Annotated in this window: 25 protein-coding genes and 4 pseudogenes (1 of these 29 running past the window's edge); 13 read left to right on the top strand and 16 right to left on the bottom strand. The window is 73.3% G+C overall.

The window, feature by feature from the left end; genetic code table 11:
* From L6E12_RS22285 to L6E12_RS22305, 4 genes and pseudogenes are all read left to right on the top strand, one after another.
* The coding region (locus L6E12_RS22285) for an acyl carrier protein (RefSeq protein WP_236229870.1) at positions 1 to 612 on the top strand (612 nt) is incomplete at its 5' end.
* Positions 613 to 672: 60 nt separating this feature from the next.
* Positions 673 to 20,757, top strand: a pseudogene (locus tag L6E12_RS35140) (SDR family NAD(P)-dependent oxidoreductase); the annotation flags it as partial.
* An 808-nt stretch (positions 20,758 to 21,565) separates the two neighbouring features.
* Entirely contained in the window at positions 21,566 to 22,597 is a 1,032-nt protein-coding gene (locus tag L6E12_RS22300) for a GDP-mannose 4,6-dehydratase (protein WP_236229871.1), read from the top strand.
* A gap of 330 nt (positions 22,598 to 22,927) precedes the next feature.
* Positions 22,928 to 23,566, top strand: a complete 639-nt coding sequence (locus L6E12_RS22305; RefSeq protein ID WP_374201928.1) for a helix-turn-helix transcriptional regulator — start codon at positions 22,928 to 22,930, stop codon at positions 23,564 to 23,566.
* 69 nt (positions 23,567 to 23,635) lie between these two features.
* Here the strand turns inward: L6E12_RS22305 and L6E12_RS22310 are convergent, their stop codons facing one another.
* Positions 23,636 to 24,331, bottom strand: coding sequence for a LuxR C-terminal-related transcriptional regulator (locus tag L6E12_RS22310; RefSeq protein WP_236229873.1), 696 nt, complete (start codon positions 24,329 to 24,331; stop codon positions 23,636 to 23,638).
* Between the two features lie 1,040 nt (positions 24,332 to 25,371).
* On the opposite strand from L6E12_RS22310, the gene L6E12_RS22315 reads away from it, so the two are divergent.
* Positions 25,372 to 25,626: a hypothetical protein gene (locus L6E12_RS22315; protein ID WP_236229874.1), complete on the top strand. Its 255-nt coding sequence runs from the start codon at positions 25,372 to 25,374 to the stop codon at positions 25,624 to 25,626.
* Between the two features lie 169 nt (positions 25,627 to 25,795).
* On the opposite strand, the gene L6E12_RS22320 is transcribed toward L6E12_RS22315, so the two are convergent.
* Genes L6E12_RS22320 through L6E12_RS22340 form a run of 5 tightly spaced genes read right to left on the bottom strand, consistent with a single transcriptional unit; the run spans position 25,796 to position 31,583 of the window.
* Entirely contained in the window at positions 25,796 to 26,800 is a 1,005-nt protein-coding gene (locus L6E12_RS22320; RefSeq protein ID WP_236229875.1) for a sugar phosphate isomerase/epimerase, read from the bottom strand.
* Positions 26,797 to 27,930 carry a Gfo/Idh/MocA family protein gene (locus L6E12_RS22325; protein WP_236229931.1) on the bottom strand — a complete coding sequence of 378 codons (1,134 nt, stop codon included), beginning with the start codon at positions 27,928 to 27,930 and terminating at the stop codon, positions 26,797 to 26,799. Before L6E12_RS22325 ends, L6E12_RS22320 begins: the two co-directional genes overlap by 4 nt.
* 35 nt (positions 27,931 to 27,965) lie before the next feature.
* On the bottom strand, positions 27,966 to 29,009 hold the full coding sequence (locus tag L6E12_RS22330; RefSeq protein ID WP_236229876.1) for a substrate-binding domain-containing protein: 1,044 nt from the start codon (positions 29,007 to 29,009) through the stop codon (positions 27,966 to 27,968).
* A gap of 26 nt (positions 29,010 to 29,035) precedes the next feature.
* Complete coding sequence (locus tag L6E12_RS22335) at positions 29,036 to 30,055, bottom strand: ABC transporter permease (RefSeq protein WP_374201930.1); 1,020 nt, start codon at positions 30,053 to 30,055, stop codon at positions 29,036 to 29,038.
* 31 nt (positions 30,056 to 30,086) lie between these two features.
* The gene (locus L6E12_RS22340; protein WP_236229878.1) at positions 30,087 to 31,583 is read right to left on the bottom strand and encodes a sugar ABC transporter ATP-binding protein; all 1,497 of its coding nucleotides are present in this window, start codon (positions 31,581 to 31,583) and stop codon (positions 30,087 to 30,089) included.
* 87 nt (positions 31,584 to 31,670) lie between these two features.
* On the opposite strand from L6E12_RS22340, the gene L6E12_RS22345 reads away from it, so the two are divergent.
* Positions 31,671 to 32,882: an ROK family protein gene (locus L6E12_RS22345; protein WP_236229879.1), complete on the top strand. Its 1,212-nt coding sequence runs from the start codon at positions 31,671 to 31,673 to the stop codon at positions 32,880 to 32,882.
* A 71-nt stretch (positions 32,883 to 32,953) separates the two neighbouring features.
* On the opposite strand, the gene L6E12_RS22350 is transcribed toward L6E12_RS22345, so the two are convergent.
* From L6E12_RS22350 to L6E12_RS22360, 3 genes are all read right to left on the bottom strand, one after another.
* Positions 32,954 to 33,505, bottom strand: coding sequence for an EF-hand domain-containing protein (locus tag L6E12_RS22350; RefSeq protein WP_236229880.1), 552 nt, complete (start codon positions 33,503 to 33,505; stop codon positions 32,954 to 32,956).
* A 105-nt stretch (positions 33,506 to 33,610) separates the two neighbouring features.
* Positions 33,611 to 35,914 carry a molybdopterin-dependent oxidoreductase gene (locus L6E12_RS22355; protein WP_236229881.1) on the bottom strand — a complete coding sequence of 768 codons (2,304 nt, stop codon included), beginning with the start codon at positions 35,912 to 35,914 and terminating at the stop codon, positions 33,611 to 33,613.
* A 124-nt stretch (positions 35,915 to 36,038) separates the two neighbouring features.
* Positions 36,039 to 37,436: a deoxyribodipyrimidine photo-lyase gene (locus L6E12_RS22360; RefSeq protein WP_236229882.1), complete on the bottom strand. Its 1,398-nt coding sequence runs from the start codon at positions 37,434 to 37,436 to the stop codon at positions 36,039 to 36,041.
* 259 nt (positions 37,437 to 37,695) lie between these two features.
* On the opposite strand from L6E12_RS22360, the gene L6E12_RS22365 reads away from it, so the two are divergent.
* Positions 37,696 to 39,315: an ATP-binding cassette domain-containing protein gene (locus L6E12_RS22365; protein WP_236229883.1), complete on the top strand. Its 1,620-nt coding sequence runs from the start codon at positions 37,696 to 37,698 to the stop codon at positions 39,313 to 39,315.
* Between the two features lie 114 nt (positions 39,316 to 39,429).
* Here L6E12_RS22365 and L6E12_RS22370 read toward each other — a convergent pair whose 3' ends face one another.
* Complete coding sequence (locus L6E12_RS22370; protein WP_236229884.1) at positions 39,430 to 42,321, bottom strand: BTAD domain-containing putative transcriptional regulator; 2,892 nt, start codon at positions 42,319 to 42,321, stop codon at positions 39,430 to 39,432.
* A gap of 245 nt (positions 42,322 to 42,566) precedes the next feature.
* On the opposite strand from L6E12_RS22370, the gene L6E12_RS22375 reads away from it, so the two are divergent.
* From L6E12_RS22375 to L6E12_RS22395, 5 genes and pseudogenes are all read left to right on the top strand, one after another.
* The gene (locus L6E12_RS22375; RefSeq protein ID WP_236229885.1) at positions 42,567 to 43,001 is read left to right on the top strand and encodes a peptidase inhibitor family I36 protein; all 435 of its coding nucleotides are present in this window, start codon (positions 42,567 to 42,569) and stop codon (positions 42,999 to 43,001) included.
* A gap of 67 nt (positions 43,002 to 43,068) precedes the next feature.
* Positions 43,069 to 43,986 (top strand): hypothetical protein, encoded by a 918-nt coding sequence (locus L6E12_RS22380; RefSeq protein ID WP_236229932.1) that lies wholly within the window; start codon positions 43,069 to 43,071, stop codon positions 43,984 to 43,986.
* A gap of 605 nt (positions 43,987 to 44,591) precedes the next feature.
* Positions 44,592 to 45,746 carry an alkaline phosphatase PhoX gene (locus L6E12_RS22385; protein ID WP_236229886.1) on the top strand — a complete coding sequence of 385 codons (1,155 nt, stop codon included), beginning with the start codon at positions 44,592 to 44,594 and terminating at the stop codon, positions 45,744 to 45,746.
* A gap of 273 nt (positions 45,747 to 46,019) precedes the next feature.
* Positions 46,020 to 47,489, top strand: coding sequence for a DUF4185 domain-containing protein (locus L6E12_RS22390; protein WP_236229887.1), 1,470 nt, complete (start codon positions 46,020 to 46,022; stop codon positions 47,487 to 47,489).
* 33 nt (positions 47,490 to 47,522) lie between these two features.
* Positions 47,523 to 48,599, top strand: a pseudogene (locus L6E12_RS22395) (IS630 family transposase); the annotation flags it as partial.
* Positions 48,600 to 48,644: 45 nt separating this feature from the next.
* Here the strand turns inward: L6E12_RS22395 and L6E12_RS35780 are convergent.
* Positions 48,645 to 48,833, bottom strand: a pseudogene (locus L6E12_RS35780) (hypothetical protein); the annotation flags it as partial.
* Positions 48,834 to 49,663: 830 nt separating this feature from the next.
* On the opposite strand from L6E12_RS35780, the pseudogene L6E12_RS35785 reads away from it, so the two are divergent.
* Positions 49,664 to 50,134, top strand: a pseudogene (locus L6E12_RS35785) (tetratricopeptide repeat protein); the annotation flags it as partial.
* A gap of 418 nt (positions 50,135 to 50,552) precedes the next feature.
* Here the strand turns inward: L6E12_RS35785 and L6E12_RS22410 are convergent.
* The 5 genes from L6E12_RS22410 to L6E12_RS22430 form a co-directional block, all read right to left on the bottom strand.
* Positions 50,553 to 50,717, bottom strand: coding sequence for a hypothetical protein (locus tag L6E12_RS22410; protein WP_236229889.1), 165 nt, complete (start codon positions 50,715 to 50,717; stop codon positions 50,553 to 50,555).
* 137 nt (positions 50,718 to 50,854) lie between these two features.
* Positions 50,855 to 53,248 carry a fibronectin type III domain-containing protein gene (locus L6E12_RS35495; RefSeq protein ID WP_236229890.1) on the bottom strand — a complete coding sequence of 798 codons (2,394 nt, stop codon included), beginning with the start codon at positions 53,246 to 53,248 and terminating at the stop codon, positions 50,855 to 50,857.
* 7 nt (positions 53,249 to 53,255) lie between these two features.
* Positions 53,256 to 54,443: a hypothetical protein gene (locus tag L6E12_RS22420; protein WP_236229891.1), complete on the bottom strand. Its 1,188-nt coding sequence runs from the start codon at positions 54,441 to 54,443 to the stop codon at positions 53,256 to 53,258.
* Between the two features lie 242 nt (positions 54,444 to 54,685).
* Positions 54,686 to 56,773, bottom strand: a complete 2,088-nt coding sequence (locus L6E12_RS22425; RefSeq protein ID WP_236229892.1) for a vWA domain-containing protein — start codon at positions 56,771 to 56,773, stop codon at positions 54,686 to 54,688.
* A gap of 321 nt (positions 56,774 to 57,094) precedes the next feature.
* Positions 57,095 to 57,671 carry the final stretch of a DJ-1/PfpI family protein gene (locus L6E12_RS22430; protein WP_236229893.1) on the bottom strand. Its footprint extends 692 nt past the window's final position, so only the last 577 of its 1,269 coding nucleotides appear in the window; its start codon lies beyond the right edge, outside the window — the gene reads right to left on this strand; it ends in the stop codon at positions 57,095 to 57,097.

The raw sequence follows: 57,671 nt of genomic DNA on the forward strand, positions 1-57,671 counted from the left end.
GCGCGGGCCGAGGTGCCCCCGGTCCTGCGCGGCCTGGTCGGCGGTCGCCGCGCCGCCGCACCCGCCGCGGGCGCGGGAACGGCCCCGCTGTCCGCGCGGCTGGCCGGTGTGGCGCCCGACGACCGCCTGCGCCTGGTGCTCGGCGCCGTGCAGGGGGAGGCCGCCGCGGTCCTCGGGCACGGCTCGGCCGCCTCGATCGACCCGTCCCGCCACTTCCGGCAGTTCGGCTTCGACTCGCTGACCAGCGTGGAACTGCGCAACCGCCTCAACGCGGTCACCGGCCGCAGGCTGCCCGCCACGCTGCTGTTCGACTACCCGACCCCCGCCCAGGTGGCGGCCTACCTCGTCGGCGAACTGGCCCCGGCCGCGCCGAGCGCCGCGACCGGGTCGCCCCTGGCCGAGCTGGCCCGGTTGGAGGCGGCCATCGCGGCCGCGAACGGCTCGGCCGACCACGCCGACCTGGCCGAACGGCTGGAGCGGATCAGCAGGCGGCTGCGGCAGGCGGCGGCCCCGGCCGACACCGGCCAGGCCACCACCGAGGAGATCAACTCGGTGGCCATCGACGAGCTGTTCACGATCATCGACCAGGAGCTGGGCGCCTCCCGGGACTGACCGCCCCCCGATCCCGCTGTCTTGGAAAGGAACGCTGCGATGGATGAGCAGCAGGACAAGGTCGTCGACTACCTGCGGCGCGTCACAGTCGACCTCCGCGCCGCTCGCCAGCGCGTCGAGGAGCTGGAGCGCAAGGGCCGCGAGCCGATCGCGATCGTCGGCATGGCGTGCCGCTACCCGGGCGGCGTGTCCTCCCCGGAGGACCTGTGGCGGGTGGTCGCCGACGGCGTCGACGCCATCTCCGGGTTCCCCGACAACCGCGGCTGGGACCTCGACGCGCTCTACGACCCCGATCCCGACCACCCCGGCACGTCCTACGCGCGCTCCGGCGGCTTCCTGCACGACGCGGGCGAGTTCGACCCCGAGTTCTTCGGGATGAGCCCGCGCGAGGCGCTGGCCACCGACGCCCAGCAGCGCCTGCTGCTGGAGACGTCGTGGGAGGCGCTGGAGCGCGCGGGCCTGGACCCGCACTCGCTGCGGGGCAGCCGCACCGGTGTCTTCGCCGGGGTCATGTACGGCGACTACGCGGACCTGCTGGGCGACGCCGAGTACGAGGGCTTCCGCATCAGCGGCAGCTCCGCCAGCGTCGCCTCCGGCCGGGTGGCGTACTCGCTGGGCTTCGAGGGTCCCGCGGTCACGGTGGACACGGCGTGCTCGTCGTCGCTGGTGTCGCTGCACCTGGCCGCGCAGGCGCTGCGCGCGGGGGAGTGCTCGCTCGCCCTGGCCGGTGGCGTGACGGTCATGTCCACGCCGAACACGTTCGTGGAGTTCTCCCGGCAGCGGGGCATGGCCGCCGACGGCCGGTGCAAGTCGTTCTCCGAGGCCGCCGACGGTGCGGGCTGGTCCGAGGGCGTCGGTGTGCTGGTGCTGGAGCGGCTGTCGGACGCCCAGCGCAACGGGCACCGGGTGCTGGCGGTGGTGCGGAGCTCGGCGGTGAACCAGGACGGTGCGTCGAACGGGTTGACCGCGCCGAACGGTCCGGCGCAGCAGCGCGTGATCCGCCAGGCGCTGGCCGCCGGGGAGCTGACGCCGCTCGACGTCGACGTCGTGGAGGCGCACGGCACGGGCACCACCCTGGGTGACCCGATCGAGGCGCAGGCCCTGCTCGCCACCTACGGGCAGGACCGCGAACAGCCGCTGCTGCTGGGGTCGGTCAAGTCGAACATCGGGCACTCGCAGGCGGCGGCCGGGGTGGCCGGTGTGATCAAGATGGTCCTGGCGATGCGGCACGGTGTGGTGCCCAGGACGCTGCACGTGGACGAGCCGTCCACGCACGTGGACTGGACGGCGGGCGCGGTGGAACTGCTCACCGAAGCCGTGGACTGGCCCGCGGTCGACCGGCCCCGGCGGGCGGCGGTGTCGTCCTTCGGCATCAGCGGCACGAACGCGCACGTGGTCCTGGAGGGTGTGCCGGAGCCCGAACCCGCCGCCGAGCCCGCACCCGAACCGGCGGCGGTGCCGTGGGTGCTGTCCGGGCGGACCCCGGCGGCGCTGCGCGCTCAGGCCGCCCGGCTGCTCGCGGCCGACTCCGGTGCACCGCGGCTCGACATCGGGTTTTCCCTGGTCACGACGCGCGCCGCGTTCGACCACCGCGCGGTCGTCTCCGGTGCTGACGACGCGGCGGTGCGGCGCGCGTTGGCCGCGGTGGCCGAGGGCGCGGAGGACGACGGCGCGGTGACCGGTTCGGTCGCCACCGAGGTGGCCTCGTCGCCGGGCCCGGTGTTCGTGTTCCCCGGGCAGGGCAGCCAGTGGGTGGGCATGGCCCAGGAGCTGGTGGAGTCGTGCCCGGCGTTCGCCGGGTTCCTCGACGAGTGTGCGCGGGCGTTGGCGCCGCACGTCGACTGGGAGCTGTCGGACGTGCTCGGGGACGCGGACGCGCTGTCCCGGGTGGAGATCGTGCAGCCCGCGCTGTGGGCGGTGATGGTGTCGCTGGCTCGGTTGTGGCGGTCGTGGGGCATCGAACCGTCGGCGGTGGTCGGCCACTCGCAGGGTGAGATCGCCGCGGCGGTGGTTGCCGGGGCGTTGTCGCTGGAGGACGGTGCGCTGGTCGTGACGGCGCGCAGCGCGCTGATCGCGTCCGAGCTGGCCGGGACGGGTGGCATGGCGTCGGTGTCCGCGCTGCCGGAGCGCGTCGCCGAACTGGGCGGTGAGGTCGCCGCGGTCAACGGCCCCGGTTCGGTCGTGGTGGCGGGCGAGGTCACCGAGCTGGAGGCATTCCTGGCCAGGGCCGAGGCCGAGGGCGTGTGGGTGCGGCGCATCGCCGTGGACTACGCCTCGCACTCGGCGCAGGTGGAAACCCTCCGCGAACGGTTGCTGCGGGTGCTGGCGCCCATCCGGCCGCGCGAACCGGAGTTGCCTTTCTCGTCGACCGTCGCGGCGGGCAGGCCGGGCCTGGCCGACGCCGAGTACTGGTACCGGAACCTGCGGGAGACCGTCGAGTTCGAGCGCACCACCCGGGACCTGCTGGCCCAGGGGCACGCGGTGTTCCTGGAGGTCGCACCGCACCCGGGGCTGACCGGCGCCGTCGAGCGGACCGCCGAGTCCGCCGGGGCGCGGGTCGTCGCCACCGGGTCGACGCGGCGCCACCGCGGCGGCCTGGACGTGCTGCACCTGGCGCTGGGGCGGCTCTGGGCGAACGGGGTCGCCGTCGACTGGCGGCGGTTCCTGGCGGGGGCGCGGCAGGTCGACCTGCCGACCTACGCCTTCCAGCACGACACCTACTGGCCGGAGTCGGCCACCGCGGCGGGTGACGTCTCCGGTGCCGGACTGGCCTCCGTCGGCCACCCGCTGCTCGGCGCCGCCGTCGAGTTGTCCGACGGCGGTGGTGTGCTGCTGACCGGCCGCCTGTCGCTGCGCGCTCAGCCGTGGCTGGCCGACCACACCGCGTTCGGTCAGGTGCTGTTCCCCGGCGCGGCTTTCGTGGAGTTGGCGTTGCGCGCCGGGGACGAGGCGGGTCTCGGCCACCTCGACGACCTGACTCTGACCGCTCCGCTCGTGCTCCCCTCAACGGGCGCGGTCGCGGTGCAGGTCCGGGTTTCCGACCCCGACGAGGCGGGGCGCGCGGAGGTCGCGATCTCCGCCCGCGACGCCGACGCGCACGGCGAACCGTGGGTCCGGCACGCCGCGGGTGTCCTCACCCCGGTGGCGGTCGAGGCGGACGCGGGTTTCGCGGAGGTGTGGCCGCCCGCCGGGGCGGTTCCGCTCGACGTGGACGGCTTCTACGACGGCACCGGCTACGGCCCGGTGTTCCGGGGCCTGGTCGCGGCGTGGCGCGCGGGTGCGGATGTCTTCGCCGAGGTCGCGCTGCCCGAGGGCGTGCGCGACGTCGAGGCGTTCACCCTCCACCCCGCCCTGCTCGACGCCGCGCTGCACGCCACCGCGTTCCTCGACGGCACCGACCCCGGCGCCCGGCTGCTGCCGGTCGGGTGGAGCGGTGTGTCCTGCCACGCGACCGGGGCCACCGCGGTGCGGGTGCGACTGCGCGGCTCGGCGTCGGCGGGCGTGGACCTCGCGGTCGCCGACGGCGCCGGTCAACCCGTCGCCACGGTCGCCGGGGTGCGGCTGCGGACCGCGACGGCCGAGCAGGTCGGCGCGGCGGCGGGGATCGAGTCGCTGTTCCGGGTCGAGTGGACGACCCCGGTGGCGGCGTCGGACGACCAGGACGTCACGGTGGTGCCCCTGGTCGGCGGCGCCGACGTCGTGGCATCCGCCCACGCGCTGGCGGCGCGAGCGCTGGACCTGGTGCAGCACAGCGACTCCCGGCTGGTGTTCGTCACCCGCGGGGCAGTCAGCGGCGCCGACCCGGCCGCCGCGGCCGTGTGGGGCCTGGTGCGGTCCGCGCAGACGGAGAACCCGGGCCGCTTCCGGCTGGTGGACGTCGAGGGCGACGGCGACCCGGTGATCACCGACGAACCGCAGGTCGTCGTGCGCGACGGCAAGGCGTACGCGGCGCGGCTGGTGCGGTCCGAGGCCGCGGCGGCCACGCCGTGGGACCCCGACGGCACGGTGCTGATCACCGGCGCCCTCGGTGACCTGGGCAGCCTCTTCGCCCGCCACCTGGTCGCCGAGCACGGGGTGCGGCACCTGCTGCTGCTCAGCAGGCGCGGGCCCGCCGCCGAGGGCGCCGCCGGGCTGGTGGCCGACCTGGCCGCCGCGGGCGCGACCGCGACCGTCCTGGCCTGCGACGTCGCCGACCGGACGGCCCTGGCCGCCGCGCTGGCGGCGGTGCCCGCCGAGCACCCGCTGCGCGGCGTGGTGCACGCCGCCGGGGCGATCGACGACGGCGTGGTGGACTCCCTCACCCCCGAACGCCTCCGCCGGGTCATGGCGGTGAAGGTCGACGCGGCCTGGCACCTGCACGAGCTGACCGCGGACCTGGACCGGTTCGTCCTCTGCTCCTCCGTCGCGGGCACCGTGGGCGCGCCGGGGCAGGGCAACTACGCCGCGGGCAATGCGTTCCTCGACGGCCTCGCCGCGCACCGCGCCGCCCGCGGCCTCCCGGCCTCGGCCATGGCCTGGGGCCTGTGGGAGCCGGGCGCGGGCATGACCGGCGCCCTGTCCGCGGTCGACCTCGACCGGATGGGCCGGTGGGGGCTGCGGGCACTGTCGGCGGAGCAGGGCCTGGCCCTGTTCGACGCGGCCGCCGGGCACACCGCCAGCGTGCCCGCGCGCCTAGACCTGGCCGCGGTGCGCGACGCGGTGGAGGTGCCCGCCCTGCTGCGCGGCCTGGTCCGCGCCAAGGCCCGCCGCGGTGCCGCGTCCGGGGCCCGCTCGGGCGGTGGCGCGTTGGCCGCGCGGCTGGCGGCGCTCCCCGCCGGTGAGCGGGTGCCCGTACTGGTCGACCTCGTGCGGACCGAGGCCGCGGCGGTGCTCGGCCACGGTTCGGTCGAGGGCATCGAACCGTCCCGCGAGTTCCGCAGGCTCGGCTTCGACTCGCTGACCGCGGTCCAGCTCCGCAACCGGATCGTCGCGGCCACCGACCTGCGCCTGCCCGCGACGCTGGCGTTCGACCACCCGACCCCGGTCGCACTCGCCGAGCACCTGCTCGGCGAGGTGCTCGGCGACCTGCCCGCCGCCGAGGTGGTCGCCGCCCCGGCGGGCTCCGCCGACGACCCGATCGCCGTCGTCGGCATGGCGTGCCGCTTCCCCGGCGGCATCGACTCGCCGGAGGACCTGTGGCGGCTGCTGGTCGAGGGCCGCGACGTCGTCGGCGCCTTCCCCACCGACCGCGGCTGGGACGTCGACGGCCTGACCGCGGACTTCACCCGGGTCGGCGGGTTCCTGACCGACGTCGCCGGGTTCGACGCCGACTTCTTCGAGGTGTCCCCGCGCGAGGCCCTGTCGATGGACCCGCAGCAGCGGCTGCTGCTGGAGCTGTCGTGGGAGGCGCTGGAGCGGGCGGGCATCGACCCGGTGTCGCTGCGCGGCAGCCGGTCCGGGGTGTTCGTCGGCACGAACGGGCAGGACTACCCCGACGCCCTCGCGGGCACCGACGCCTACAGCCAGGGCCACGTCGCCATCGGCAACACCGCGAGCGTGATGTCCGGCCGCGTGTCCTACACGCTGGGCCTGGAGGGTCCCGCGGTCACCGTGGACACGGCGTGCTCGTCGTCGCTGGTGACGCTGCACCTGGCCGCGCAGGCGCTGCGCGGCGGGGAGTGCTCGCTGGCGCTCGCGGGCGGTGTGACGGTCATGTCGACCCCGGGTGTGTTCGTGGAGTTCTCCGCGCAGGGCGTGCTCTCCTCCGACGGCCGGTGCAAGGCGTTCGGTGAGGGCGCCGACGGCACGGGCTGGTCCGAGGGCGTCGGCATGCTGGTGCTGGAACGGCTGTCGGACGCCCAGCGCAACGGTCACCGGGTGCTGGCCGTGGTGCGGGGTTCGGCGGTGAACCAGGACGGGGCGTCCAACGGGCTCACGGCCCCCAACGGCCCGTCGCAGCAGCGGGTGATCCGGGCGGCGCTGGCGAGCGCCGGGCTGGGAGCGTCCGATGTGGACGCGGTGGAGGCGCACGGCACCGGCACCAGGCTGGGCGACCCGATCGAGGCGCAGGCCCTGTTCGCCACGTACGGGCGCGACCGGGAGACGCCGCTGCTGCTCAGCGCGGGCAAGTCCAACCTGGGCCACACGCAGGCGGCGGCCGGGGTCGCGGGCGTGATCAAGATGGTCCTGGCGATGCGGCACGGCCTGGTGCCCAGGACGCTGCACGTCACCGAGCCGTCCTCGCACATCGACTGGTCGGCGGGCACCGTCGAGCTGCTCACCGAGAACGCGGACTGGCCGCCGGTCGACCGACCGCGGCGCGGCGCGGTCTCGTCCTTCGGCATCTCCGGCACCAACGCGCACGTGGTGCTGGAACAGGCCCCGACCACCGGGGAACCCGAGACCGACGCGCCGGTGGAGGTGGTGGTCCCGTGGGTGGTGTCGGCGAAGACGGCCGAGGCCGCCCGCGCGCAGGCCGCCCGGCTCGCCGACCTCGACGCCCGGCCGCTGGACGTGGCCCACTCGCTGACGCTGCGCTCGGCGTTCGAGCACCGCGTGGTCCACGTCGGTCGAACGCGGGACGAGTTGCGCACCGCCGTGTCCGAGGCGGTGGCCGGTGATGGCCGGTTGGGGGTCGTGTTCACGGGTCAGGGGTCGCAGCGGTTGGGGATGGGGCGTGAGTTGTACGCCCGGTTCCCGGTGTTCGCCGAGGCGTTCGACGCTGTGATTGCCGAGTTGGGCGAGGATGTTCGCGATGTGGTGTGGGGTGAGGACGTAGCGGTCCTGAACCGGACTGGCTGGTCGCAGCCTGCGTTGTTCGCGCTGGAAGTGGCGTTGTTCCGGTTGGTGGAGTCTTGGGGTGTGCGGCCCGAGGTGGTGGCGGGTCATTCGTTGGGTGAGGTCGTGGCCGCGCACGTGGCGGGTGTGGTGTCGTTGGCGGACGCGTGCACGCTGGTGCGCGCCCGGGCGGGTCTCATGGAGGTGCTGCCGGGAGGCGGCGCGATGCTCGCGGTGTCGGCGCCGGAGTCCGAGGTCGCGGACCTGGTGACCGGCGGGGTGTCGCTGGCGGCGGTGAACGGTCCGAACTCGGTCGTGGTCTCCGGGGTGGCCGCCGAGGTCGAGCGCGTCGCCGGTGTCGCGGTGGAGCGGGGGTGGAAGCACAAGCGGCTGTCGGTCTCGCACGCGTTCCACTCGCCGTTGATGGACCCGATGTTGGAGGACTTCGCGGCGGCGATCGCGGGTATCGAGTTCCACGAGCCGAGCATCGGTTTGATCTCGGGTGATCCGACGAACCCGGAGTATTGGGTTCGGCACGTGCGGGAAGCGGTGCGCTTCGCCGACGCGGTCACCGCGATGGTCGACTCCGGTGTCCGCACCTTCCTGGAACTCGGGCCGGACGGCACGCTGTCGGCGATGGCGCAGGACACTGCCGAGGTCGTCGCCGTGCCCGCGCTGCGCCGCGACCGGGACGAGGAGTCGGCGGCCGTCGCGGCGGTGGCCACCCTGCACGCGCACGGTGTCCCCGTCGACTGGTCGGTGTTCTTCGCCGGGCTCGGCGCGCGGCGGGTCGAGCTGCCCACCTACGCCTTCCGGCACCGGCGCTTCTGGCCCGAGCGGACCGGCGCCACCGGGAACGTGTCCGGCGCGGGCCTGGCCTCGGTGACCCACCCGCTGCTCGGCGCCGCCGTCGAGCTGGCCGGGGGAGGGGACGCGGTGCTCACCGGCAGGCTGTCCGCCCGGTCGGTGCCGTGGCTGGCCGACCACGTCGTGCACGGCAGCATCCTGTTCCCGGGGACCGGTTTCGTGGAGCTGGCGCTGCGCGCCGCCGACGAGGTTGGCCTCGACCGCCTCGACGAGCTGACCCTCGCCGTCCCGCTGGTCCTCCCCGAGGCGGGTGCGGTGCACGTCCAGGTGCGGGTCGAGGAGGCTGACGAGCGTGGCCACCGCCGCCTCGGCGTGTTCTCCCGCCCCGAGGGCGTCGACGGCCCGTGGACGCAGCACGCGTTCGGCGCCCTCGCCGCCGCCGCGCCCACCGCCCCCGCCGACCTCGGGACCTGGCCGCCCCCCGGCGCGGAACCCGTGCCGCTGGACGGCTTCTACGAGCGGCTGGCGGACCTGGGCTTCGGCTACGGCCCGGTGTTCCGCGGCCTCGCGGCGGCGTGGCGGCGCGGCGACGAGGTGTTCGCCGAGGTCGCCCTGCCCGAGCACGCCACCGGGCAGGCCGCCGCCTACGGCCTGCACCCCGCCCTCTTCGACGCCGTCCTGCACACCGCGACGCTGACCCAGCCCGCCGACCGGAGCGTGCTGCCGTTCTCCTGGGAGGGCGTGACCCTGCACGCCGCCGCGGCGTCCGCGGTGCGGGTGGTGCTCACCGGCAACGAGACCGACGGCGTTGCCGTCACGGTCTTGGACGCCGCGGGCACCCTCGTCGCCACGGTCGACTCACTGGTGTTCCGCGAGGTCACCGCCGACCAGGTGGCGGGCGCCGATGCCGCAGTAGACGCGCTGTACCGGCTCGACTGGTCGACGCCGGTGCGCGCCACCGCCGCGGCGGTCGCGGTCACCGTCGTCGGGGCCGACCCGCGCGGTGTCGCGGAGCGGCTGCGCGCGGGTGGTGCCACGGTCGCGACAGCGGCCGACCTCGCCTCGGTCGACGGCGCACCTGACGCCGTCGTGGTGCCGCTGACGGCCGCCGGTGACGTGATCGCCGACACCCACGCCCTCACCAACCACGTCCTCGGCCTGCTCCAGCAGTGGCTGGCGACCGAGGCGCCCGCCGGGGCGCGACTGGTGTTCGTCGTGGACGGCGCGGCGGGCACGGACCTGGCCACGGCCGGTCCGTGGGGGCTCGTGCGGACCGCCCAGACGGAGTACCCCGGGCGGTTCCTGCTGGTTGACGCGGACGCCGGGCCGCTGCCCCTGGGCGTCGTGCTGGGCACCGACGAACCGCAGGTGCGCGTGCGCGACGGCGAGGCCACGGCCGCCCGGCTGGTCCGCCTCCCCGCGCCCGCGGCCACCGCGGGCTGGGACCCGGAGGCCACCGTCCTGATCACCGGCGGCACCGCCGGGCTGGGCGCTGCGCTGGCCCGCCACCTCGCCACCGAGCGCGGCGCGCGGCACCTGCTGCTGCTCAGCCGTCGCGGCGAGCGGACCGAGGGGGTCGCCGACCTGGTGGCCGACCTGGCCGCGGCCGGTGCGACCGCGACCGTGCGCTCCTGCGACGTGGCCGACCGGGACGCGCTCGCCGCGGTGCTGGCGGCGGTGCCCGCCGAGCACCCGGTGCGGGTCGTGGTGCACTCGGCCGGGGTGCTGGCCGATGGCGTCATCGACTCGCTGACCCCCGAGCACGTCGACACCGTGCTGCGGGTGAAGGTCGACGCCGCCTGGCACCTGCACGAGCTGACCGCCGACCTCGACGCGTTCGTGGTGTTCTCCTCGGTCGCGGCCACCCTCGGCTCGGCGGGCCAGGGCAACTACGCGGCGGGCAACGCCTTCCTTGACGCCCTCGCCGCTCACCGGCGGGCGGCCGGGCTGCCCGGTCTGGCGCTCGCGTGGGGCGCCTGGACGGCCGAGACCGGCATGACCGCCGGGCTCACCGCCGCCGACCGGGCCCGCATCGCCCGCGACGGCCTGCCACCGCTGTCGCTGGAGCAGGGCATGCGGCTGTTCGACGCGGCCGTGTCCGTGTCCGACGAGGCCGTGGTCGCACCGGTACTGCTGGACCCGGCGGCCCTGCGGGCGCGCGGCGACGTGCCCGCGGTGCTGCGCGGCCTGGTGCGGACGCGGGGCCGCCGGGTGGCGGCGCGCGCGGCGGAGGCGGCGGGCGGGTTGGCCCGCACCCTGGCGGCGCTGTCGGCGGTCGAGCGCACCGAACTGCTGCTGGACCTGGTGCGCGGTCGGGTCGCGGTGGTGCTGGGCCACGCGGACGGCTCGACGGTGGACCCGGCGCGCACGTTCCAGGAACTCGGCCTCGACTCGCTGACCGCGGTGGAACTGCGCAACGGCCTGTCCACGGCGACCGGGCTGCGGCTGCCCGCGACCCTCGTGTTCGACTACCCGACCTCCCTCGCCCTCGCCGAGCACCTGCTGGGCGAGCTGATCGGCACCGCCGAACCGGACGAGGCCGTGCCCGCGCGGGCACTGCCGCCGCTGGCCGACGACCCGATCGTGATCGTGGGCATGGCCTGCCGGTACCCGGGTGGCGTGTCCTCCCCGGAGGACCTGTGGCGGCTGGTCACCGATGAGGTCGACGCCGTGTCCGGGTTCCCGGACAACCGCGGCTGGGACGTGGAGGCCCTCTACGACCCGGACTCCGACCACCTGGGCACCTCCTACGTCCGCGACGCGCACTTCCTGCACGGGGCGGGCGAGTTCGACGCGGAGTTCTTCGGGATGAGCCCGGCCGAGGCGCTGGCCACGGACTCGCAGCAGCGCCTGCTGCTGGAGACCTCGTGGGAGGCCGTGGAGCGGGCCGGGATCGACCCGGTGTCGCTGCGCGGCAGCCGCACCGGCGTGTTCGCGGGCGTCATGTACAGCGACTACGCGGACCTGCTCAACACCCCCGAGTTCGAGGGGTACCGCGGCAACGGCAGCTCGCCGAGCGTCGCCTCCGGCCGGGTGGCGTACTCGCTGGGCTTCGAGGGCCCGGCGGTCACGGTGGACACGGCGTGCTCGTCGTCGCTGGTGGCGGTGCACTGGGCGGCGCAGGCGCTGCGGTCCGGCGACTGCGAACTGGCGCTGGCCGGTGGTGTGACGGTCATGTCGACCCCGAAGACGTTCGTCGACTTCTCCCGGCAGCGCGGCATGTCGGTGGACGGCTCCTGCAAGCCGTACGCGGAGGCCGCTGACGGCGTCGGCTGGTCCGAGGGTGTCGGTGTGCTGGTGCTGGAGCGGTTGTCGGACGCGCGTCGCAACGGGCACCAGGTGTTGGCGGTCCTGCGGGGTTCGGCGGTGAACCAGGACGGTGCGTCGAACGGGTTGACCGCGCCGAACGGCCCGTCGCAGCAACGCGTGATCCGCCAGGCGCTGGCGGGGGCGGGGTTGTCCCCGCGCGACGTCGACGTCGTGGAGGGCCACGGCACCGGGACGACGCTGGGTGACCCGATCGAGGCGCAGGCGCTGCTGGCGACCTACGGGCGCGACCGGGAGACCCCGCTGCTGTTGGGCTCGATCAAGTCGAACATCGGGCACTCGCAGGCGGCGGCCGGGGTGGCTGGTGTGATCAAGGTGGTGCAGGCGATGCGGCACGGTGTGGTGCCCAGGACCCTGCACGTGGACCAGCCGTCCACGCACGTGGACTGGACGGTGGGCAGCGTCGAACTGGCCACCGAGACCACGGCGTGGCCCGCGGTCGACCGGCCGCGCCGCGCCGGTGTCTCCTCGTTCGGGATCAGCGGCACCAACGCGCACGTGATCCTGGAGAGCCCGACCGAGCCGGTCGTGGCGGTGGAGCCCGACCGGTCTGCGGTCGTGCCGTGGGTGTTCTCGGCCCGCACACCGCAGGCGCTGCGGGCCCAGGCCGAGCGGTTGGCGGCGGTGGACGCCGCTCCGGTCGACGTGGCGTCGGCGCTGATCCGCACCCGGGCGGTGTTCGAGCACCGGGCCGTGGTGACCGGCCGGGACGCCGACGCGCTGCGGCGGGCGTTGGCCGCGGTCGCCGCGGGCTCCGACGACGACGGCGCGGTGACCGGCTCGACCTCCCCGGCCGGGTCGTCCGCGCGGGGACCGGTGTTCGTGTTCCCGGGGCAGGGGGGCCAGTGGGTCGGCATGGGTCGGGACCTGGCCGCCTCGTCGCCGGTGTTCACCGAACTGCTCCAGCGGTGCGCCGCGGCACTGGCACCGCACGTCGACTGGGACCTGATGGAGGTCCTGGACGACGACGAGGCCCTGACCAGGGTGGAGGTGGTGCAGCCCGCGCTGTGGGCGGTGATGGTGTCGCTGGCCGGTCTGTGGCGGTCGTGGGGCATCGAGCCGTCGGCGGTGGTGGGTCACTCGCAGGGTGAGATCGCCGCCGCGGTGGTGTCCGGCGCCCTGTCGATCGAGGACGGCGCGCTCGTGGTCGCGGCGCGCAGCGCGCTGATCGCGGGTGTGCTGGCGGGCACGGGCGGGATGGCCTCGGTCGCGGCCACCCCCGAGCGCGTCGTCGAACTCGGTGGTCAGATCGCCGCCGTCAACGGTCCCGGTTCGGTCGTGGTGGCAGGTGCGGCGTCGGAGTTGGACGCGTTCGTGGCTCGTGCTGAGGCCGAGGGTGTGTGGGTGCGGCGGATCGCGGTGGACTACGGGTCGCACTCGGCTGAGGTCGAAGCCCTGCGGGAACAACTGCTGGACGTGCTGGCCCCCGTGCGACCGCGCGAACCCGAGGTGCCGTTCCCGTCCACAGTGGCCAGCGGGCGTCCGGGTCTGGCCGACGCCGACTACTGGTACCGCAGCCTGCGGGAGACGGTGCTGTTCGAGCGGGAAGTCCGCGCGCTGCTGGCGCAGGGGCACACCACCTTCCTGGAGGTCGGCCCGCACCCCGTGCTGACCGCCGCGGTGGAGGCCACCGCCGAAGCCGTGGGCGTCGAGGTCGTCGCGACCGGCTCCACCCGCCGCGACAACGGCGGCGTGGACGCGCTGCACCTGGCGCTGGGCCGGTTGTGGTCGCACGGCCACCCGGTGGACTGGGCGTCGCTGCTGCCCGAGGGTGCGCGCGTGGACCTGCCCACCTACGCCTTCCAGCGGCGCCACTACTGGCCGCAGGCCCCGACGACGACCGGCGACGTGTCCGGCGCGGGTCTGGTCGGCGTCGAGCACCCGCTGCTCGGCGCCACCGTCGACCTGTCCGAAGGGGGCGGCCTGGTGCTCACCGGCAGGCTGTCGCTGCGGGCGCAGCCCTGGCTGGCCGACCACACCGCCCTGGGCCGGGTCCTGTTCCCCGGCACCGGGTTCGTGGAGCTGGCCCTGCGCGCGGGCGACGAGGCCGGTCTCGGGCACCTCGACGAACTGGCCATCTCGGCACCGCTGCTGCTGCCCGACAGCGGCGCGGTGGCGGTGCAGGTCAGGGTGGCCACGCCCGACGAGCGGGGCCGCGCCGACATCGGGGTGTACTCCCGCGATACGCAGACCCCCGACGCGGCCTGGGTGCGCCACGCCACCGGCGTGCTCACCCCGGCGCCCACCGAGGTCGACCCGCTGCCCGCGGCGCCCTGGCCGCCCACCGGGGCGACCGCGCTCGACCTGGACGGCTTCTACGACGTGCGCGGCTACGGCCCGGTGTTCCAGGGCCTGACGGCGGCCTGGCGGTTCGACGGCGACGTGTACGCCGAGGTCGCGCTGCCCGAGCAGGTCCGCGACGCGCCCGCCTTCGGCCTGCACCCCGCGCTCCTGGACGCCGCGCTGCACGCCATCGCGTTCCTCCCCGGGGTCGAGGAGGGCGTGCAACTGCTGCCGTTCGTCTGGAACGGTGTGTCGCTGCACGCCACCGGGGCCACCACCGCGCGGATTCGCCTGCGCGGGTCGGTCGAGGCGGGTGTGGAACTGGCCATCGCCGACGGCACCGGTCAGCCCGTCGCCTCCGTCGGCGCGCTGCACCTGCGCGCCGTGACCGCCGAGCAGCTCGGCACCGCCCGCACCGACTCGCTGTTCCGGGTCGAGTGGACGACCCCCGCCGCGCCCGTGGACGACCCCGCCGACGCGCGGATCGTGCCGCTGGTGGGCGGCACCGACGTGATCGCCTCGGCGCACCGGCTGGTGACCGAGGCCCTGGCCCAGGTGCGGGAGGCCGACGCCCCGCTGGTGTTCGTCACCCGCGGCGCCCTCAGCGGCGCCGACCCGGCGGCGGCCGCCGCCTGGGGCCTGGTCCGCTCCGCCCAGACCGAGAACCCCGGCCGCTTCCGGCTCGTGGACGTCGAGGGCGACGGCGACCCCGTCGTCACCGGGGAGCACCAGGTCGTGGTGCGCGACGGGCAGGCGTTCGCCGCCCGGCTGGTCCGGGCCGAGCCCGCGCCCGCCGCGCCGTGGAACCCCGACGGGACGGTCCTGATCACCGGCGGTACCGGTGACCTCGGCCGCGCCGTGGCCGAGCACCTCGTGGTCGAGCACGGCGTCCGGCACCTGCTGCTGCTCAGCCGCCGCGGCCCCGAGGCGGCCGGTGCCGCCGACCTCGTCGCCGGGCTGGCGCGGCGCGGTGCGACCGCGCGGGTGGTGGCCTGCGACGTCACCGACCGCGCCGCGCTCGCGGCCGTGGTCGAATCCGTCGGCACCGAGCACCCGCTGACCGGTGTCGTGCACACCGCGGGCGTGCTCGACGACGGCCTGATCACCTCGCTCACCCCGGACATGGTCGACCGTGTGCTGCGGCCCAAGGTGGACGCGGCCTGGCACCTGCACGAACTGGTGGGCGAGGTGGAGCACTTCGTGCTGTTCTCCTCGGCCGCGTCCGTGTTCGGCTCGGCGGGCCAGGGCAACTACGCGGCGGGCAACGCCTTCCTCGACGCCCTCGCCGCGCACCGCCACGCACTCGGCCTGCCCGCGACGTCGCTGGCCTGGGGCCTGTGGCAGCCGGGGGAGGGCATGACCGGCGCGCTGTCCGATGGCGACCTGGAGCAGATCAACCGCACCGGGGTGCTGCCGCTGCGCACCGACGAGGGCCTGGCCCTGTTCGACGCGGCGATCGGGCACACCCTGGCCGTGCCCGCGCGGCTCGACCTCGCCACCCTGGCGGCGGGCGGCGGGGACCTGGCGGCCCTGCTGAGCGCCCTGGTCCGCCCGCGGAGCAGGCGCGGCGTCGCCCGCGCGGGCGAGGACGGCGGCCTCGTGCAGCGCCTGCTCGCCCTGCCCGAGCAGGCCCGCGCGGACCTGGTGGTGACCCTGGTGCGCGACCGGGTGGCCGCCGTGCTCGGTCACCCGGACGGCGCCTCGGTACCCGCGGAGCGCGCGTTCAAGGAACTGGGCCTGGACTCGCTGACCGCCGTGAAGCTGCGCAACGCGCTGGCCGAGACCACCGGGCTGCGGCTGCCCGCGACCCTGGTGTTCGACCACCCGACCTCGGCCGCGGTCGCCCGGTACCTGCTGGGCGAGCTGCTCGGGGCCGACCCCGGCGCGGCGGTCCCGCTGGGCGCGCTGCCGCCGGTGACCGACGACCCGGTGGTGATCGTGGGCATGGCCTGCCGCTACCCGGGCGGGGTGTCCTCCCCGGAGGACCTGTGGCGGCTGGTCGCCGACGGCGTGGACGCGGTCGGCGACTTCCCCGACGACCGCGGCTGGGACCTCGACGCGCTCTACGACCCCGACCCGGCCCACCCGGGCACGACCTACACCCGCTCCGGCAGCTTCCTGCGGGACGCGGGCGGGTTCGACGCGGAGTTCTTCGGGATGAGCCCGCGCGAGGCGCTGGCCACCGACGCCCAGCAGCGCCTGCTGCTGGAGACGTCCTGGGAGGCGTTCGAGCGGGCGGGCATCGACCCGGTGTCCCTGCGCGGCAGTCGCACCGGTGTCTTCGCCGGGGTCATGCACAGCGACTACGCGGAACTGCTGCCGGGCGCGGAGTTCGAGGGGTTCCGGGGCAACGGCAGCTCGCCGAGCGTCGCCTCCGGCCGCGTCGCCTACGCGCTGGGGCTGGAGGGCCCGGCGGTCACCGTGGACACGGCGTGCTCGTCGTCGCTGGTGGCACTGCACTGGGCGGTCCAGGCGCTGCGCTCCGGCGACTGCGACCTGGCCGTCGCCGGTGGCGTCACCGTGCTGTCCACGCCCGCGCTGTTCATCGAGTTCGCCCGGCAGCGCGGCATGTCCGTGGACGGCCGGTGCAAGTCCTACGCCGAGGCAGCCGACGGCGCGGGCTGGTCCGAGGGCGTCGGGGTGCTGGTGGTGGAGCGGTTGTCGGACGCCGTGCGCAACGGGCACGAGGTCCTGGCCGTGGTGCGGGGTTCGGCGGTGAACCAGGACGGTGCGTCGAACGGGTTGACCGCGCCGAACGGCCCGTCGCAGCAGCGGGTCATCCGGCAGGCCCTCGCGGGTGCCGGGCTGTCCCCGCACGAGGTGGACGTGGTGGAGGGCCACGGCACCGGGACGACGTTGGGTGACCCGATCGAGGCGCAGGCGCTGCTGGCCACCTACGGGCGTGATCGGGAGACCCCGCTGTTGCTGGGCTCGATCAAGTCCAACATCGGCCACGCCCAGGCGGCGGCCGGGGTGGCCGGTGTGATCAAGGTGGTGCAGGCGATGCGGCACGGTGTGGTGCCCAGGACCCTGCACGTCGACGAGCCGTCCACGCACGTGGACTGGGCGGCGGGCGCGGTGGACCTGGTCACCGAGAACACGGCCTGGCCGTCGACCGACCGACCGCGGCGCGCGGCGGTGTCGTCGTTCGGCATCTCCGGCACCAACGCCCACACCATCCTCGAACTGCCCGTCCCCGTGCCCGCGGCCGACGAGCCCGAGCCCACCGAGGTCGTGGTGCCGTGGCTGGTGTCCGGCAAGACCGCGGCGGCCGTGCGCGAGCAGGTGTCCCGGCTCGCCGACACCGGGGGCCGTCCGCTGGACGTGGGCTTCTCCCTGGCCACGACCCGATCGGCGTTCGAGCACCGCGCGGTGCTCGTCGGCCGCACCCGGGAGGAACTGCTGGCCTCGGTCACCGAGGCGGTGGCCGGTGACGGCCGGTTGGGGGTCGTGTTCACGGGTCAGGGTTCGCAGCGGTTGGGGATGGGGCGTGAGTTGTACGCCCGGTTCCCGGTGTTCGCCGAGGCGTTCGACGCTGCCATCACCGAATTGGGCGAGGATGTCCGAGAGGTGGTGTGGGGTGAGGACGCGGCGCTCCTGAACCGGACCGGGTGGTCGCAGCCTGCGCTCTTCGCGCTCGAAGTGGCGTTGTTCCGGTTGGTGGAGTCCTGGGGTGTGCGGCCCGAGGTGGTGGCGGGTCATTCGTTGGGTGAGGTCGTGGCCGCGCACGTGGCGGGTGTGGTGTCGTTGGCGGACGCGTGCACGCTGGTGCGGGCCAGGGCGAAGCTGATGGACGCCTTGCCGGAAGGCGGCGCCATGCTCGCGGTGGCCGCGAGCGAAGCCGAGGTCGCCGAACTGCTCTCGGACACCGTGTCCCTGGCGGCCGTGAACGAGCCCGCTTCGGTGGTGGTCGCGGGCACGGCCGAGGCTGTTGAACAGGTGGCGCACGCGGCGGGGGAGCGGGGGTGGAAGTACAAGCGGCTGTCGGTTTCGCACGCGTTCCACTCGCCGTTGATGGACCCGATGTTGGAGGACTTCGCGGCGGCGATCGCGGGTATCGAGTTCCACGAGCCGAGCATCGGTCTGATTTCGGGTGATCCGACGAACCCCGACTACTGGGTCCGGCACGTGCGGGACACCGTGCGCTTCGCCGACGGCGTGCGGGCGATGGTCGACTCCGGTGTCCGCACCTTCCTGGAACTGGGCCCCGACGGCACCCTGACGGCGATGATCCAGGAAGCCGTCGAAGCCACTGCCGTGCCCGCCCTGCGCCGCAACCGGGACGAGGAATCAGCGACCGTCGCGGCAGTGGCCACCCTGCACGCGCACGGCGTTCCCGTCGACTGGTCGGCGTTCTTCGCGGGCACCGGCGCCCGCCGGGTCGAGCTGCCCACCTACGCCTTCCAGCACGAGCGGTTCTGGCCGGAGCCGGTTCCGGCCGCGGGCGGCGGCTTCACCCCCGTCGGGCACCCGCTGCTCAGCGGGGTCGTCCCACTGGCCGACGGCGGGCTCCTGCTGACCGCCAGGCTGTCGGCGCGGACCACACCGTGGCTCGCCGACCACGCCGTGCACGGCAAGCTCCTGTTCCCGGGCACCGGCTTCGTCGAACTGGCGCTGCGCGCGGGCGACGAGGTGGGGCTGGACCGCGTCGAGGAGTTGACCATCGCCGCGCCGCTGGTGCTGCCGGAACAGGGGGGTGTCGGCGTCCAGGTAGCCGTGGCCGCGCCGGACGAGGAGGGCCACCGCCGGATCGGCGTCTTCTCCCGACCGGACGGCGACGACGGCCCGTGGACCCGGCACGCCTCCGGAGTCCTGGGCGCGGGCGGGGCGACCGCGGTCGAGGCCGTGGCCTGGCCGCCGCCGAACGCGCGATCCCTGCCGCTCGAAGGGTTTTACGACCGGGTGCTCGCACTCGGCTTCGACTACGGCCCCTCCTTCCAGGGCCTGCGCGCGGCGTGGCAGGACACGGACGGGACCCTGTTCGCGGAGGTCGAGCTGCCCGACCCGGCGGCCGGGCAGGCCGCCGAACACGGCCTGCACCCCGCCCTGCTCGACGCCGCGCTGCACACCCTCGGGCTGACCGAGGGCGGTGCGAGCAGCAGGCTGCCCTTCTCCTGGGAGGGCGTGTCGCTGCGGGCATCCGGTGCCACGGCGCTGCGCGCCCGGCTGGTGGTGGACGGCGACGTCGTGTCGCTGACCGCCACCGACCCGGCGGGCACCCCGGTGCTCGGCGTGGACTCCCTCACCCTGCGGGCCGTGGCCGCCGAGCACCTGGGCGGGGCCGACGCGCTGTACCGGGTGGAGTGGTCGACGCCGGTGCCCGCCGCCCCCGCCGACGGGGTGCGCCTGGTCCCGCTGGTGGGCGGCGCCGACGTGGTCTCCTCCGCCCACGAGCTGGCCGCGGCGGCGCTGGCGGAGGTGCGCACCGCCGAGGACCGGGTGGTGTTCGTGTCCCGGGGCGTGGTGAGCGGGGCCGACCCGGCCGCCGCCGCCGCGTGGGGGCTCGTCCGGTCGGCGCAGGCCGAGCGGCCGGGCCGCTTCCACCTGGTCGACGTCGAGGGCGACGGCGACCCCGTCGTCACCGGGGAACCCGTGGTCGTGGTGCGCGACGGGCAGGCGTACGCGGCCCGGCTGGCGGCGGCGCCCCCCGGTGCCCCGGCCACGTGGGACGCCGACGGCACGGTCCTCATCACCGGCGGCACCGGTGGTCTCGGTGCCCTGGTGGCCCGGCACCTGGCCGCCCGGCACGGGGTGCGGCACCTGCTGCTGCTGAGCAGGCGCGGCCCCAAGGCGGACGGCGTGGCGGAACTGGTGGCGGAACTGGCCGGGCTGGGCGCCACGGCCTCCGTCGTGGCCTGCGACGTCACCCGGCGCTCCGCCCTGGCCGGGGTCCTGGCCTCGGTCGACGCCGAACACCCGGTCACCGCGGTCGTGCACACGGCGGGCGTGCTGGACGACGGCGTGCTGGACGCGCTCACCCCGCAGCGGCTGGCCGCCGTGCTGCGCCCCAAGGTGGACGCGGCCTGGCACCTGCACGAACTCGTCGGCGAGGTGGAGCACTTCGTGCTGTTCTCCTCGGCGGCGGGGGTGTTCGGCGCGGTCGGCCAGGCGAACTACGCGGCTGGGAACGCCTTCCTCGACGCCCTCGCGGCGCACCGGCGCGCGCGGGGGCTGCCCGCCGCCGCCCTGGCCTGGGGGCCGTGGGAGCAGGAGGTCGGGATGACCGGTGGGCTGTCCGAGTCCGACCGGACCCGGATGCGGCGCTCCGGTCTGCTCCCGCTGTCCGCGGAGGAGGGCCTGGCGCTGTTCGACGCCGCACTGGGCGGCCCCGCGAGCGTGCCGGTGCGGCTGGACCTGGCCGCGGTGCGGGCCGGGGGAAAGGTCCCCCCGCTGCTGCGGGGACTCGTCCGGACGCCGGTCCGGCGCGCTGCCGCCGCGGCCACCCCGACCGGTGGGACCGCCGCGGCCCTGACCGCCGCCCCGGCGGCCGACCGGCCGCAGCTGGTGCTCGACCTCATCCGCGCGCACGCGGCGGCGGTGCTCGGTCACGGCGACGCCGCCGCCCTGCGACCGGACCGGCGGTTCCAGGACCTCGGCTTCGACTCGCTGATCGCGGTGGAGTTCCGCAACCGGCTCGGCGCGGACCTCGGCCTGCGGCTGCCCGCGGCCCTGCTGTTCGACCACCCGACCCCGGCGGACCTCGTGGAGCACCTGCTGTCCCGCCTCTTCGCCGACGCGCCCACCGGTGCGGGTGCCCTGCTGGCCGACCTCGACCGGCTGGAACTCGCGCTGGACGGGCTCACCCCGGCCGACGAGCACCTGCACCGCCAGATCGCGGGCAGGCTGGAGGTCCTCCGCATCCGCTGGGGTGCAGGCCACCAGCAGGAGGAGCAGCAGGACCGGTTCGACATCGAGGCGGTGTCCGACGACGACATGTTCCGCCTGCTGGACGACGAACTGGGCCTGGCCTAGGGAGGGCCTGTCCTCAAAGCTGGCGACCACCCCGAAAACCGTCGGCCCGGCTACGCCCATGCCCGGGTGGGTGGATCTGCTTGGGTGGGGGAAGCGATCATGTGCAAGCCTGCTTGGGCTGTGGGGCATCTCTTCAGCCCCACTCGGTCACACTGGGCGCATGATCGCTGTAGGGGCCCCGCCCGAGCAGATCCACCCACCCGGGCACCAGCGACAAAATCCCGGCCTTTGAGCCGACAGCACACGGCAAGGTCCCGGCGAAGCGGATCCACCCACTCGGGCACCCGCACAAAATCCCGGCTCCGAGGACACGGCCCAGCACCGGCGAGAACCGCCGTCACGCCTTCCGGCGTGGCGGCGGTTCCGGCCGTCCACGGGGGCTGTGCTGTGGCTCCCGCGATCCGCGGGTGCGATTCGGCGGGCACCCGGTCGTCGGGCCGGTGCGCGCCCTCGGCGCGGGCAGGCGGTGGCTCGTGGAGCCGTCCGCGTGCGGGAAGCACCGGCCGGACGCGGACGGCTCGGGGGCGCGGTGGGACCGGCGTCACCGCCGCTGGAACCCGGTTCCCTTCCACAGCGGGAAATCTGCTCGCCGGGTAGTCGTACGGGGCGAGTACACCCCATCCCGCACTGGAGAATCCCCAGTGTCGACAACGCTTCCCGCCAACTCCCGGTGATCCACTAGGATGGCCCGTTTTCGTTGACACCACAGGCGGTCGACTGCGAGTGTCGGTTTCGAAGACTGACCCTGGACCAAGCCGATCCGACCGTAGTGGTCGTCTTCTTCCGGTTGCGGTGGAAGGGGAGAATCATGTCCAAGCGCGCTCTGATCACCGGGATCACCGGTCAGGACGGTTCGTACCTCGCGGAGCACCTGCTGGCGCAGGGCTACCAGGTATGGGGCCTGATCCGGGGCCAGGCCAATCCGCGCAAGTCGCGGATCAGCCGCCTGATGTCCGATCTTTCCTTTGTGGACGGTGATCTCATGGACCAGACCAGCCTCGTCTCGGCGCTGGACGTGGTCCAGCCAGACGAGGTGTACAACCTCGGTGCCATCTCGTTCGTGCCGATGTCCTGGCAGCAGGCCGAGTTGGTGACCGAGATCAACGGCGCAGGTGTGCTGCGCATGCTGGAGGCCATCCGGATGGTGAGCGGGCTGAGCCAGTCCCGCGCCGACGGGTCCGGTCGGATGCGCTTCTACCAGGCTTCGTCCTCGGAGATGTTCGGCAAGGTCGCCGAGACCCCGCAGAGCGAGACCACGCGGTTCCACCCGCGCAGCCCGTACGGGGTGGCCAAGGCGTACGGCCACTTCATCACGCGCAACTACCGCGAGTCGTTCGACCTGTACGGCGTCTCCGGGATCCTGTTCAACCACGAGTCCCCGCGCCGCGGCGCGGAGTTCGTCACCAGGAAGATCTCGCTGGCGGTCGCGCAGATCAAGCTCGGCCTCCAGGACAAGCTCGCCCTGGGCAACCTGGACGCGGTGCGGGACTGGGGCTTCGCGGGCGACTACGTCAAGGCGATGCACCTGATGCTGCAGCAGGACGAGCCCGCCGACTACGTGATCGGCACCGGCGTCATGCACTCGGTGCGCGACGCGGTGCGGATCGCCTTCGACGCGGTCGACCTGAACTGGCAGGACTACGTCTACATCGACCCGGCTCTCGTCCGCCCGGCCGAGGTGGAGACGCTGTGCGCCGACTCCAGCATGGCCAGGGCCGCGCTGGACTGGGAGCCGACGGTCACCTTCGAGGAGCTCATGCGGATGATGGTCGAGTCCGACCTGCGCCAGGTGTCGCGGGAAGTCCAGTACGGCGACCTGCTGCTGGCGGGCAATTGGTGATCTGCCCCCTGGGCGCTGACCGCACCGGGTCACCCGGTGCGGTCAGCGCCCAGGACCTCTAGGGTTTTTCCAGTCGGAACAATGCTTGCCGGACCGTTGCGCCGGACCACTCGCCTGTTTTCGCCCACTCGGCGGTTTTGTCGCGGATCGGCGTGATGTGAACGTCCAACCACACGTCGTCTTTATTTGACAGTGGCCCACCGCGTGCGTTAGCTTGGGGTGCGTCCACGCGGGGGTGTACGGATTCGGTTCTTTCGTTGATTCGCATTGTTTCCTGTTGCCGGCACTGGTCGGCGACGTTGTGATGCATTGGACAGGAGCAGCGGTACCGTGACCGAGCTAGCGGGCGGCGACGTCTTCAGGTCATTGTTTGAGCACTCCGGCATGTACATGGCGAATCTCGATTCCCGATTATTCCTGCGCGAAGCCAACACAGATTTCCTGGCCCGGTTCGACGTGCGCCCGCAGGACGGTTACGGCCGTTCATTCCTGACCTTGCTGCACCCCACGGTCCGCAGGCGGGTGGCTGGTGAGCTGAAAATGCTGACCACCGGTGAACGCGACCGGATCAGCGGGAAGGTCATCATCGTCCGACAGGACGGCGCACTCATGTTCGGCGACATGACCGCCGTTTCCACGACCGGGCCGGACGGTTCGGTCGACACCATCCTCGTGCTGGTCAGCCGCACCTCGCGGGTTGGCAGGGAGCAGTCCATCGTGCAGGGCAAGATCCGCCTCACGGCGCTGGACGCCCGCATCCTCGAGGGTGTGGCCGCGGGTGTCTCCACGGCGAAGCTGGCCACCGTCCTGCACATGAGCCGGGGCGGGGTGGAGTACCGCATCACGGCGCTGCTGCGGATGCTCAAGGCCATCAACCGCACGGAACTGGTGTCCAAGGCGCACTCCATGGGCATCCTCACCAGCGGGCAGTGGCCGCCCACCGTGCTGCCGGAGCGCATCGAGGACTGACTGCCCCGATCACACGAGAACTGCCCACGCGGGGTGTTCCGCGTGGGCAGTTCTCGTGTGACCGGGGGATCAGTAGACGTATTCGCGCTGCACCCTGGGCGGCCAGGAACCGCTGCTGATGATCCCCATCGTGTAGGCCCGCGAGACCAGGGCGGGCCTGTTGGGCACCTTCAGGCGGCGCAGCATGGTGCTGACGTGGTACTCGATGCCCTTGCTCGACAGGAATAGCTGGGTGGCGAGCTGGATGGTGGAGGCGCCCGCGGCGACCCCCTCGAGGATCTTGGCGTCGACCTCGCTGAGCAGCCTGGGTCTGGTGTCCCCCCCGGCGTCGTCGGCGGTGGCGGGGTCGGCCTGCAGGAGCACGATCAGCGGGTCGGCGGTGCGCGCGGGGGCGCGCAACCGGATCGCGGTCAGGTCGCCCTGGACGGTGCCGTCCGGCCGCTTGACCTTGACGCACTCGGTGAACCGCCCGGTGCGGCCCATCCGGAGCTGGTTGAAGTTGAACTGCAGCCGCGACCCGCTGTCGAGCTGTAACAGGTCGGTGAACTCGACGTCCTGGACCTCGGCGGTGCCGCGGTCGAGCAGGGTGAGCAGGGCCCGGTTGGCGCTCTGCACCCGGCAGTGCGCGTCCAGGGCGGCGATGCCGACCCCGGAGCGCTCGACCAGGGAGTTGTAGAGCGCTGTGCACCGGGAGGGCCGCTGCGCCCCGGTGCTGCGGCTGTCTGCGGGCGGGTGCTCAGACGGTAGTAGATCGGCTTCGAACATGACGCTCCCCTTGCGGTGTGGACGGCGCGCTCGACGGTGACCACTGCGGTGGAATGAACTTGTGAAATAAATGGTCAAAATGTGCCGCACACCTCGTCGTGCGCCTCGGTCACAGCCGACAACCGCGGTTCGGACCCATGGTCACGGATGTCCCAATTGCTGTCGGCAAACCCCACCCGGTGATTCACTCCATCACAAGTACCCAGTAGTGGTGGAAGTGTCAACCACCCGGTGCTGTGTCTCTTGGCCATCTCCCTTTTGGGCGTGCGGGTTCACTTTTGTTCACATGGTCAATCCTCCATTCGTGTCACGGCTCGACGGCGACTCTTAGTTCACCAGGCTGCCGAAAAGCGATTTTCATCACAGTCTCCCGAACATTGTTGCGACCAATGCTGTGACATGGCCCCACCATTTGTCGCACGTTGTCGCGGGGGGTTTGGTCGGGGGCCGGAGTTATTTCCGCAGGTAGGAGTGCGGGTCGTGCGGGTGCGGGGCGGGGCCGTCGAGTGGTTCGGTGTGACCGTGGTGGATCACCATCCGCCCGAACGCGGTGTACCACCACCGTTCCGCCGGATTCGGGACCGCTGCCACCAATGCCGGTCGGCAGCGTGGGCGAAATCCGGTTTCACCGAAGCCGCGAAGACGGAGGCTTTGACCGAATCGGTCATTCTGATCGGGTGTTCTCAACCGTTCGGGCAAGGGACCGAGGTCGGGTTGCCCGTATGCGGGTGCCCGCGAGTGGTTTTGATGCCTGCTTCCACTCCGGGGCCCGTGGGCGCACCCGAATCGCCGTCACGCCCGGTCGACACGCGGCGTGGCGGACGGGTGAAGCACCCCTGGCGACTCATCCGGCGGACGCCGTGTGTGGTGACCGGCCGCCCCCACTCCGAGCGCTCATAATGGGACGGAGTAGTCAATCAGCCGTCTGTGGAACGGGGTCGAAGTGACGAGAATGGACTGCGGCGGGCGCCGTGCCCGCTGCGGCCGGGGGTGGCCCCGTCCGCAGCCGCTGCGGTGGATCGGCGACGGGGGACCCCGCCGTGGCTGACATCGTCTCCGCGATCGACGCGGTCACCGGGTGCCAGCAGTGCGGCGGCCCGCTCGGTGGGAGCCCTTCGGGGGACTTCTGCGGTCCCGGGTGCGCGAGCGCGTGGGCAGCCGAACAGGTGGGCACGCGGCCGGGTGACGTGGTGGCGGCGTTCCCGGCGCTGGCCGAAGCCGCCCGGGAGATCGCGGCCTCGCTGCGCTCGGATGCGGCAGGGGGTCAGATCGTGTGGCGGGGCGACGACGAGTGACGGCCCCCGCCGGTGGGCTGAACCCCGTGGGTCGTCCCAGCGGGGTGGGCCGGTGAGTCGCCCCGTCAACGGCGGGGGCGCGGCAGGGGAACGCGGGGCGGCACCCGGCTGGTCACCGACCGCGAGACCCGGGTGAGCCGGTTGGGCGACTGCCGCGCCCCGCCCGTGCCTACCGGTTCGAGCTGAACGCCGCGTCGAAAGCCGCGGCGGGCGGGTCGAAGGCCAGGCGGCGGATGAATTCCAACGCCTCCGGCGCCCCGACGAGGCGGTCCATGCCCGCGTCCTCCCACTCCACCGAGAGCGGGCCGTCGTAGCCGATGGCGTTGAGCATGCGGAAGCACGCCTCCCACGGCACGTCGCCGTGACCGGTGGAGACGAAGTCCCAGCCGCGTCGGGGGTCGGCCCACGCCAGGTGCGAACCCATGCGGCCGTTGCGGCCGTTGCCGACCTGGCGCTTGGCGTCCTTGCAGTCGACGTGGTAGATCCGGTCGCGGAAGTCCCACAGGAAGCCCACGGGGTCGAGGTCCTGCCACACGAAGTGGCTGGGGTCCCAGTTGAGCCCGAACGCGGGCCGGTGCCCGACCGCCTCCAGCGCGGCGACGGTGGTCCAGTAGTCGTAGGCGATCTCCGACGGGTGCACCTCGTGCGCGAACCGCACCCCCACCTCGTCGAACACGTCGAGGATCGGGTTCCAGCGGTCGGCGAAGTCCCGGTACCCGGCGTCCACCATCGCCTGCGGCACGGGTGGGAACATGGCCACGGTCTTCCAGATGCTCGACCCGGTGAACCCCACCACCGTGTCCACGCCCAGCGCCGCCGCCGCCCGGGCCGTCACCGCCATGGCCTCCGCCGCCCGCTGCCGCACGCCCTCCGGTTTGCCGTCGCCCCACACCCGCGCGGGCAGGATCGCCCGGTGCCGCTCGTCGATGGGGTCGTCGCACACCGCCTGGCCGGTGAGGTGGTTGGAGATCGCGAACACCCGCAGCCCGTGCTCCTCCAGGATCGCGCGTCGCCCGGCCACGTAGGACGGGTCCTCCACCGCCGCCCACGGGTCGAAGTGATCACCCCAGCAGGCGATCTCCAGCCCGTCGTAGCCCCACTGCCCGGCGAGGCGCGCCACCTCCTCGAACGGCAGGTCGGCCCACTGCCCGGTGAACAACGTGACCGGCCTCATCCGATCTCCTCCCAGCCACTGCCCCGGGTCGACGACCGCGCCACCGCGTCGAGGACGAGTTGCACCTGCAGCCCGTCGGCGAACGACGGCGTCGGGTCGACCCCGGCGGCGAGGTCGCGCACGAGGTCGGCGACCTCGTGGGTGAACGTGTGCTCGTAGCCCAGGCCGTGCCCCGGCGGCCACCACGCCCCCGCGTAGGGGTGCTCGGGCTCGGTGACCAGGATGCGCCGGAAGCCCGCGGCGACCGGCTCGTCGGTGCCGTCGAAGAACGACAGCTCGTTCATCGCCTCGAAGTCGAACGCCAGGGAACCGAGGCTGCCGTTCACCTCCAGCCGCAACGAGTTCTTGCGCCCCGTGGCGAACCTCGTGGCCTCGAAGCTGGCCAGCCCGCCGCCCGCGAACCGCCCCAGGAACAGCGCGGCGTCGTCCACGGTGACCTGCCCGCGGCCCGCGCTGCCCGAGGCACCCGCCGCCACCGGCAGGGGCCGCTCGCGCACGAACGTCTCCATCAGCGCGGTCACGCCGGTGAGCCGGTCGCCGACCACGAACTGCGCCAGGTCGACCGCGTGCGCCCCGATGTCACCCAACGCGCCCGACCCGGCCCGGTCCGCCCGCAGCCGCCACACCAGCGGGAACTCCGGGTCGACGACCCAGTCCTGCAGGTAGGTGCCGCGCACGTGCCGGATCTCGCCCAGCCGCCCGTCGGCGACCAGCCGCCGGGCCAGCGCCACGGCGGGGACCCGCCGGTAGTTGAAGCCGACCATGCTGTGCACGCCCCGCTCGCGGGCCCGCTCGGCGGCGGCGGCCATGGCCCTGGCCTCGTCCACGGTGTTGGCCAGCGGCTTCTCGCACAGCACGTGCTTGCCCGCGTCGAGGGCGGCGACGGCGATCTCGGCGTGGGTGTCGCCGGGGGTGCAGATGTCGACGAGCGCCACGTCGTCGCGGCGCAGCAGCGCCTTCCAGTCGGTCTCGGTGTCGCGCCAGCCCAGCCGGTCGGCCGCGGCGCGGGTGCGGGTGGCGTCGCGGCCGCAGAGGACGGCCAGTTCGGGGGTGAGCGCGAGGTCGAAGAAGTGGGCGGCGGTGCGCCACGCCTGCGAGTGGACCGCGCCCATGAAGGCGTGCCCGACCATGCCGACCCCGAGGCGGTGCGCGGTGGTGCCCGCGGTCACGACTCGAACCCGAGCGGCAGGTAGGTGTCCACGTTGTCCTTCGTGATCGTGGCGGAGGCCAGCGTCAGCGACGTCGGGACCTCCTTCTCGACGAGGTCGCCCATGCCCCGGTTCTGCGCGACGAGCCGCGCCAGCGCGACGGCCGACGACGCCATCGACGGGCTGTAGGTCACGGTCGCCTTCAGGACGGTGTTGTCGGCCTTGATCGCGCGCATGGCGTTGGCCGAGCCTGCGCCGCCGACCATCAGGAACTCGCCGCGCCCCGCCTGCTGGATCGCGGCGAGGACACCGATGCCCTGGTCGTCGTCGTGGTTCCACAGCGCGTCGAGCCGCGGTGCGGCCTGCAACAGGTTGGCCGCGACGCGCTGCCCGCCCTGCGCGGTGAAGTCCGCGGCCTGGCGCGGGCCGACGGAGTAGCCGTAGGACGACAGCGCGTCGGCGAAGCCCTTGCTCCTGGCCCGGGTGAGCGGCAGGTTGTCGATGCCCGCGATCTCGCCGATCACCGGGTTGCCGACGCCCTTGGCCTTGAGCTGCTCGCCGATGTGGGTGCCCGCGGCGACGCCCATGCCGTAGTTGTCACCGCCGATCCACGTGCGGTAGGCCAGCGGGGAGTCGAACACGCGGTCGAGGTTGATCACCGGGATGCCCGCGTCCATCGCCTTGCGGCCCAGGGCGGTGAGCTGGCTGCCGTCGTTCGGCAGGATCACCAGCGCGGAGACCTTCTTGGTGATCAGCGTGTCGACGGCCGCGATCTGCTGGGCGATGTCGGTGGTGGGGTTCACCGCCTCGAACGTGACGTCGGAGTAGAGCCCCGCCTGGTTCCTGGCGTTGGCGGCGATGGCGGCAATCCACCCGTGGTCGGCCGCGGGGCAGGAGAAGCCGATGGTGACGGGCTTGCCCGGCTCGGCGTTGTCGCCCCCGGCGGCGGTCGCCCCGCCGCCCGGGACGGGGGCGGCGTTGCTGGTGCAGGCGGTCAGCGCCGCGACGGCGCCGATGCCGAGGGCGCCGGAGAGGAACCCGCGGCGGGAGTGGTCGGACATGGTTGCGCTCCTGTGCAGGGGAGGGGTCAGGGGGTTGTGCGGCGCGCGCGGGCCTGGACGAGCACGGCGGCGACGATGATCGCGCCCTTGGCGATGTTCTGGACGTCGGTGTCGAGGTTGTTGAGCACGAACAGGTTCGTGATGGTCGTGAAGACCAGCACGCCGAGGATCGAGCCGATCAGCGTGCCGCGGCCACCGGACAGCAGCGTGCCGCCGATGATCACCGCGGCGATGGCGTCGAGCTCGTAGAGCGTGCCGTGGGTGCTCGACCCGGTGGTGGTGAGCGAGGCGATCATGATGGCGGCGACGCCGCAGCAGAGCCCGGAGACCACGTAGAGCGCCGCGGTGTGCCTGCGCACGTCGAGACCGGCCAGCCGGGACGCCTCCGGGTTGCCGCCGATGGCGAAGGTCCGACGGCCGAACGTCGTCCGGTTGAGCACCACCCACCCGACCGCGACGACGGCGGCGAACAGGTAGACCAGCAGCGGGACCCCGAGCAACCGCGTGGTGGCGATCGCGGCGATCACCGGGTCGGTGACGATCTGGCTGCGCCGCCCGGAGATCCGCTCGGCCAGCCCCTGCGCCGAGATGAGCATGGCGAGCGTGACGATGAACGGCACGATCCGCCCGTAGGCGATCAGCAGGCCGTTGACCAGCCCACCGGCCGCGCCCACGGCCAACGCGCAGAAGACCATCACCCACGGCCCGAACGACTGCGTCGCCACCGTCGTCGCCCAGACCGAGGACAACGCCATCAGCTTGCCGACCGACAGGTCGATCCCCCCGCCGATGATCACGAACGTGGCCCCGACGGTGATCACCCCGATGATCGACGCCGAGGTGAGGATGGTCAGCAGGTTCGCCGTGGTCGCGAACGTGTCGGCGGTCGCCACCCCGACCACGGCGAGCAGCGCCAGCACCGCGACGAGCCCGAGGTTGTGGCCCACCCCGCCGAGGAACAGCCTGCCCCACGGCGACGGACCCGCGTCCTGCCCGGCCCGCGGTGCCCCGCCCGCCGGTGGTCCGGCGGCGTTCGTACCCGACATCCCCGCGGCAGGCTCCTCCGCGGTGGTCTGCTCAGACATGTGCCGCTCCCATCACCAGGTCCAGGACCCGGCCCTCGTCCAGTTCCGCGGCCGGTGCGGTGCGCACCACCCGGCCTTCCCGCACGACGAGCACCGTGTCGGCCAGCCCCAGCACCTCGGGTATCTCGCTGGACACCACGACCACCGCCACGCCCTGCTCCGCGAGCTGCCGGACCAGCGCGTAGATCTCGCCGCGGGCGCCGACGTCGACCCCGCGAGTGGGTTCGTCGAGCAGCAGCACCCGGCCGCCGTGCAGCAGCCAGCGCGCCAGCACGACCTTCTGCTGGTTGCCACCCGACAGCGTCCGGACCGGGCGCGACGGGTCGGCCGGGCGCACGTCGAGCCGCGCCAGCACCGCCCGCACGGCGTCGGATTCCGCGTCGGGGCCGAGGAACCCGGCTCGGGCGAACCGGCCCAGCGCGGGCAGCGACACGTTGCGCGCCACCGACTCGTGCAGCAGCAGCCCCTGGCTCTTGCGCTCCTCCGGGCACAGCCCCATCCCCGCGCCGACGGCGGCCGACACCGATCCGGTGCGCAGCGCGCGGCCTCGCACCCGGACGGTCCCCGCCGTGGCGCGGCGGGCGCCGTAGACCGTCTCGACGATTTCCGAGCGGCCCGAGCCCACGAGCCCGGCGAGCCCCACGACCTCGCCCGCGCGGACGGTGAACGACACGCCGCCGAAGCCCGTGCCCGCCAGGTCCTCGACCTCCAGCACCACCTCGTCACCGGGTGGTGCGCCTGCCGGGGGGATCGCGTGCTCCACCTGGCGGCCGGTCATCAGCCGGATCACCTCGGCGGTGGGCGTGGTGCGGGCGGGCAGGTCGCGGGCCACCGTGGCACCGTCCTTCAGCACCGTGACCCGGTCTCCGATGGCCCGGATCTCGTCGAGCCGGTGGGAGATGTAGACCACCGCGACACCATCGGCCGTGAGCTCGCGGACCACGCGGAACAGGTTCCGCACCTCGTTGGGGTCGAGCACCGCCGTGGGCTCGTCCATGACGATCAGCCGGGCGTCGCGGGCCAGCGCCCGCGCCATGCTCACGACCTGCTGCCCCGCCGCGGAGAGCCGCCCCACCTCGCGGCGCGGCGGGATTTCCGGGTGACCCAGCCGCAGCAGCAGGCCGCGGGTCAGCGCCTCCGCGTCGCGGAAGCGGGTGAAGCCCAGCCGCGACGGCTCGTGGCCGAGCACGACGTTCTCGGCCACCGAGAGCCCGGGCACCAGGTCGAGTTCCTGGTGGATGGTGGCGATGCCCGCCGCGTCGGCGGCGTGCGGGCCCGGGAAGGTCACCGACCGCCCCTGCCAGGTCAGCTCACCGGCGTCCGGCTGGTGCGCGCCCGCCAGGACCTTGATCAGCGTCGACTTGCCCGCACCGTTCTGCCCCAGCAGGCAGTGCACCTCACCCGCTGCGACGTCGAGGTCCACGCCGTCGAGGGCCCGCACGCCGGGGAAGGTCTTCACGATCCCCCGCACCGTCAGCAGTGACGTCATGGCCAGGACGGTAGGAGGATTGACCAGCGCCGTACAACGTCGCAATAATGTCTTTTTCCGTCAATAATCCGTTGATATTGGTTCGTGATGCCGCTCCCGCTCCCGCCGCTGCGCCTCGCCGCACCGCCGCTGTCCGGTCGCGCCGACGCGGCCACCACCCTGAGTGCTGTGGCCAGGCTCGTCGCGTCCGGCACGGCCGTGAGCAAGGCCGAACTCGGACCGGCCGCCGGGCTGGCCCGCACCACGGTCAGCGGCATCGTCGACGAGCTGCTGGCCCGCGGCGTGCTCCGGCTCAACGGCACCCGCCCCACCGCGGGCCGCGGCCGACCGGCCGACCGGCTCGCGCTGTCCCCCGACAGCGGGGTGGTGCTGCTCGCCGACGTCGGCGCCCACGGGGCGCACCTCGCCGTCGTCGACCTCAGCCAGCGGGTGCTCGGCCACACGCACGTCCTCGTCGACGTGCGGGACGGACCGGAGACCGTCCTCGACCTCATCGAGACCGCGTTGGACGCGCTGCGGCCCGGCGGCGCCGTGCGCGCGGTCGTGATCGGCCTCCCCGGCCCGGTCGACGGGCAGCTCGGGCAGCCGGTCCGACCACCGATCATGCCCGGCTGGCACGCCTACCCGGTCGTCGAACGGCTGCGCCGCCGCTACGGCTGCCCGGTCGTCCTGGAGAACGACGTCAATCTGCGCGCCCTCGGCGAAGCCCGCGCCCTGCCCCCCGACCAGTCGCCGCTGCTGTTCGTCAAGGTCGGCACCGGCATCGGCGGCGGGCTGATCACCCAGGACGGCGCACTGCACCACGGCGCCGACGGCGCGGCGGGCGACATCGGGCACATCCGCGTCCGCGGCGCCCCCGACGTCGTCTGCGTGTGCGGCAACGTCGGCTGCATCGAGGCCGTCGCCTCCGCCCACGCCATCGCCCGGCGCCGCGGCGTCGACGTCACCGACCTGCGCGCGCTCATCGCCCACGGCGACCCCGAGGCGCTGGCGCTGGTCCGCGAAGCCGCCGGTCTCGTCGGCGAGGTCGTGGCCACGCTGGTGCACTTCGCCAACCCCGCCCGCGTGACGATCGGCGGATCGGTCACAGCGGCCAGCGATGAACTCCTCGCGGGCGTGCGCAGTGTCGTCTACCAGCGCGCGCTGCCGCTGGCCACCCGCAACCTCGTGCTCACCGGCAGCGTCCTGGGGGAGTACGCGGGCCTGGCCGGTGCCGCGGTCCTGGGCATCGAGCAGGTCCTGAGCCCCGCCGTCGTCCAGACCCTGAACCCCACCCCACGGGCCGCGCGCACGACGTGAAGAGCCGCCGCGCGGCCTCCGCCGGTGAGCGGCTCCTCCCGCCCCGGAACACCGGGGGCCGGTGCGGCCGGTCAGGCCGCGATCTTGCCGAACAGGTGCGTGGCGGGGGCGTCCGGGTCGTCGCCGTAGAAGAACTCCGCGAGTGCCTGGTGGAACTCCGCGCGATCCAGCCCGCCCGAACCGTCCAGGTCCAACGCGGAGAAGACCGCGGCGCAGTCCTCTGCGGACACGTTGCCCGCCAGGCCGAAGATCTCCCCGAACTCCGCCTGGTCGACCCGGTCGTCGCCGTCGAGGTCGATCAGGTCGAAGTAGCAGTCGGCCACCGGCCCGACCTGCTGCGGGTACAGGGCGGGGTCGGTCAGCGCTCGCCGGAAGCCCTCGGTCATCTCCCGCAGGTCGACCTCCCCGTCACCGTCCTGGTCCATCGGCGCGATCACGTTGGCCCAGAACGCGTCCAGCCCGTCGGTCAGCCTGCGGGCGACCGTGGACTCCGGCGCGGCACCGCGGGCCGCGACGTAGCGCTCGCCCATCAACCGGACGTCCTGACGGGTGATCACCCCGTCGCCGTCGACATCCGCGCCGTTGAACCACTGGCGGTACTTGAGATCACGAACTCCAGTCATGACGGCGGATCGTAGTTACGCGAACACGGCGTGTTCAAGCAATCCGACCACCGGGGGAGAACAGATCATCCATCCGAGTGACGCTGCCGCCGTCCCCGTGGACGGTCAACCGGGCGGCACGAGGTTCGGTGGTGCGAAGGCGAGCACGTCGGGGAGGGGGCCGTCGTACGGCTCGACCTCGACAAGGGCACTGAGGGCACTCGGTCCCTGGGACAGGCGCGAGCACGGTCGGTCCGCCGTGAGGGCGTTCGGATTGCCGTGGCGGTCCAGCGTTCCGCTCCGGCCCGGTTGGACCGGGTCCCACCACGCCCCCGTGGACAGTTGCACGACCCCCGGCATGACGTCGTCCGACAGGACCGCGCCCGCGAGGCAACTGCCCCGGTCGTTGTGGACGCGCACGACCATGCCGCTCTCGATGCCGCGCGCCGCGGCGACCGACGGGTGGATCGCCACGGGCTCACGACCGCGGATCTTCGAGCTGAGGCTGTGGCCGCCGTTGTCGTACTGGCTGTGCAGGCGCGAGGCGGGCTGGTTCGAGATCAGGTGCAGCGGGAACCGGTCCGACAGGTCGGCGCGGAGCCACTCCGCGGGCTCGAACCACTTCGGGTGCCCGGCGCAGTCGTCGTAGCCGAACGAGTCGATCTCCGCCGAGAAGATCTCGATCCGGCCCGACGGCGTCGACAGGGGGAAGCGCTGCGGATCCGAGCGGAGGGCTTCGAAACTGCCGGGGAACGGTCCGGTCAACGCGGGCAGTTCCGCGGTGGTGTTCCGCCAGAAGTCGTCGAAGCCCGGCAGGGCGGCGTCGTCGCCGAGCGCGGCCCTCGTCTGCTCGTAGAGGTGGCGGACCCAGTCGGGCTCGGAGCGCGACTGCGTGAACTCCCGCTCGAACCCGAGCCGGGAGGCCAGGGCGGCGAAGATCTGGTGATCGGTGCGCGACTCGCCCGCGGGCTCGCGGACCTTCGGCATCGCGACGAGGTGGGGGTCGGAGAACCCGGCGGCGAAGTCGTCGCGCTCCAGGCTGGTGGCGACGGGGAGGACGATGTCCGCGAACTTGGCCGTCGTGTTCCACCAGGCTTCGTGGACCACGACCGTGTCCGGGGCCTGCCAGGCGCGGGTCAGGCGGTGGAGGTCCTGGTGGTGGTGGAACGGGTTCCCCCCGCACCAGTAGACCAGGCGCAGCTCGGGCAGCGTGAGGCGCTCGCCGTCGTAGTCGATGACCTCGCCGGGGTGCAGCAGGGTGTCGGCGATCCTCGCGACCGGGATGAAGTCCGGGACCGGGTTGGGAACCGCCGGTACGGTCGCCACGAAGGCGCGGCCCTCGGCGACGCCCGTGGCGTCCATCGTCGCGTAGCCCGCGCCCCAGCCGCACCCCGGCCGACCCATCGAGCCCGCCATGGCGGCCAGCACGACGGACATCCAGATCGGTTGTTCGCCGTGGTCCGCCCGCTGCACCGCGTAGTTGACCATGATGAGGGAACGCCTGCTGGTGAGGCGGCGGGCGAGGTCGGTGATCGCCTCGCGGCTGATGCCCGTGATCCCCGCCGCCCAGGCGGCGTCCTTCCGGACGCCGTCGAGCTCGCCGACCAGGTAGGCGGCGAAGCGGTCGAACCCGACGCAGCACCGGCGGAGGAAGTCCTCGTCGTGCCACCCGTTGACCAGCATCGTGTGGGCGATGCCGAGCATCGCGGCGGTGTCGGTGTTGGGCACGACGGGCAGCCACTCGGCGTCGAGGAAGTCGGCGACGTCGCTGCGGATGGGGCTGACGTTCACGAACTCCACCCCGGCCGCGCGGCACCGGCGTTGCAGGTCCCGGGTCTGGTGCTTGGCCAGCCCACCGGGGTTGATCTGGCTGTTCTTGAGGGCCAGTCCGCCGAACGCCACCACGAACTCGCAGTTCTCGGCGATGTCGTCCCACATCGGCATCCGGCTCTGGTAGCTCCACGGGTGACCGCCGATCACGTGGGGGAGGATGACCTCCAGGGCCGCGGTGCTGTAGGTGTTGCGGGAGTCGGTGTACCCCCCGCCCAGTGCCAGGAACCGCTGGAGCTGCCCCTGCGCGTTGTGGAACCTGCCCGCACTCGCCCAACCGTAGGACCCGCCGAACACCGCGCTGTCCCCGTGCTGCGAACGGACTCGGCGCAGTTCATCGCTCACCAGCGTGATCGCCTGGTCCCAGCTCACCTCCACGAAGGCGTCCGAGCCCCTGGCCGCGCCGCCGTCGCGGGGCTCGCCGTTCAGCCAGCCCCTGCGCACCGCGGGGCGCAACACGCGGGCGCTGTCGTCGGCGGCTGTCACCATTCCGGGACCGATGGGCGAGGGCGCGGGGTCATCGTGCGTCGGCTCGATCCGCACCAACCGGCCGGAATCGACCACGGCGACGAAGCTGCCCCAGTGCGTCGCGACCGACATGCGTCGTTCCATGGTGCATCAGCTCCGCTCTGAGGGTTCCCCGGTCCTGGACAACGGTTGCTCGGCAGGCGACGTGACACCCACGGTAGCCCCGTCGGGGCGGAGCAGAACAGTCTCGTCGCCTTCAGCGCGTGCGCGCCACCAGGAAACGTCGGGCGCCGTCCTGGAGGTCGACGATGGGTTCCGGGTAGTCGACCCTGCTCCGCTCGTCCTGCGGCAGCGTCCACGGTTGGTGGACCCGGCGGCCGGTGACGTGCCGGAGTTCGGGGACGTACCTGCGGACGTAGCGCCCGTCGGGGTCGAAGCGGCGGGCCTGGGCGAGCGGGTTGAGGACGCGGTTGGGCCGGGTGTCGGTCCCGGTGCCCGCCGCCCACTGCCAGTTCATCTGGTTGTTCGCGATGTCGCAGTCCACGAGCAGGTCGGTGAAGTGCTGCGCGCCGAGTCGCCAGTCGAGGTAGAGGACCTTGGTGAGGAAGTTGGCGGTGATGAGCCGGGCGCGGTTGTGCATCCAGCCCTCGCGGGCGAGCTGGCGCATCCCCGCGTCCACGATCGGGTACCCGGTCCGCCCTGCGCGCCAGGCGTCGAGGTCCTCCTCGGATCGGCGCCAGCGGTCACCGCGGGGCCGGAAGTCGTCGTGGGCGGTGTCCGGGCGCGCGGCGAGGACCTGGTGGTGGAAGTCGCGCCAGGCCAGTTGCCGGGTGAACGCGCGGGCACCCTCGGACCGGTTGCCGACCCGGTGCAGCAGCTCGGTCACCGACAGCGTGCCGAAGTGCAGGTGCGCCGAGAGCCGGGAGGTGCCGTCGTCGGCGAGCGCGTCGTGCCGGTCGGCGTAGTCGTCCACCGCGTCGCGGACCCACCGGGTCAGCAGCTTGCGTGCCTGCTTCTCGCCGCCGGTGCACAGCTCGGGCGACGGTGAACCGCGGTGCAGCAGGTCCGCGGTGGGAATCCCGCCCACGTCCAGCCGCGGAACGGTGATGGTGCCGGGCGCCCGCAGGGGCCTGCGCAGGACCTGCGTCTGCCACCTGCGGAAGTAGGGGGTGAACACGCTGAAGTGGTCGTTGCCCCCGACCGGGCTGATCGACAGCGGCGGCACAGCGGTGACGGAGGAGTCGTGCACGTGCAGCTCGACACCGCACGACCGCAACGCCCGCGTGAGTTCGCGCTCCCGGCGCTGGGCGAACCGGCTCACGTCCGAGGCGATGTGCACCTCGTCGACGTCGTGGTCCCGGGCGACCCGCACGACTTCGGCGACGGTCGAGCCGCGCCGGACCACCAGCGCGCCACCCCGAGCGCGCAGGCCCGCGTCCAGGTCCGCCAGGCTGTCGGCGAGGAAGGACGCCCTGTTGGCGCTCATGTACGACGAACCGGTGATGGTCTCGTCCACCACGAACAGCGGGACACACCGGTCGGCCGCGGCCGCCGCGTGCAGCACGGGGTTGTCGTGCACCCGCAGGTCCCGGGTGAACACAGCGATCGACGTCCGCACGTACGCACTCCCGTCCACGACGCCCATCCGCGCCATCGGTCACCCACTACCCCGCGCGGGCACCCCACAACCCCACACCGGCCCACCTCACCCGAAAGATCATCACCCGCAGGCCGCGGCACCCCGCCCGTGGAGTCCGCGCTGATCCGGGCACGGGCCCGTTGGTCGACTCGTTCGGATCGGGCAGGAGCCTCGCCGCTACGCTGGGGTGCCCGCCGCCGCTCTGGGTGCCCGGGGTGCGCCGGGGCTACCGGGTGCGCGTGGAGCCGGTGCCGAGTGAGGAGAAGCGCGCACGATGGGTCATCTTGAGGCCGCGCACGTCGAGTACTACCTGCCCGACGGGCGGGCGCTGCTCGGGGACGTGTCCTTCCGGGTCGGCGACGGGGCCGTCGCCGCGCTCGTCGGGGCGAACGGGGCGGGGAAGACGACGCTGCTGCGGCTGCTGTCCGGGGAGCTGACCCCGCACGGGGGGTCGGTCACGCGCAGCGGGGCGCTCGGGGTGATGCCGCAGTTCATCGGGTCGGTGCGCGACGACCGGACCGTGCGCGACCTGCTGCTCACCGTCGCCCAGCCCGGGGTCGCCGAGGCGGCCGGGGCGGTGGACGCCGCGGAGACGGCGATGATCGAATCCGACACCGAGAAGACCCAGATGGCCTACGCCCAGGCCCTCGCCGACTGGGGTGAGGTGGGCGGGTACGAGGTCGAGACCCACTGGGACATCTGCACCACCGCGGCGATGGGCGTGCCCTACGACGTGGCCAAGTGGCGCGACGTGCGCACCCTGTCCGGCGGCGAGCAGAAGCGGCTGGTGCTCGAATCGCTGTTCCGCGGCACCGACGAGGTGCTGCTGCTCGACGAGCCGGACAACTACCTCGACGTGCCAGGCAAGCGGTGGCTGGAGGCCAGGCTCGCCGAGACGGCGAAGACCGTGCTGTTCGTCAGCCACGACCGCGAGCTGCTCTCCACCGCCGCCCAGCGCATCGTCAGCGTCGAGCCCGGCGCCGCGGGCGCCGACGCCTGGGTGCACGGCGGCGGGTTCGCCACCTTCCACGCCGCCCGCACCGAGCGCTTCGCCCGCTACGACGAGCTGCGCAAGCGGTGGGACGAGAAGCACGCCCAGCTGCGCAAGCTCGTCCTGAACATGCGCGAGTACGCCGCCCGCAGCCACGACATGGCCTCCCGCTACGCCGCCGCCCAGACCCGGCTGCGCAAGTTCGAGGAGGTCGGCCCGCCGCCGGAGCCGCCGCGCAAGCAGGAGATCACCATGCGGCTGCGCGGCGGCCGCACCGGCGTGCGCGCGCTCACCTGCGCGGGCCTGGAGCTGACCGGGCTGATGAAGCCGTTCGACCTGGAGGTCTTCTACGGCGAGCGCGTCGCGGTCCTGGGCAGCAACGGCTCAGGCAAGTCGCACTTCCTGCGCCTGCTCGCGGGCGAGGACGTCGCGCACACCGGCACCTGGAAGCTCGGCGCGCGGGTGGTGGCCGGGCACTTCGCCCAGACCCACGCCCACCCCGAGCTGCTCGACCGCACCCTGCTGGACATCCTGGCCGACCGCCACTCCCACGACCGCGGCAAGGCCATGGGGGCGCTGCGCCGCTACGAACTGGAGCAGCAGGCCGAGCAGCGGTTCGACAAGCTCTCCGGCGGCCAGCAGGCCCGCTTCCAGATCCTGCTGCTGGAGCTGGCGGGCACGACCGCGCTGCTGCTCGACGAGCCCACCGACAACCTCGACCTGGAGAGCGCCGAGGCGCTGCAGGACGGGCTGGGCGCCTACGACGGCACGGTCCTCGCCGTCACCCACGACCGGTGGTTCGCCCGCACCTTCGACCGCTACCTCGTCTTCGGCGCCGACGGCGAGGTCCGCGAGACCACGGAGCCGGTCTGGGACGAGCGCCGCGTCGAACGCCCGCGCTGACCTGGGCCCCTGGAGCCTGTCCTCAAAGCAGGCGACCACCTCACCAACCGCCGGCCCGGTGACCAGCGACAAAATCCCGGCTTCGAGGACACGGCCTGGGCTCGTGGGCGGTCCTCACCGGGCTGCCGTTGTCGAGGACAGCGCCGCGCGGATGTGGTCGTGGACGGTCGTGGCGTCGGCGTCCAAGCCCCGGTCGGTGTAGATCGCGGCGGCTTCCCGCCAGCAGGCGACGGCCTCGTCCACCTGGCCGAGTCGGCTCAGGGAGGTCGCCAGGGTGGACAGGGGGTGGGCGAGGGTCTCGTCCTGGCTCCCGAGGGACTGGCGGCCGAGGGCGATCGCCCGCAGGCAGTGGGCGATCGCGGTGTCGTGGTCGTCCACGCCCTGCCACCCCCTGGCCAGGGTCGCGAGCGCGCACGCCTCGCCGTCGAGGTCGCCGATCCGGTGGCGCAGCCGCGCGCTGCGTTCGGCGTGGTCGATCGCCTGCCGGTGGTTGCCCAGGTCGACGTGGACCGCCGCGATGATCCCCTCCACCACCGCCTCCCAGCGGCCGGTGTCGAAGCCGCGGCTGAGCGCGTGGGCGGCCCGGAGGCGGTGCAGCGCTTCGGCGTGGCGGCCCTGGTGGCGCAGGACCTGGCCGAGCTCGTTGAGGCAGGCGATCCGGATGTGGGTGTTGCCGATGTCCCGGGCCAGGGTGTCGGCCCGGATCAGGTCGGCCTCGGCCTCGGGCCGGTGCAGGTGCCCCAGGGCCTCCCCGCGGGCGAGGAGGACGTTCGCCTCGTGGGCGCGGTCGTGGGACCGCCGCGCCGCGACCAGGGCCACGCCTGCGGTGTCGATCCGCTCCTCCCAGCCGCCCATCAGGACGAGGAAGCCGAAGGCGTCGACCAGGTGGAGGGCGTGCCGGTCCAGGTGGTGCTCGACGGCGTGGCGCAGGGCGGCGGTCAGGTTGGCCCGCTCCTCGGTGAACCAGGTCCACGCCTGCTCGCGGTCGGCGACGGGGTGCGGGTGCGCCGGTTCGGCGGTGTGGGTCACCAGGCGAGTGCTGGTCGGGTAGAGGTGCTTGTCGGCGACGTGGGCGGTGTGGCTGTACCAGGTCAGCAACGCCTCGGTGGCGCGTCCGCGGTCGTCGGCGTCGTCGTGGTCGCGGGCCAGTTCGGCGGCGTAGGCGCGCAGCAGGTCGTGGAAGCGGTAGCGGCTCCTGGCGACCGGTTCGATGAGGTGCGCGTCCGCCAGGGCGTCGAGCAGCAGGCGTGCCTCGTGCGGCGGGAGGCAGGTGAGTGCCGCCGCCGCGGGCGGTGAGAGGTCCGGGCCGGGGTGCAGGCCGAGGCGCCGGAAGAGGAACGCCTGCTGCCGGGGCAGTTGCTCGTAGGACCAGTCCAGCACCTTGCGGACCGCGGCCCGGGGGTCCCGGCCCCAGCTCAGCGCGTCGAGTCGGGAGTCCTCGTCGGCGAGTTCGGCGACGATGTCGGCAACGGAGACGTGCTGGTGCGCGGCGACGCGCCCGGCGGCGATCCGCAGCGCGAGCGGCAGCCGCGCGCACAGCCTGATCAGCTCCCGCACCGCGTCGGGCTCGTGCTCGGCCCGCGCGGGGCCGATGATGCCGACGACCAGGCTCAGGGCCTCGGGTGGGGAGAGCACGTCGAGGGTGAGCCGGTGGGCGGCGTCGGTGACGACGAGGCCGGTCAGGCTGTCGCGGCTGGTGATCAGCACCATGCAGCCCGGTGTTCCGGGCAGCAGCGGCCGGACCTGCTCGGCGCTGTTGGCGTTGTCCAGCACGACCAGGACCCGGCGCCCGGCCAGCAGCGTCCGGAACAGCCCGGAGCGGGCACCGGGCCCGGCGGGCACGGCCCCCGCGGGCACCCCCAGCGCCACCAGGAAGTCGTTGAGGGCCTCGTCGGGGTTCGCGGGCCTGCCGGGGCCGTAGCCGCGCAGGTTGGTGTGCAGCGTGCCGTCGGGGAACCGGTGCTGGGCGCGGTGGGCCCAGTGCACGGCGAGCGTCGTCTTGCCGACCCCGCCGGAGCCGTCCAGTGCGGAGATCACCACCGCGTTCCCGCTGTGGTGATCGGTGTCGGGCGGGAGCAGGGCGTCCAACGCGGCCAAGTGGTCGGCGCGACCGGTGAAGTCGCGGATCGACTGCGGGAGCTGGCGTGGCACGGGCGCCCCGGTGCCCGACCACGCCCGCGGCCTGGGCCCGGCCCGGTTGCGGGAGAACTTCTCCGCGTCGACCGGCCGCCGCCGGGCCGTCGCGGGCCCGCGGACCCCCCGGCCCGCTTCGCCGGGCCCGCGCAGGATCCGTTCGTACAACCCACGCACGTCGGCCCCGGGATCGACCCCGAGTTCCTCGGCGAGGTGAACCCTCAGCCGGTGGAACACGCCCAGTGCGTCCGCTCGCCTGCCGCAGCGGTCCAGTGCGCGCATCAACTGCGCGTGCAGCCGTTCGCGCAGCGGGTGCTCGTGCACGACCCCGGCGAGTTCGTCCACCACCGCGTGGTGCTCGCCGAGTTCCGACAGCCAGTCGGCGCACAGCTCCAGCGCGTCGAGCCGTTGTTCGTCCAAGCGCACCGCGTACCTGGCCAGCGCCGTGGTGTCGAGCCCGTCGAGCGCGGGGCCGCGCCACCACCCCAGCGCCGACCGGATCTCCCGCACCGCCCGGTCGAGGGAACCCCCTGCCGCGCACCGCCGGGCGTCGGCGATCCCCCGGTGGAAGCGCAGGGAGTCGAGCTGGTCCTCGCCCACCGAGATCCGGTAGCCGGGACCGTCGGTGTCGATGAGCCGCTGATCGGTGTCGGTCAGGCGCTCCCGTATCGCGGAGACGCAGTTGCGGACCTGCTTGGTGGCGGTCACCGGCGGCTCGTCGTCCCAGGTGGCCTCGATGAGCTTCGGGAGCGGCACCACGGAGTTCGGTGCCAGCAGCAGGGCCGCCAGCACCCGCTGGTGACGGCGGCTGGGCAGCGGCAACCGCCCCCGCCCCGTCCAGATCTCCAGTTGCCCGAGCACCCGGAAGTCCATCCCCCGGCTCCTCCCCTCACCGGCAGTGACGGTGTCGAAGCATAGCGTGAATGCCGAGGTGGGCATAGCCGTGGGGAGGACGCCGTGATGACGCCGGGAGGACGGGGGGCGGCACGGTGGAGTTCGCCTGGGCTGCGACCCGTCGCAGATTGCCCAGCGGAAACCGCCCGGCGACCGCGAGCGAACTCCGACACACTCCGGCGCCGGGTGACGAACAGGGAGAACCCATGCGCGCGAAACGAGCAATGACCACTCTCGCGGTGCTCACCGCCACGATCACCGGGGGTGTCGTCGCCGCTCCGGCGGCATCCGCGGCGACCATCAACAGGTGCCCGGCGGCCTACTTCTGCTTCTTCTTCAACAGCAACTTCGAGGGCGCCCACGCCGACTACCTCCTCTCGGACGGCAACCTCGACAACGAGCGGTTCAACAAGGTCGGCAGCACCTCCAGGGGCCTCGACGTCGTGGTGAAGAACAACGCCGCCTCGGTCGTCAACAACTGGTCCCACGCCGCGACGGTCTACTACAACAGCGGCTGCAACGGCAGCGTCGCGTCGCAGTCGATCGGCACGTACACCTCGGCCAACCTCAACTCGACCATGAAGAACGAGAACGCGAGCTTCAACTGGCCCACCAGCACCGGCGCCTTCAAGGACTGCGCCAACCGCGACCAGTTCTAGTCGGCAGGGTCGGGGTCGCGCCGTCGCGGCGCGGCCCCGACCGCGAACCGGAGGTCCAGCCGTGGTCATGTCCCACCGCCTGCCGTGCCGCGTGGCCGACTCGGTCGCGAGCGCGTTCGCCGCCGCCGTGGTGGTGTTCGCCCTCACCGGGTGCGCGGCGCCCGCCGCGACACCGGAGTTCGACGCGGCAGACCTCGAAGCGGCACTCGGGAGGGTGCCCACCGACGTGTCGTCGGTGCACGGCCTCGACCTCCCACTCGACCGGTCGCTGCTCACGCCGCTTGAGGAGATGGAAGTCATCAAGGCGCGCAACACCCTGGTGGAGCGCTGCCTGGCCGACCACGGGATCGCGTTCACCTTCCCCGCGGTCGACCCCGCGCGGGACGCGGCCAAGCCCAGACCCCACGGTCTCGTCGACGCGGGCGAGGCGGCGGCGTACGGCTACCGCGACCCGGCGGTGTTCGCCACGCACGCCCCCGGGGCAGAGCAGGCCGCCCGGCCCGCGTCGGACGTCGTCGCGGTGATCACCGGCACGCGCGGCGGCGAGGTCGGCGGGCGTAGCCTGCCGCCCGGGGGTTGCGCGGGCGAGGCGGACCGGACACTCGCGGTCGACGCGAAACCCGGCCAGGAGCCGGTGAGCTTCGCACTGAGCCGCCGCAGCCACGAGGTCACCCGGAACACCCCACCGGTGACCGCGGCCGCCGCGAGGTGGTCGCGGTGCATGTCGGCGGCGGGCTTCGCCTACGACCACCCGGACGCCGCCATCAACGACCCGGCGTTCAGCGCGGGACGACCGTCCGGGCACGAGATCGCGGTCGCCACCCAGGACGTGCGGTGCAAGGAACAGGCGAACTGGGTCAAGACGTGGGTCGCCGTCGAGCGCTCCGTGCAGGACACCCTCATCCGACGACACGGGACCGACCTGGCCCGCGAACAACAGCACAGGGACCGGCAGCTCACGGTGGCACGCCAGGTCAACGGCTGACGAGGCGGGTGCGGCCGTCGCGGGTGATCGTCCGCTCCGCCTCGCACCGGCCGGTCGGCGCGTCCAGGTGGTACCGGTCGACGAGCACGTCGCCATCGTCCCGCGTCGCCACGATCCGCGCGGGCGAGGTCGAACCGGGCCGTCCGCGGTAGTCGGTGCATGTCGCCTGCCACGCACTCGACGCCTGCCGCGGCTGCGTCGGTGCGTGCCCGGTCCAGGAAGACCGCCGAGGAGTGCAGGCCCGTCACCCGGCAGCCGCGCGCGGCCAAGCGGTTCGTCGGCCATGGGGCAGGCACTGGAGATCGTCGGCGCACCCGACAACGGGATTCGTTGCGTACGACAGCGGTGTCCTGCTCAGCGCGACTCGGCTGTCCGCCTCCCTCCCTCGCCCGTCGGCCGGACCATCAGGTCAGGTTCCGCCAACTGGGTTCTGGACCGGTTGCGGTGGGCCGGTTCCACTCTTGTTGATCACCCGTTGGTCATGAACGGTTCACCGGCTGCCTGACTCGCCGTCCAGGTCTCGCGCATAACGTTTCACGACGGCCGGCCTCTGCTTCCGCACCTCGCACTGACTCGACCCACCTCCCACCACAGAAGGGGCGCCCATGGAGCGTCGCAGCTTCCTCCGCGCGGCTGTCATCGGCACCGGCACCGTCGCCCTCGGCTTCACCATGACCCGCGAGTCGCTGGCCTTCCCGGCCAAGACCGGGCCCAGCCCCTACGGGGCGCTGCAGGCGGCGAACTCGCACGGCATCATGCTGCCGCAGGGCTTCACCAGCCGGATCATCGCCCGCTCCGGCCAGGCCGTGGCGAGCACCGGCTTCACCTGGCACGGCGCACCCGACGGCGGCGCGTGCTTCGCCGACGGCGCGGGCTGGATCTACGTCTCCAACGCCGAGCTGGGCACCGGCGCGGGCGGCGTCAGCGCCATCCGGTTCAGCTCCACCGGTGCCGTCACCTCGGCCTACCGCATCCTCAGCGGCACCACCCGCAACTGCGCGGGCGGCGCCACCCCGTGGAACACGTGGCTGTCCTGCGAGGAGACCGACCGCGGCTACGTCTACGAGTGCGACCCGTGGGGTGCCACGACCGCCTCCCGCAGGCCCGCGCTGGGCCGGTTCAAGCACGAGGCCGCCGCGGCGAACCCCGACCACAGGGTCATCTACCTGACCGAGGACGAGACCGACGGCGGCTTCTACCGCTTCACCCCGGCCGTCTGGGGCGACCTCTCCCGCGGCGGCACCCTGCAGATCGCCAAGGTCAGCTCGGGCAACGTCACCTGGGTCACCGTCCCGGACCCGTCGGCGGCGTCGACCCGCACCCGCTACCAGGTCACCGGCTCGGCGGTGTTCAACGGCGGCGAGGGCGCGTACTACCGCAACAACACCTGCTTCTTCACCACCAAGGGCGACAACCGGGTCTGGGCCTACAACGAGGCCACCAAGACCATCGCCATCGCCTACGACGACAACCTGACCACCAGCCCGCCGCTGACGGGCCCGGACAACATCACCGGCACCGCGGTCGGCGACCTCTACGTCGCCGAGGACGGCGGCAACATGGAGATCTGCATCATCACGCCGAACGACGTCATCGCCCCGTTCCTGCGGGTGACGAACCAGTCGTCGTCGGAACTGTGCGGTGTCGCGTTCAACCCGGCGGGCAACCGCCTCTACTTCTCCTCGCAGCGCGGCACCACCGGCTCGTCCAGCGGCGGCATCACCTACGAGGTCACCGGTCCTTTCCGGACCAGTCTGTGATCCCCGAGCACGCCGCGGCGCGAACTCCGCGCCGCGGCGTGCTCTCCTTCCCGCGTGTCCGCGCTCACCGCAGACGAGATCGCTGTGAGCTCGCGGATCGCGGCTGCGTTGCAACAACGCCCCACCCCAGATGAAGAACCACAGGACACGCCCTGGCCGACCTGCCGTCCGGTTTCGGGACTGACGTTCCGGCACTGGCAAAATCTGGTCATTCCGGTTTTCCGGAACAGTGGGTAGCGTCGTGGTCACAGCGGTCACTCCTGGAGGAGCGGAATGCGACGCGACGACCACACCAGCGGCGATGGCACCGATCCGACAGCACGGGCGGGCCGCGGCATCAGCCGTGCGACGTTCCTCAAGGGGGCCGCAGGCGCACTGCTCGGCGCAGGCAGCGGGCTCGGCGCCGCGACGGCCAGCGCAGCAGGCACACCGCGTGCCGGTTACCTCAAGGACCTCACGGGCGACGAGACGGCCCGGTTCGGCTTCCGAGGCACCGACCTCGGGTTCACGGCACGGACCAACCACGGCTACTGCATCTCGATCTTCGGCGACACCTTCGACCAGCCGGTGCCGGTCATCAACGCCACCGGGTGGCGTTCGCCCGTCGGGCTGCGCCAGTCGAACACCGACCTGCAGAACGGTATCCGCTGGGACAACGCCATCGGTGGCTCACGGGCCAAGGAGATGATCCTCTATCGGCACAACGATCCCCACTACGCCAGGAACACGCCGGGGCAGGTCGTCACCGAGATCCCCAACGACCTGATCCACCTGCCCGACGGCCGCTACATCATGTCCACGTTCGGTGTGCGGGACTGGGCGATCCCCGAGCAGGGCGGCATCCCGAGTGCCGGTGGCAGTTGGCGCACCTGGTACTCCCGGCTGTGGACGTCCACCGACACCAACGCGGAGAACTGGACCACCACGTGGAACCTGGAGACCAACCGGGAGAACATGGACTACTGGAACAGCGGCGACATGAGCCTGTTCCAGAACAACACCATGATCATGTGGCCGGGTGAGAACTTCGTCTACGTCTACGGGACCAACGAGGGCCGCTGGAACGGCGGTGGCATCCACCTCATGCGGGTGCCGTGGGACAAGATGTGGAACTACAGCCAGTACCGCTTCTGGGGCGTCGACGGCTCCGGTCGCTGGGACTGGCGCCAGTACGGGCCGATCACGCCGATCATCAACGCACCGAGTCGCAACGAAGCCATCGGCGAGTTGTCGGCACAGGTCATCGAGGGGCGGGTCGTGTTGTCGTTCCTCAACGGCGGCCGCGGCGCGGTCACCCAGACGGCGACGTACCCGACAGGCCTGTGGACCGCCCCGAAGACCCATGTGACCTACCTGCAGGCTCAGAACATCTACGCGCCGATCGTGCATCCGTACTCGACGTTGGCGAACTCCCACATCCTGTTGTCGCAATGGGTCGGGTTGGAGTACTACGGTGTCCGCCAGTGGACCGGCAACATGTACGGCACCGTCGCGGCGCGCGGCTCGGTCGGTGCCACGCTGGCGGTGATGAAGGACGAGCCCGCCCTTCCCGGGCACGTCGGGCCGGTGTCGCCGCAGTGGCAGGAGCTGCCGCAGGCCGAGCAGATCGCGGTACTCGGTGACAACACCGACAACCGCGTGAGCAGAGCCGACATCGCGACGGTGACCAGGTCTGCGGCGAGCGCCAACACCGGGGTGTCGGCGGCACGCCACCGAGCGGGGGCGATGGTGTCGACCCGCTAGTGTCCTGAGTCGTTAATTCGGCACCAGCGCTGGATTGTGCTGGTGCCGAACCCGAAGCTGGTGCCACTGGCGTTGTCCGAGGAAGAGCGCCGAGTCCTGGAAGGGTGGACGCGTCGCCGCACGACCGCGCAGGCGCTGGCGCTTCGAGCACGCATCGTGCTCGCGTGCGCCGAGTCCGACGAGCCGAACACCGTTGTGGCACAACGGTTGAACCTCAGTCGCCATACTGTGGGAACGTGGCGGGCGCGGTTTCTGCGCGATCGATTGGACGGACTGTCCGACGAGCCCCGGCCGGGTCGACCGCGGACGATCTCCGATGATCAGGTCGAGCAGGTCGTGGTGACCACGCTGGAGACCAAGCCCGCGAACGCGACGCACTGGTCCACCAGGTCGCTGGCCTCCCGGATCGGCATGTCGCAGTCGGCGGTGTCACGCATCTGGCGGGCGTTCGGCCTCAAACCGCACCGGGTGGACACATTCAAGATCAGCAAAGACCCGCAGTTCGTGGACAAGGTCCGCGACGTGGTCGGCCTCTACCTCGATCCGCCCGCGCAAGCGGTCGTGTTGTGCGTGGACGAGAAGTCTCAGATCCAGGCCCTGGACCGCTCGGCACCGGTGTTGCCGATGCTGCCCGGCGTGCCCGAACGGCAGAGCTTCGACTACGTCCGGCACGGCACCACCAGCCTGTTCGCCGCACTCGAGACCGCCACCGGTCAGGTCATCAGCGCGGTCAAGCGCCGCCACCGGCACCAGGAGTTCCTGGCGTTCCTGCGCACGATCGACAAGAACGTGCCCGCCGGACTGGACGTGCACGTCGTGCTCGACAACCTCGCCACCCACAAGACCCCGGCGGTAAAAGCATGGCTGCTCAAACATCCGCGCTTCCACCTGCACTGCACCCCGACCTGCTCGTCCTGGCTCAACCTGGTGGAGCGCTTCTTCGCCGAGATCACCGCGAAGCTGCTCAGGCGGGGTGTCCACCGCTCAATCACAGCCCTGGAGAAAGACATCCGCGACTGGATCAAGCAGTGGAACACCAACCCGAAACCCTACGTCTGGACCCGCACAGCCGACCAGATCCTCAAGTCCCTCGCCGCCTACTGCCAGCGAATTAACGACTCAGGACACCAGGTGTACTTGGCCACCAGGTTGGTGTCAGTCGGCTGGTGGATGGCCTCCGAGTGCGTGGTGGCGGCGTTGAGTTCGGATGCCGTGCTCGGCGCAGGCCTGTCGCGGGGACCACCGGTAGGCCCAGGCGTTGTCGGTCATCAGCCGCTCGACGCGGGTGGTGCCGTGGGCGGCGAAGTAGGCGATCGCCCGGTCGAGGAACCCGGTCTCGGTGGCGAGCGAGTCCGGGCCGCGGCGCTCGACCCGGTGCCGAGCGGCACCTGGATGCCGCACTGGCGGGGCGTGCCGTTCGCCGGGATCGTGGGGGAGCGGCGGGTCGCCGCCGAACCCGGTGACCCCGCGGCCGTGCTGCGCGCCTGCGGGCACCTGCCGCTGGCCATCCGGATCGCCGGCGCCCGGCTCGCCAGTCGCGGCACCTGGCCGCTGGCCGTGTTCGTGCAGCGCCTGGTCGACTCGTCGCGGCGGATCAGCGAGCTGCGCGTCGGGGAGCTGGGGGTGCACGCCTGCTTCGACCTGAGCCTGCGGCTGCTGCCCCCGGCGGCGGCCAGGGGGTTCGCCCTGCTGGGCCTGCTGGGGCCGGAACCACAACCCGGCTGGGTGCTCGGCGTGCTGCTGGGCGAACCGGCGTCGGAGGAGGTCCTCGACCAGCTCGTCGACGCCGACCTGGTGCGCGCCGTCGACACCGACGCCCTCGGCAGGCCCCGCTACCGCCTGCACGACCTGCTGCGCGCCTACGCCGCCGAGGCCGTTGCCGCGCTGCCGGAGGCCGACCGCCGCGCCGCGGTGTCCCGGCTCGTCGCCACCTGGCTGCGCCTCGCCGACCGGGCCACCGACCTGATGTACACCAGCCTGTTCGGGTGCGCGGCCAGACGGCCTCGATCCTGCCCGCCGAGCAGGTGCGCCACCTGGTGCGCGACCCGCCGGCCTGGTTCGACATCGAGAACTCGACGCTCCTGGGCGCCATCGCCATGGCGGCCGACCGGGGTCTGGCCGAACCCGCCTGGCGGTTGGCCGCGGCCATGGTCCCCTACCACGACCACCGGGCCATGCTCACCGCCTGGCACCGCAGCCACGAGCCGGCCCTGCCCGCGACCAGGGCCGCCGGGGACCGCCGCGGCGAGGCGCCGCTGCTGCGCGGCCTCGGCCAGATCCACGTCTACCGCGACGAGTTCGCCACCGCCGACGCGGAGTTCCGCCGCGCCGCGCACCTCGCCGCCGAGGTCGGCGACCGGCTGTGCCTGGCCCTGGCCGTCGCGGGCCTGGGCACCATCGCCCGCCACGAGGACCGCCCCGACGACGCCGCCGAGCACGCCGAGGCCGCGCTGCGCATCGCCGTGGCGGGCGGCCACGGCGCCCTGGAGGCGCAGTTGCAGGCCTCGCTCGGGGTCGTCCGGCTGGCCCAGGGGCGGGCGGCGGAGGCGGAGGACTCCTTCCGCCAGGCCCTCCGCGTCGTCCACGACACAGGCGACCGCCACCGCGGGGCCACCGTCCGCCGCCACCTCAACACCCTGCAGCGGGCGCACGGGCGCCCGCTGCGCGCCCTGGCAGCCCTGCGCGACGCCCTGGCCATCTTCACCTCGCTCGACGACCGCAACTGCGCCGCCCACACCCTGATGGCCCTCGGCCGGTCCTACCTCGACCTCGGCGACCGCGCCCCCGCGGTCGAGGCCCTGCGCACCGCCGTGGAGCTGTTCCGCGGCGTCGTCGGCGAGCCCGTCGCCCAGGCCACCTGCCTGTGCCTGCTCGGCGAACGGGCCCTGGCCGACGGCAACACCGCCGCCGCCCGCACCCACCTCACCGCCGCGGCGACCCTGTGGGACGCCCTCCCCGGCCGCACGGAGGACGCCGTCGCCACCCGCGCCCTGCTCGCGGGCGTCGAGTGGCGACGGCCTTCCCCCTGCCGATCCACGGGCGACCCCCCGGCGCCCGCCTGGATCAGCCGCAGTTGCCCCAGGTCTGGCGGCCACCACCGGCCACGACCGTGCCCGCCGGGTTCCACACCCGCCCGTAGTGCTGGACGCACCGGTTGGCGGCGTAGTGCGAGACCGACTCCCAGTGCCCGGCGTCGGGGTCGGCCTTGTAGTAGGTGCTTGTCAGCACGAGTTCCCTCCCCTGTCGTTCGGGTCGAACGACTCGACGATGACCCCGGGCGCTGCAAGACCGCGGAAGGGCTTTCGGCACGGGTCCACCGGAGCGGCTCGCCCCGGGGCGCGGACACCCCGGGGCGAGCCCGGTCGTCAGCTCCCGGGGGTGAGCGTGAGCGACAGGGTGTTGCCCGGACCCGACACGGTGTTCGTCAGCCACGGCGTCAGCGCGCCGCACCCGCTGAACCCGGCCAGCGGGTAGGCACCGGTCACCACCCCGCCCCGGGCCGGGGTGATCCCGGTTCCCGACAGGTCGATGTGCGCCGGGGTGGCCGTCCCACAGGTGCCCGTCTGCGGCACGGGCAGCCCGAACAGCCGGATCGACCGCAGCCGGAAGTCCGCATCCACCCCCGCGGTGAGCGTGCCGCCGGACAGGGTGCCGGTGACCTGACCGGTCGGGGCGAACTGCGCGGTGGCGGTGATCGGGATGCCCGCGTAGCCCAGCCGCACCGTGGTCGGTGCGAAGGTGACGTCGCCGGTGACCTCGCCGGAGGGCAGCAGTTCACCGGTGGCGGTGCCGGACAGGGCGATGGTCGTCCTGGCCTCCTCCAACCGCGAGCTGCCCGCCGTGGTGAACGCGAAGCGCGTCGGGGGGCTGGGCGGGGTGCGGACCACCAGTGCCGCGCTGGGGGCCGACACCGCGCCGGTCGCGTCCACGGCCCGCACGGTGAAGCTGTACCCGGTGGCGGGGGACAGGCCGCTGACGACCGCCTCGGTGGCGGTGGTCTCCGCGACCCCGGTGCCGTCGCGGTGGACCTCGTAGCCGGTGATCGGGGCCGGGCCGGTGGCGGCCGACCACGTCAGCCGCACCGAGTCCGAGGTGGTGCCCTGAGCGGTCAACCCCGTGGGAGCGGTCAGGACCGGGGTGAACCGGACCGAGGCGAACCGGGTGTCCTGGCCGGGGCGGGTGGTGCACCTGAAGTCGAAGACCTCGCTCATCGAGCCGTCGGCCTTGACCGCGGTGAGGGTCGCCCCGACGTCGCCCACCGACCAGCTCAGCACGCCGGGCACCGCCGAGGTCGCCGGGTCCAGCACCGCGGTGCCGGGCACGTCGAGCAGGTCGGTGCCCTGCGGGACGGCCACGTCGACCGGCTGCACGTACGTCCGCGCCCCCGCCGGGGCACCCTCGAAGGAACGGGTGATCGGCAGCCGCAACTCGCCGCGCAGGCGGGCAGCGCCGATCAGGTGCAGGCCCTGGACGGTCGCCTCCGTCAGCCGGAAGCTCGTGGTCGCCGTGCTCGCGGGCGTGCTCGAACCCACCGGCAGCTCGGCGGGCAGGTCCACGCGGGCGCGCACCTCCTGGGGCTGGGAACCGATCAGCGGGAACACGCAGTCCTGCACGATCCCCGGGACCTCCGCGTCGGCGAACCGCACCGAGGCCAGGTGCGCGTCCTGCCCGGAGCGCAGGGTGCAGGTGGAGGTGAACGTGCCCAGCCCGGTCTCCTGCTCCCGGCCGTTCAGCGGCGTCAGCTCCATCGTCAGGTCGCCGGTGTACCAGTCCAGGACGCCCGCGGTGGTGCCGGTCTCCGGCGCCAGTCGGACCCGGCCGCCGAGGGTGAGGGCGCTGCCCTCCGCGGGGACCGGGGTGTCGGGCAGGGCGAACCGGTACTCGGTGCGGCTGCGGACCACCCCGTCGGCGACGACGGTCACCGGCAGGCGCAGGGTGCCGCGCACCCGGGTGGCCTCCACCAGCGCCAGGCCGGTGGTGAACAGCGGCGGGAAGGTGATCGCCAGGTCCAGGTCCGCAGCCGGGGTGCTCGCACCGGTCGGGAGCTGCGCGGGGAGCGAGGTCGTCGCCCGCACGCCGCTGGTCTGGTTGCCGATCAGCGGCATCGGGCACTCCTGGGCGGTCACCGCCCCGGCGGGCTGGGTGGCGCCGCCGAAGGAGACCCTGGCCGCCCCGGTCCGGGCGCGCTCGGGCACCGTGCAGCCGGTGTTGAACGAGCCGAGCCCGGTCGGCGTGCCGTCGGCCCGCTTCGGGGTGAGGAACGCCCGCAGGCCGCCGACCCGCCAGGTGAGGACCGTGGGAGCAGCCTCGGTCACCGGGGGGATCGGGACCCCGTCGACGACCTGGATGGGACCGGGGGGACCCGACACGGGCACCCTGGTCAGCGGGATCTCGTGCTCGGTGGAGATGACCCGCCCGTCGGAGTAGGTGCCGGTGAGCGGGACGGTGATGGTGCCGTCCAGCGTCTCCGCGCCGACCAGGGACAACCCCTGGCGGACCTCGGCGGGGAAGGTGACGGTGAACTGGGCCCGCGTCGCGGGGGTGGGCTGGCCCACCGGCGCGGTCGACGGCAGGTCCACCAGACCCTCCACCTGCACCGCCTGGGTGACCAGCAGCGGGAACGGGCAGGACTGGGGCGCGAAGATCACCTGCGGACCGGTGGCCACACCGGCAGGCGCGGCGGCGGCCTGTCCCGGTGCGCCGAGCACGCCCGCGATCACGGTGACCGCGGTGAGCAGGGTTCTGGTTCTGGTTCTCACTGTGCTCTCAGCTCCAGAGGAAGGGCAGGGTGGTGCCGTCCGGGGCCGAGACCTCGCCGACGACCCGGGGCAGGTACGGGTGCAGCGTGAAAGGGGTGACCCGGCCCATCGGACTGGTGATCTCCTCCACCGCGGCACCGTCGACGAACAGCGCCGTGCAGAGGGACCCGGTGGGCGAGTCGATGCAGCTCTGCGTGCTGACCTGACCGCGCTCGTTGATCGAGGCGTTGAAGGACAGGTCCGCCGCGGGGGTCAGGTCGATCGGCTCGCCGTGGTGCCAGCGCACGCTGTGGCCGTTGCTCCCGGCATCGGGGGAGTAGCCGACGGCGTCACCCGCGGAGTTGAGCCACGGGCCACCCGGTGCGGTGGGGGAGGCGAAGGAGAGGTCGAAGCCGGTGAAGTAGGAGCTCCCGGTGAGCCCGGGGAGCGGGGTCAGCACACCGTCGTGCCAGAGGTGGGCCAGCGGGACCTGGAGCATCCCAGCGAGGATGGCTTCCACGGCGACATCGCCCGCCCGGTTTACGTCCACCGGGATCAGCGTCGCGTACTCCCCGTGCGGGATCTCGCGCACCGGGTCCGCACCGCGCCAGATCCGGGTGTGCTCGGTGGTGCCGTCGCTGAACGTGGCGACCACGTGCCCGCCCTCGCCCAGCACGGCGCGGGAGAAGCCGGTCGGCGCCCGGTCCTCCACCACGGTGTGCGCGGTGCCCGCCCGCCACAGCGCGGTCCTGACGACCCGCCTACCCCCGTCGTCGTGGGTGCTGCGGACGAGGACCTGCCCGAGGTTGTTGGTGCCCACCGCCTCGCTGGACTCGGCCCCGTCCGGGTTGAGGTCGATCCGCCTGCCCGCGAACCACAGGACGGCGTGTTCCGGCCCGTCCCCGTCGCGGTGCGACCCGACCGCCATGCCCAGGTCGTTGACGTCGTGCAACTCGCTGGTGCCGCCCGCGGGCTCCAGCGGCACGACCCGGCCACCGACCCACGACACCGCGCGCACACCCGCGGTGCCGCCGGAGGCGAACCCGTAGACCACCCCCGCGGCGGTGATGTCGGTGGCCGTGCCCCTCGTGGCGCCCGCGGGCAGGGGCAGCAGCCGCAACTGCCGCCCCTGCGCGGACGCCGGTGGCGCGGCCAGCCCCAACGCCACCACCGCGCCGAGGACCACGCTCGCGACGCGCACTGTCTTCCGCACCATTCCCGCCCTCCATCCGGCGCGACACGTCGACGCGCTCGGAGCATTGTGGCAGGGTTTGGATAATAACAATATCGGGAGAATGGTGTAATCTGACACGCGGTCTCGATCGGGTTGAGTGGGCCTCGCCCCGACCGGTGCTCAGGGGCGGTGCATGTCCACCCAGAGCCGCAGCCACGGCGCCACCGCTGGTGGCCGGGGCAATGCGGTGGCCCCGGGACGCGTGCCCGGGGCCACCGCGGGGATCAGAAGCCCATCCGGCAACCGGACACGATGATCTCCTGCCCGAGCAGGGTCACCACGCGCACCGCGTACTGCGCGCGTTGCCCGTTCGGCCCGATCACCGTCTGGTTCACGTGGACGGTCGCCACGCCCGGGATGCCGATGCTGGCGGGCCCCGTGCCGATCGGCGTGCCGTTCAGCGTGCCCACCCGCGACGAGCTGGACAGGCCCGCCTCGGTGGCCACGCAACTGGTCTCGACGTCGGACAGGGTGATCGCGCCGCCCAGCAGGCTCGCGCTGGACACCTCGGCCCCGGCGTCGGTGCGGCCGGTCTGGACGTCGAGGAAGCAGTCCGCGTGCAGCGCCTGCACGGAGGCCAGGCCGATCACGTTCAGCGACGCGGTCGTCTTGTCCGAGGACGGCGGGCAGGTGGCGTGCGGGGTCTTGGCGATGGTGAGCAGGCCGGAGGCGCTGATCGACCACGCCTCGGCCCGCACGTGGGACACGACCTTGACCACTGCGGTGGCGGACCCGCCGTCGTCGTCGGTGATCGTCACCAGGACGTTGTGCGCGCCGACGCCGGTGTAGGTGTGCGAGGCGGTGCACGTGCCCGAACCCGCGCCCTGCGCCACGGTCCCGGTCACGACCGGGGTGCCGTCGGCGAAGTCGACGGTGCAGGTGTGGGTGTCGTGCGCGGCGATGTCGGTGAACGGCGCGGTGACGCCGATCGGCGTGCCGCGCAGCACCAGCGTGCCGTCGGTGGGCGCGGAGATGCTCACCTGCGGCGCCACGTTGGTCAGCGTCAGCGTGGTCGTGGCGACCACGTCGGGGTGCAGGCCGTCGTTCGCGGCGAGCCGCAGGGTCCAGACCCCGTCGTCGTCGCAGGTGACGGTGGTGTTCAGCGACGTGGGCGCGGAGAAGGCGCACGTCGCGCCCGCGTCCACACCGGACAGCGGCACCGCGCTCCACTGCGTCGCCAGGCTCGGCCCGTCGGGGTCGACGACCGTGCCCGCCAGGGCGACCGGTGTGCCCTCCTGGCCCGCGTACGGGCCTCCGGGGACCACCTCCGGCGGGTCGTTGACGATCACGGTGGTGCAGTCGGTGACGGTGCCCGCGCCGCCGCCGTCCGTGCCGCGCGCGGTCACGCAGAGCTGGTGCGTGCCGGAGGTCAGCGGAGCGGTGTCGACTGTGTAGCCCACCGACGCCGGGCCGGTCTGCGGCAGACCGGGCGTGACGTCGGTGATCGCCGTGGGCGCCCCGTTGTCCACGCTCAGGGTCAGGTTCGTCAGCGTCGAGTCGATGATGCCGGGCACCACGCTCGGCAGGTTGGCCGGGTCGGGCACGGCGGTGCAGGTGCCGCCGGTGAGGTCGGCGATGGCCTGGAGGCTGGCGTTGTACACGCCGCCGTTGCACGCCGAGCCGGGGCCCACGGCGAAGGTGTAGTAGTCGACGTTGGCGGGCACCGCGCCCGCGACCCCGGTCACGTCACCGGAGGCGAACCCGTCGGACAGGAACAGCACGACCTTGCGGCCCTGCGGCTGGGCGCCGGTGACCGTCGTCGCCGCCTGCACGGCGGGGACGAAGCTGGTGCCGCTGGGGAACGACCTCGGGGTGAACTGCTGCACCCCGCCGATCACCGCGGAGTCCACCGCCTCCTCGACGTCGCGGGTGCCGTTGCCGTTCTCGTCGGACTCGGGGGCGGTCAGCAGTTGGTCACCGCCGACCGGGCGCACGTCCACGGTCGCGGCGTCGGAGCCGAACACGACCGCCCCGACGCTGCCCACCACGGTGTTGGGCGCGGCGGCGATGGCGTTGAGGTTGGCCACGGCGGTCTTCTCGCAGGTGAGGATCGTGCCCGCCGCGCACCCGGCCGCGGTGCTGCCGGAGACGTCCACGACATAGGTGAGCGCGGTGTCCTTGACCGCCGCCCCCGTGCCGATCGCCGCCGTGCCGGTGACGGTCACCGGCCCCTGCGGCACCACCGTGCCCGCGGCCGGGCTCGCGACGTCCACCGAGATGCTCGTGCCGCCGGGCAGGTTGCCGTCGACGGCCACCGCCTGCACCCCACTGGCGACCACGGCGGCGACGGCCACCGCGGCCGCTCCGATCATGCGCTTGGATCTCACATTCCCACGCCCCTTCGCTGATGTGCTCTCGCGCAAGGGAAATCGGCGTGTTGTGACCCGGGTTACTGGGCTATTCCGGTGAGTGGCCCTCTGTCGCGGGCCGTGCCCGGACGGCCCTGCCCCGCTGCTCCTTGCGGGGAAGTGGGAGCCGGGCGAACCGACGCGCAGTGGGTGCGCGGCCTGTCAATCCGCCACTCGATCACACCATCTACAGAGGACTCTACTCTGCGCGGCGTCACCCTCTCCGGGGTCGGGCCTGCGCCGTACCCCCGGAGTCGGTCCACCGGATGTTCACCCCGGCGGCGATCAGCGTCCCCTGCCCGACGCTCTCCGCTTGTCCCGGCGGGCGATCAGCCCGCCCGCGGTGCCCGCCACGAGCACGGCCACGACCAGCAGGGTGGTGGGGCGCCACGGCCACGGGCCGCCCGCCAGCGCCAGGTGCGCGGTCGGGTACTCGATGAACTTGCCCGCGGCGGTCGCGCTCGCCCGGTCCGCGGTGACCGCCAGATCGGCCAGCGCGGCGTCAAACCCGCGCACCCGGCTCACCGGAACGTCGTGCTCGTCGGCCCACCGGGTCAGTGCCGGGTCGTCGGCGGTGAGCACCAAGCGGTCGAGGTCGGCGGGCGCGGTGGCCAGCAGGCGCAGGCCGTGCCGAGTCCGCGTCTCACCCGCCGCGGCCACCGGGACGGTGCGCTGGGCGAACGACGAGCCGGAGTACACCTCCAGCGCGGCGGCCAGGTCCAGCTCGTCCACCCCCGGGCCGACCCCGACCCCCGTGACCGCCCGCCCCCACGGGAAGGCGGCGTTGAGCACGTACGGCAGGTCGGCGGGGGAGTGGCCGTGCGCCGGGATGTCCAGCCCCGCCGTGCGGGACCAGCCCGGG

The sequence above is a fragment of the Actinokineospora sp. PR83 genome, assembly GCF_021056305.1.
GTDB lineage: Bacteria > Actinomycetota > Actinomycetes > Mycobacteriales > Pseudonocardiaceae > Actinokineospora > Actinokineospora spheciospongiae.

Excerpts from the sequence above, each read along its gene's own strand:
- L6E12_RS22300 (WP_236229871.1), top strand. The coding sequence starts at position 21,566 with ATGTCCAAGCGCGCTCTGATCACCGGGATCACCGGTCAGGACGGTTCG.
- L6E12_RS22310 (WP_236229873.1), bottom strand. The coding sequence starts at position 24,331 with ATGTTCGAAGCCGATCTACTACCGTCTGAGCACCCGCCCGCAGACAGC.
- L6E12_RS22320 (WP_236229875.1), bottom strand. The coding sequence starts at position 26,800 with ATGAGGCCGGTCACGTTGTTCACCGGGCAGTGGGCCGACCTGCCGTTC.
- L6E12_RS22325 (WP_236229931.1), bottom strand. The coding sequence starts at position 27,930 with ATGGTCGGGCACGCCTTCATGGGCGCGGTCCACTCGCAGGCGTGGCGC.
- L6E12_RS22330 (WP_236229876.1), bottom strand. The coding sequence starts at position 29,009 with ATGTCCGACCACTCCCGCCGCGGGTTCCTCTCCGGCGCCCTCGGCATC.
- L6E12_RS22335 (WP_374201930.1), bottom strand. The coding sequence starts at position 30,055 with ATGTCGGGTACGAACGCCGCCGGACCACCGGCGGGCGGGGCACCGCGG.
- L6E12_RS22340 (WP_236229878.1), bottom strand. The coding sequence starts at position 31,583 with ATGACGTCACTGCTGACGGTGCGGGGGATCGTGAAGACCTTCCCCGGC.
- L6E12_RS22345 (WP_236229879.1), top strand. The coding sequence starts at position 31,671 with ATGCCGCTCCCGCTCCCGCCGCTGCGCCTCGCCGCACCGCCGCTGTCC.
- L6E12_RS22350 (WP_236229880.1), bottom strand. The coding sequence starts at position 33,505 with ATGACTGGAGTTCGTGATCTCAAGTACCGCCAGTGGTTCAACGGCGCG.
- L6E12_RS22355 (WP_236229881.1), bottom strand. The coding sequence starts at position 35,914 with ATGTCGGTCGCGACGCACTGGGGCAGCTTCGTCGCCGTGGTCGATTCC.
- L6E12_RS22360 (WP_236229882.1), bottom strand. The coding sequence starts at position 37,436 with ATGGCGCGGATGGGCGTCGTGGACGGGAGTGCGTACGTGCGGACGTCG.
- L6E12_RS22365 (WP_236229883.1), top strand. The coding sequence starts at position 37,696 with ATGGGTCATCTTGAGGCCGCGCACGTCGAGTACTACCTGCCCGACGGG.
- L6E12_RS22370 (WP_236229884.1), bottom strand. The coding sequence starts at position 42,321 with ATGGACTTCCGGGTGCTCGGGCAACTGGAGATCTGGACGGGGCGGGGG.
- L6E12_RS22375 (WP_236229885.1), top strand. The coding sequence starts at position 42,567 with ATGACCACTCTCGCGGTGCTCACCGCCACGATCACCGGGGGTGTCGTC.
- L6E12_RS22380 (WP_236229932.1), top strand. The coding sequence starts at position 43,069 with ATGTCCCACCGCCTGCCGTGCCGCGTGGCCGACTCGGTCGCGAGCGCG.
- L6E12_RS22385 (WP_236229886.1), top strand. The coding sequence starts at position 44,592 with ATGGAGCGTCGCAGCTTCCTCCGCGCGGCTGTCATCGGCACCGGCACC.
- L6E12_RS22390 (WP_236229887.1), top strand. The coding sequence starts at position 46,020 with ATGCGACGCGACGACCACACCAGCGGCGATGGCACCGATCCGACAGCA.
- L6E12_RS22420 (WP_236229891.1), bottom strand. The coding sequence starts at position 54,443 with ATGGTGCGGAAGACAGTGCGCGTCGCGAGCGTGGTCCTCGGCGCGGTG.
- L6E12_RS22425 (WP_236229892.1), bottom strand. The coding sequence starts at position 56,773 with ATGATCGGAGCGGCCGCGGTGGCCGTCGCCGCCGTGGTCGCCAGTGGG.